This is a genomic window from Pseudomonas sp. 7-41 (assembly GCF_021233075.1).
Lineage (GTDB): Bacteria > Pseudomonadota > Gammaproteobacteria > Pseudomonadales > Pseudomonadaceae > Aquipseudomonas > Aquipseudomonas veronii.
Genome location: NZ_CP089551.1, coordinates 3,565,464 through 3,621,668, shown reverse-complemented (window position 1 = coordinate 3,621,668; position 56,205 = coordinate 3,565,464). Strand labels below are relative to the sequence as shown.

Below are 56,205 nucleotides of genomic sequence, written 5' to 3'. Positions count from 1 at the left end.
GTTGATGCGATTTGTCGCGGAACATTCCCCTTTCCCGCAGAAAATGAACCTGGTACCTCAGGATTTTTTTCCGCAAAAAAAACGCTATGGTTACCATTACCGGCGTTTCGCCCCGGAGCCGGTGTCCTTTCGTGATACCCAGCACATCAACGCGCAATTGCAATTGGCGGCCATCGCGGATATCAAGGGGCAGGTCGACTACGCAGTGTTTTCGTCCGACGAAGAGCGGCGCCGGGTAAAACTGGCGATGTTCAAAAGTGTCGCCCGTGCGGTGTCCGGCCTGGTGACGGCGGCCGTCGGGCCTCTGAGTGGGTTGGGCGCGCTGCTGCTTTCCGGCATGGCGCGCTTCATCGCCAATGTCGGTGATGTCGGCCTTACGTATGCGTTGGCGCAAAATACCGATCGTCCCGAGGACTACGCCCACTACATCCATGAGTGCAAGCTGGGGGTGCTATTGGCGATGGTCGACCTGGGGGCCGACCTGCCCAGCGCCAATGCCAAGTTGCGCATATTGCTCAAGCAGTCGACGCTCGGCGGTCGGACTGTCGCGCCGATTCTGAATGCGCCCATAGACTACGACGTCCCGATAAAGTTGAAACAGACCAGTGAGTCCGAGACTTTTGTCTCCACGCCATTCTGGTTGATCGACCTGCGCCAGCGCATGGAAAAATCCTTCGACGACCGGGGCAAAGGCGCCGAACTCAAAGGTTACCTCCAGGCAACCGCCACCTGCGGTTATGCCGAGGCGAAAAGCTGTTCCGACTTTTTGCGCAGTCAGCGCTGGGAGACACAGGCCGTCGGCGTGCTGATTTTCTCCGAACTCGGCGATCAGCGCCCGCAAACGCATTTTGCGTTGTCGATTCGGGATGCGACGGACACCGCGATGGTCGATTTCAGCCTGGGCGACCTCGATGCCTCAATGAACGGTCGCGGCTATTTCGGTACGTTGAAAGGCTGGGAGGACTGCGTGCGCGGGTTGCCGGCCTTGGAGGGCGCGTTGGTGATTTACAAGTTTTATCCGGATTTTGCCAACGCAAGCCTGGAGGTTGACGGGGCGTTTGCGCTGGGCATCAGTTGGAGCCCCTTCGTCAATGGCGGCGATTACAGCGTGCTGTCGTTTCCCCTGGATTTCGTCTGCGGGGTTCGCGAGCAGTTGGAGCGTGTCTGGGCCCAGGTCTTTCACCAGTTGCCGATCAATGCATCGCTATCGCTCAATGAGCCGGCGACCTTCAAGCAGTCTGAACTGCTGGCGCAAGTCAGCAACCTCAGCGGCCTGGTCGACGAGGCGGAAGGGCTATTGCGGCGCACCATTGGCGTGCAGGCGATCGGTGAGTTGCGGGCCTTGATGCTGGGCTTCCTTCAGGCATGGCGTAACGAACCGCGGGGCGGCTATCGAGAACTGATGGAGGGCGTGATGGCTGAGGAGGCAAACTTGGTCAACCAGGCATTGATCCACCTCGAAGCCCTGCAGGCCGGTTTGCCAAGCACGCTCGCGAGCGCGCAAAACGCGCTGGTCGATTGTGTCGACTGGGTCGCGGTGCGGGCCGGAATCGACGACGATGCGTGGCGACTGTTATTTAAACAACAACTGGAACTTCATGTGTCAGGCGAGCAGGCGACGGTGGATTTATACACCGCCGCTGAACTGGACGCGTTGTATGAACAGCTCGCCCGGGGCCAGCAGCGCGAGTGTCATCACCAGCGCAGCTCCGGTTATGAGCGACTGACCATGACCAGTAGCCGGGCGTTGCTGGGGATAGGGTTGGGATTGATCCGCAAGATGGCCCCGGAGCGCCAGGCCGAATGCTGTTTCGCGCTGATCATGGCGAGCCAGCCCTACGACGACAGCAACGAACACTTTGCCCGAGTCGTATATGGCATCTGTGCGTTGCGCCAACAGCGGTTTACTGTGTTGACGCCGCTGCATGAACGTCGGCTCAGCGGCCTTCCACCCGCAGAGCCGATACTGATCTGACTTGCGTTACCGAGACAGCCGGCTCAAGGCTTGTTCTGCCAGCCAGGTGGTCAGCTCGCGGGTTGCGAACGGATGCCGCAGGCCCACCGCCTGGCCCGCCCACAGGTTGCTGAAGCCGGCTTCATCCTTGGCCTTGAGTGGCAGCAACGCACCGCCGGCCCTGGGGAAGGCCGGGGCCAGCGGGTTGATCGCGCCGAGTTCTCGCATCACCCGGTTGACGATGCCGCGTGCCGGTCGGCCGGTGAACAGGTTGGTCAGCGCGGTTTCGCTGGCCTGGGCGTGGCGCAATGCATGGTGGTGCGAGGGGCTGACCGTGGCTTCGGGGGTCAACAGGTAAGCGGTACCGATCTGCACTGCCGAAGCACCCAAGGCAAAGGCGGCTGCGATGCCGCGCGCGTCAGCGATACCGCCGGCGGCGATCACTGGCACGCTCACGGCGTCGACGATCTGCGGCACCAGCGCCATCAAGCCGATCTGGCTGTTGAGGTCGTCGCTGAGAAACATACCGCGGTGGCCGCCGGCTTCAAGGCCCATGGCGATGATCGCGTCGCAGCCATGCTGTTCCAGCCAAATCGCTTCTTCGACGGTTGTGGCCGATGAAAGTACCTTGGCGCCGGTCGCTTTGACACGGTCGAGCAAGGACTTTTCCGGCAAGCCGAAATGGAAACTGACCACCTCGGGACGGAACGCTTCCACCACTTCACAAGCCGCTTCGTTGAACGGCGCACGGTTGGTCACCAGCGTCGGAGCATCAAAGTCGGCGCCCAGTTCGCGGTAGTAGGGTTGCAGCAGGTCTTTCCAGCGCCGATCACGGGCGTCGTCCGCCTCGGGCGGTTGATGGCAAAAGAAGTTCACGTTGATCGGCCGCGTACTGGCCTGACGGATAGTGCTCAACGCATCGCGCAACTGCTCGATACTCAGCGCCGCCGCCGGCATCGAACCGAGCGCGCCGGCCTCGCTGGCGGCGATGACCATTTGCGCGGTGGTCGCACCGGCCATGGGCGCCTGGATAATCGGTACCTCGATGCCCAGCAGATCGAGAATGCGCGTGTCTGGCCAGGTGCTCATGGGATGCGTCTCCAGCGTTGGTAAGAGTTTTCGCTGTTTTAGCAGGGCCCTTGGCATCCGGCCAGTCTGTTTTATTCACTGGACGCAGCCTGGGTTTCGTGTAGTGGCGCGGGCTGTTTTAGCGGTCGCGCTCGCGTTCCAGCAACTGGCGCTTGCGCTCCACACCCCATCGGTAGCCCGACAACTCGCCATTACTGCGCACCACGCGGTGGCAGGGAATCGCCACTGCGAGGCGATTGGCGCCACAGGCCTGGGCCACAGCGCGAAAGGCGGTGGGTGCGCCAATCCGTTCGGCGATCTGCGCGTAGCTGGCGGTGCTGCCCACCGGGATGTCGCGCAAGGCCTGCCATACCCGTTCCTGAAAGGCCGTGCCGCGCAGGTCCAAGGGTAAGTCCAGGCCCAGGGCCGGGGCTTCTATAAACCCCACCACCTGGGCGACCAATTGTTCGAAGGCCGGGTCCGCGCCCAGCAGGTCGGCGTTGGGGAATTGGTCCTGCAGGTCGCGCACCAGCGTGTCCGGCTCGTCGCCCAGCAGAATCGCGCACACGCCGCGATGACTTTGCGCCACCAGAATCGCGCCGAGGGAACATTGGCCGACGGCAAAATGGATGTGAGTATTCGTGCCGCCGGCTTTGTAATCGCTTGGCTTCATGCCAAGCAGTTGGTCCGCCGATTCATAGAAGCGGCTGTTGGAATTGAAGCCGGCGTCATACAGCGCGTCGGTGACGGTGTTGCGACCTTTGAGCCCCTTGCGCACTTTGCGTGAGCGCTGGGCGCTGGCATAGCCCTTGGGGGTGAGGCCGGTGACAGACTTGAACACGCGGTGGAAATGGAACGCACTCAGCCCGGCTTGCTGTGCCAGTTGGTCGAGGCTGGGCGGGGTTTCGGCGTGTTCGATCTGCCGACAAGCGTTGGCCACCAGTTCGGCGTGACGCGCCGCGCGTTGCGTCTGGTCACCGGTCGCGCGTTTGCTTGGGCGATAGCCTGCCGCCTCGGCCTGTTGAGGTGTCTCAAAGAATTCGACGTTTTCCGGGCGCGGCAAGCGCGAGGCACTGCTGGGACGGCAATACACACCGGTGGTTTTTACCCCATAGACGAACAGCGCGTCGGCCTGAGGATCACGGGCGAGGATCGCTGCCCAGCGCGGGTCATGTTCGTTATTCATTGCCTGCTCTCATGACGGGTCACGGCCAGATTAGTCGTGTCGCGGCGGCCTGGCACTCTGAAGCTTGCGGTCAAATCAGCCGGCGGTGCGAAAGGTCAGGTTGATGCGTTGCGGGCCCATGACCGGATGCGTGCCGTCCTTGACCGGCATGACTCCGTGGAAGCGCAGACGATCGACCCCGCCCCACACCACCACATCGCCATGGAACAACGAGATTTTTTGCGGCTTGTCGCTGCGTGCATGGCCGCCGAACAGGAAGATCGCCGGCAGCCCCAGCGACACGGAAACCACCGGCGCGGTATAGCAGCGTTCGTTCTTGTCCTGGTGCAACGACATCTTCGCCCCCGGCACATAACGGTTGATCAGGCAGGCATCGGGCACAAAATCGCTGAACCCGGCGTCGGCCGCCGCGTGTGCCGCCAGTTGGCGCAACGTTTCGGGCATGGCTGGCCAGGGGTGGCCACTGCGCGGGTCAAGCGCGGTGTAGCGGTAGCCGCTGGGATCGGTGGTCCAACCCAGTTCTCCGCAACTGCTCAGCGCGGCCGACATGGTGAAACCACCAGGCGTGACCATTTGCCGAAACGGCGACTGAGCCAGCACGCAGCGCAACGCTGGCAGAAGATGCTCAATCCAGGGCAGGGCATAGCCCCTCAGAACGTGGGACTGTTCGCCAATCTGCTCACGCCCTGCGGGTTGTTGCAGGGCGTCGTCGGCGAACAGGTCGACGGTCGGGCCGGGCATGGGCTTACAGCGCCTTGCTCACGTTGATGTCAGTGATTTCATCGCTGGCGTCGTGAATCTTCGCCAGTACTAGCTTGGCTTCTTCGACGCTGTTGCTGTGCAGTTGGGCAAACTCAAAGCGGCGTTCGCCGTTGAGTTTGTACTTGATGACGTATTTGGTCGTGGTCACAGCTTTTTTCCTGTCGAGTGTTCGGGTCAGCTCAATTTGCTGTTGGTGCGACGAACGATGCGGATCTTGTGGGACAGCGCAGGTTTGCGGGTAACGCTGATGGCGCGGCGCGTCACAACGTCCAGGGTGATGTTCCAGAAACCGGTGCTCGGTGCGGTGATTTTCGCCGGGAACTTGTCGAACGCGCCGCCGTGGTAGGTGTGACGACCGCCATTCTTGAAACTGCGAAAATTCGCATCGCTCATCAGACGAATATTACAAGTCTGTGAGCATTCGATGACGACAATATCTCCCTCGTTGAGGTGCTCACGCTGGTGGATGAATTTCATGGGCGGGTGTCTCCAGAAGGGCTTTTTCTGAAAAATCAGAACGATACGTAGGTTAAGATAGAGTTTATCAGCCCCAGCGCGTTTATTATCGGGCCGTCGTCGACGACTTCGACAATTTAAAACAGTTATTTACCGAGTTATCAGGGATAAATCCTACGTGGGCGGGAGAAAATTACCATCCCCGCTGTCCTAGGGTCTTTATCGGAGGTTTTATATGAAGTGGAGTGTGTTGGTTCTGGCCTTGGCGATTGGTGGGTGTGCTTCGGTTGCAGATATCAAGCAGACCCCCCCGACCTTGGCGGTCATTTCAGGGAAAAAACCGCAGGAATATGCCGCCTGTGTGGTACGCAAATTGTCGACTACCCGCCGGCCGCCGCAGATCGAGCCGCATAAAGACGGCGTGCAGGTGATTGTGCCGCAGAAATTCTCCGCTGACCCGTCGGCTATTTTCGAGATTGACGAGCGCTCCAGTGGCAGCAGCATCAAGCTCTACGAGAGCATGTCCAATGTGCCGATCCGCCCAGGCGATGTGAAGAAGGCCGGGGAGGACTGCATTTCCGGCTGAGGCCGCGCGTTTACACGGTCCGTTTGAATCCGATAAAAAAGCCTGACCTGCCATTGCGGTGTCAGGCTTTTTTTTGCGCGCGTTTTCGCAGTTGTCGTGACGGGAAGGTTCTCCTACCATTTGTAGGCTTATGACATAAACGCCTAAATATATAACTATAAAAAATGGAGCCGTGATGATGTCTCTGGAACGAGTGCTGATAGGCAGTGCGCTGATGTTGCTGCTGGGCAATGCCCACGCGCTGGATGGGAAGAAGATATTCACCGAGGGCGGCTCGCAGCCGGGCGCCATGCCTTGCGTAGCCTGCCATGGTGCCGATGGCGCGGGGCTCGCCGCCGCGGGCTTCCCCAGGTTGGCGGGGTTGCCGGCCCTGTATGTGCGTAAACAGTTGGAAGACTTCAAGCGCGGCACGCGTGCCAACCCGGTGATGCAACCCTTGGCGAATGCCCTCACTGACGCCGAGATCGACGCTGTCAGCCAGGCGCTGGCGGCGATGCCAGGCGCCGTCCCGCAACCGATCCATCGCAGCGAGATGCCTATCGGTGCTGCGCAAAAGCTCGCCCAGCAGGGCGCCTGGGAGCGGCAGATTCCGGCATGTGCAAGTTGCCATGGTCCTGCCGGTACGGGTGTCGGCGACACGTTCCCGCCTCTTGCCGGTCAGCCTGCCACCTACCTGGCAGCACAGTTGACGGCCTGGCAAAACGGCACCCGTCACAACGACCCGAATGACCTGATGGGCCACATCGCAAAATCCCTGACGCCGGATGAAGTACAGGGCGTGGCCCAGTATTTCGCCTCACTGAAACTGGAGGCCAAGCCATGAGCCCGTTTGTTTTAGTTCTAGGACTGTTGGGTCTGCCGTCCGCCCACGCCGCTACGATCGCCATGGAAGACCAGTCGCAGTTGCAGCCTTCTGCCGGCCATGCGGCTGTCAGTCAATTCCAGCCGCCCCAAGAGAGCGAGCTGCCTGACAATGCCTACGGCAAGCTGGTCAAGGAGGGCTACGCGTTGTTCGTGGATACCAAACGCCTGGCGCCGACATTCGTCGGTAACGGGCTCAACTGCAGCAATTGCCACCTGGATCAGGGCCGCCTGGCCAACTCGGCGCCGCTGTGGGGCGCCTACCCGATGTATCCGGCCTATCGAAAGAAGAACGACAAGGTCAACACCTTTGCCGAGCGGTTGCAGGGGTGTTTCCAATTCAGCATGAACGGCGGTACGCCGCCGACCGCTGATAGTCGCGAAATTACCGCGCTCTCGGTGTACGCCTACTGGCTGGCCAGCAAAGCACCGTTGGGCGTGGAGTTACCAGGCCGTGGGTATCCCGACGTGGCCCAACCGGCCAAGGGTTATGACCTGTCCGGGGGCGCGCAGGTTTACAAAGGGCAATGCGCCGTCTGCCATGGCCCCGAAGGGCAGGGCCAGAAGGTCGGTGACAGTTACGTGATGCCACCGTTGTGGGGGAAGGACTCCTACAATTGGGGCGCCGGCATGCACCGTATCAATACTGCGGCGTCCTTCATCAAGCACAACATGCCGCTGGGCAAGGGTGGCAGCCTGAGCGACCAGCAAGCCTGGGACGTAGCGGCCTACGTCAACAGCCACGAGCGACCGCAGGACCCGCGGCTGGTTGACGGTTCCGTGGAGAAAACCCGGGTCAAATTCCACGCCAACGATGGGGTCAATCTCTACGGCCAAACCGTAGAAGGCGTGTTGATTGGGCAGGGCATCCGTTAGACTCTCGCCCAATCAACGCAAAAATGCCGCGCAAACCCTCGGTTTGTGCGGCATGTGTCTTTTTTGGGAAGTCTTTCATGAAGCGTGAACACGTCAGGGCTCGCCAGGCCGAAGGTCAGATATCGGCCACTCACATCATCCAGAACCCGGCTGACCTCGGGGAATGGATCGTATTCTTCAAGAAAAGCGGCGGTCGCAGTTTTTTCCTGGTGGACGATCAGGATGAAGTCGAATCTTTCTCGCGCCTGGATGACCTGGTGGAGACCGTCCGTGGCCTGGGTATCAAGTTTGCCGATATCCAGCTGTAGACGTAACGCTTACTTGCAGACCACCACCACACTGCGGCTTTTGAAGTTGCCCACGTCCTGGCCCAGGGTCTTTTCACTTTCCTTGAGCGAAGGCGTGCCTTCGGTACCGACGATACGGTAGCCGGTGCCCGCACAAGAGGCGTCGGCCTTTTCGTAGCAACTGGCCCAGGAATTGGCTTCGCCCGAGCAGTCGATGGTCAGGCCTTGTTCGCCGTTTTTCAGGTAGACATCAGATGTGGTCGTGCAGCCGGCGAGCGCCAATACTGCAGTGAGTGCCAGAATCTTGTTCATGTGTGTTCATCATCGAGGGTGTTGGAGGGCGCGCTGACACTGTCATGGGGCGTTTCGACGAGACTATAGCGAACTGCCATCTACGTATAGACATGTCTCGTTCTGAAAGTCAGGTGTAAGCCTATTCCAGGGTTAGACAAAAGATACAAAAAAGCCCCGTTCACCGGGGCTTTTTTACGCAGCTTCCAAGGCTTACTTGCCCTTCGGTCGCTTGCTCGATGCGTGGCCCGCTTCATCCACAAACACTTCTGCAACCGCAGTTGCCTGGCTCTCGGTCGCGAATGCGCCAGCGACGCTGTCGCCGTGGAAGTTGATCAGGTGCCAACCGTCCGCTCGCTTAGTGATCAGGTAGCCGTTCACGCCTTTGGGTTCTGACATCTATTAACAATCTCGTAGTCTGGTTCAAGGGCGTAATGATAGCGCCAATTGTCGCGCCACCGCCCAAGTTATTCCAGGTCAATGTTTGCGGCGCCAAAGCGTGCTAAAAGGGTTGCAGCCCTTTTCAAGCCACAGGGCTACGCTGTTTTTGTCGGGGTATTGGTGAAGCTCTTTGTAGGATTAGCGGAACTTACGCCGACATTTTTTCTCTATGATGACATCGCAACGCCAGCAGGACCCATTGTAAGGTGACTGCGGCCTGATTAGACTGCGCCGAATTCCGTACGCACAGCCCTTTGTAAGGACCCATATGATCAAGAAATGCTTGTTCCCAGCAGCCGGTTACGGCACTCGCTTCTTGCCAGCGACCAAGGCCATGCCCAAAGAGATGCTGCCGGTGGTGAACAAGCCACTGATCCAGTACGGCGTCGAAGAGGCACTGGATGCCGGTTTGAATGAAATCTCTATCGTTACCGGCCGTGGTAAGCGCGCGCTGGAAGACCACTTCGACATCAGCTACGAGCTGGAAAACCAGATCAAAGGCACCGACAAGGAAAAATACCTGGTTGGTATCCGTAAGCTGCTCGACGAGTGCTCGTTCTCCTACACCCGTCAGACCCAGATGAAAGGCCTCGGCCACGCCATCCTGACCGGCCGTCCGCTGATCGGTGACGAACCGTTCGCCGTGGTACTGGCCGACGACCTGTGTGTGAACCTGGAAGGTGACGGCGTACTGACCCAGATGGTCAAGCTGTACCAGAAGTACCGTTGCACCATCGTCGCGGTTCAAGAGGTCGATCCTCAAGAAACCAACAAGTACGGCGTGATCGCCGGCGACGACATCGGCGATGGCCTGATCCGCGTGCGCGACATGGTCGAGAAGCCAGCGCCTGAAGATGCTCCGTCGAACCTGGCGATCATCGGTCGTTACATCCTGACCCCGGACATCTTCAAGCTGATCGAAGAAACCGAGCCGGGCAAGGGTGGCGAGATCCAGATTACCGACGCCCTGTTGAAGCAGGCCAAAGACGGTTGCGTGATCGCGTACAAGTTCAAGGGTCGTCGTTTTGACTGCGGTGGCGCCGAAGGCTACATCGAAGCGACCAACTTCTGCTACGAGCACTTCTACAAGACTGGCAAGGCTTACTGATTCACGGTTGCCCGCCTGTTGTAAGAGAAAGCCACCTTCGGGTGGCTTTTTCGTTTTTCGCCCCCAACTAAGTCGGTATGCTGATTGCCTGCCGAGGAGAGTGAAATGGCCTACGATTTTGACCTGTATGTGATTGGCGCCGGTTCCGGCGGTGTTCGTGCTGCGCGCTTTGCCGCCGGTTTTGGCGCCAAGGTGGCCGTGGCGGAAAGCCGCTACCTGGGCGGCACGTGTGTGAACGTCGGCTGCGTGCCGAAGAAACTGCTGGTCTACGGCGCGCATTTTGCCGAAGACTTCGAGCAGGCCAGCGGTTTCGGCTGGTCCCTGGGGGCGGCGAACTTTGACTGGGCGACGCTGATCGCCAACAAGGACCGCGAGATCAACCGCCTCAACGGCATCTATCGCAACCTGCTGGTCAACAGCGGCGTGACCCTGCATGAAGGGCATGCGCGACTGGTCGATCCGCATCAGGTGGAAATCAATGGCGAGCGCTTCACGGCCAGGCACATCCTGATCGCGACCGGCGGCTGGCCGCAGATCCCGCAGATACCGGGGCATGAGCACGCGATCGGTTCCAATGAAGCGTTCTTCCTCAAAACGCTGCCCAAGCGCGTGCTGGTGGTTGGCGGTGGCTATATCGCCGTTGAGTTCGCCGGAATTTTCCATGGTTTGGGTGCGCAGACGTCTTTGCTGTATCGCGGCGACTTGTTCCTGCGCGGTTTTGACGGTGCGGTGCGCAAGCATCTGCAGGAAGAATTGACCAAGCGTGGCCTGGATCTGCAGTTCAATGCCGATATCGAACGGATCGACAAGCAAGCCGACGGCAGCCTCAAGGCCACCCTCAAAGACGGGCGCGTGCTGGCAACAGACTGCGTGTTCTACGCCACCGGCCGTCGGCCGATGCTGGATAACCTGGGCCTGGAAACCACCGGGGTCAAACTGGATAAGCGCGGTTTTGTCGAAGTGGATGACCTGTACCAGACCGCCGAATCGTCGATCCTGGCGATTGGCGATGTGATCGGTCGCGTGCAGTTGACCCCAGTGGCCCTGGCCGAAGGCATGGCCGTGGCGCGTCGCTTGTTCAAGCCGGAGCAGTATCGTCCGGTGGACTACGCGATGATCCCGACGGCCGTGTTCAGCCTGCCGAACATCGGTACGGTCGGTCTGAGCGAGGAAGATGCGAAGGGCAAAGGCTATAAGGTGAAGGTTTTCGAAAGCCGTTTCCGGCCGATGAAGCTGACATTGACCGGCTGCCAGGAGAAAACCCTGATGAAACTGGTGGTCGACGCCGACACCGACAGGGTCCTGGGTTGCCATATGGTCGGCCCGGACGCCGGGGAAATCGTGCAGGGCTTGGCGATCGCGCTCAAGGCGGGCGCGACCAAGCAGCATTTTGATGAAACCATTGGCGTACACCCGACGGCGGCCGAAGAGTTCGTCACCATGCGAACGCCCGTGGCCGACTGATCAGGTGCTGGGCGTTGCCTCGGCGGTCGCTGCAACGGCGGCTGTCAGACGCAACGCCTCGATGCTGGCCTGAGCCTTGATCAGGTCCAGCTCCAGCGCCTTGTTGGCCTGCTGGAATTCGCTCAGCGCGGCTTGGCGTGACTGACTGTCTTGCACCGCGACCCGCAGGCGTTCCTGGAGCAGGGTGCGTTCGCTGTCGATCTGCTTCAACTGTTCGCTCAGGTTGAGTTGCTGCGCCTGGTCCTTGCGCACTTGCTCCTGCAGTGCTGCCAACTCCTTCACCGTCACCCGATGTTCGATCAGCAAGCGCTCGTTGTCGCGGTGCAACTGGGTGATCTCGTCCTGGCGCACCATGGCGCTCTGCTGGGCCTGGCGCAGTTCCGCCTGGACCTGTTGCACCTGGCCTTCGTGGCGTCGCTGCTCCTGTTCGCGCTGTTCTTTGATGGCGTTGCGGTAATGCTCCAGGGCATCCCGGGCGTGCAGGTGTTTGTCTTCCAGCGAGCGAATCTGTTCGTCCTTGTCGCTGATGCGCAGCTCGTAGTCACTGCACGCCTGGCTCAACCCGGCGTTACGGGTTTGTTCGGTCTGCAGGCTGGTGCTGGCGGTTTGCAGGGCTGCGCTTTCTTCGGCAAGGGCCGCGGCCTGGATATCGAATTGCTGTTGCAGTTGGTTGTGGGCTGCTTGCAGCGTTTCGAGCTGGGCGAGCAGGGCGGTTTTCTGTTGTTCGAATTGCGCCAGGGCCAGGTCGATGGGCTCTTGGGCTTTCTCTTTCAGGCGCTGGGCAAGCCGTGCCACCAGTTCGCCGAGTTCATCGTCGATGGGCGCTTCGGTGATGGTCTGCCGCGTTTCGCTCTCGTCCAGTTCCTTCAAGTAGCGATGAATCGTGGTTTTCGAGCCGGTATTGCCCATTTCGATGCGTACTGCATCGATGCTGGGGTTTTCGCCGCGGGCGAGGATCGCCAGGCGTGCCGTTTGAACGACTGCTTTGTTTATGCCGCCACGAGCCATGGGGTCTCCGTCGATTTAGTACTGTGGTACATGGTATGTATTTACATATCATATCATGAATAAAAACGAGTTAAAAATCATGATCTAACAGATGGGATATTGGCGTATTATCCCGTGTCAGCGCGGTTTTCACCGTGAGTGCGCCCTATCAGCAGTACGAAAAGGCTTTCATGAGCGATCTGGATCGTTACCTAAACGCCGCTACCCGCGATAACACGCGCCGCAGCTATCGCGCAGCCATCGAGCACTTCGAGGTGAGTTGGGGCGGATTCCTGCCCGCCACCAGTGACAGCGTGGCGCGTTACCTCGTGGCCCATGCCGGGGTGTTGGCGGTGAATACCTTGAAGTTGCGCCTTTCGGCATTGGCGCAATGGCATACGAGCCAGGGTTTTCCCGACCCGACCAAGGCGCCGGTCGTGCGCCAGGTGCTCAAGGGAATTCGCGCCGTACACCCGGCGCGGGAGAAGCAGGCGCAGCCGTTGCAGCTCAAGCATCTGGAACAGGTGGTTGCGTGCCTGGAAGGGGAGGCGCGCGCAGCGAGCGAAGCCCAGGACCCCGCCCGGCTGTTGCGCGCCAAACGCGACAGTGCATTGATCCTGCTCGGCTTCTGGCGCGGCTTTCGCAGTGATGAGTTGTGCCGATTGAGCATCGAGCACGTCCAGGCCGTGCCCGGGGCCGGCATCAGCCTGTACCTGCCACGCAGCAAAAGCGACCGCGACAACCTCGGCAAGACCTACCAAACCCCGGCATTGCTGCGGCTGTGCCCGGTGCAGGCTTACAGTGAATGGCTCAGCGCTTCGGCGCTGGTCCGCGGCCCGGTGTTTCGCGGGATTGACCGCTGGGGCAACCTGGGCGAGGCGGGGTTGCACCCCAACAGCGTGATCCCGCTGCTGCGCCAGGCCCTGGAGCGTGCGGGCATTCCGGCCGAGCACTACACCAGCCACTCCCTGCGTCGGGGCTTTGCCACGTGGGCCCATCGCAGTGGTTGGGATTTGAAGTCGTTGATGAGTTACGTCGGCTGGAACGACATGAAATCCGCCATGCGCTATGTTGAAGCGACACCCTTTCTAGGCATGACCCTGGCAACTGCGCCGCTGATTTGAGGTTTCTTCTATTAATACTGTCGGCTGATAGAGAAAGCCAATCGCGAGCATCAGGTTTGCCAATGAGCCATCGGCCAAGAGAGTGGGTAGGATTCACTTCATCAACTTACCAACCCCTGACGGAGAATCAACGATGCCTATCATCAACAGCCAAGTAAAACCGTTCAAAGCGACCGCCTACAAAAACGGCAACTTCGTAGACGTGTCTGACGCTGACCTGAAAGGCAAATGGTCCGTAGTGTTCTTCTACCCGGCCGACTTCACCTTCGTTTGCCCGACCGAGCTGGAAGACCTGGCTGACAACTACGCCGAATTCCAGAAGCTGGGCGTCGAAATCTACAGCGTTTCCACCGACACCCACTTTGCCCACGCTGCCTGGCACAACACCTCGCCAGCCATCGGCAAGATCCAGTACACCATGATCGGCGACCCAACCCTGACCATCTCCCGCAACTTCGACGTGCTGATCGAAGAAGCCGGCCTGGCAGACCGCGGTACTTTCGTGATCAACCCAGAAGGTCAGATCAAGATCGTTGAACTGAACGACGGCGGTGTTGGTCGTGACGCTTCCGAGCTGCTGCGCAAAATCAAAGCCGCTCAGTACGTCGCTGCCCACCCAGGCGAAGTGTGCCCAGCCAAGTGGAAAGAAGGCGAAGCCACCTTGGCTCCGTCCCTGGACCTGGTCGGCAAGATCTAAGTCTGTGACACATCAAGGGCGGGATTCCGCACCTAAGTAAGCTGCAACCGCCCTCAAAAACGCCCGGGCGAGATTCGCTCGGGCGTTTTTTTTACCAAATTCAAAGGAGTCGCCCGTATGTTGGACGCCAATCTTAAAGCTCAGTTGAAGTCATACCTGGAACGGGTCACCCAGCCGATTGAGATCGTCGCCTCCCTCGATGACGGCGCGAAATCCCAGGAAATGCTTGCACTTTTGCAGGACGTAACCAGCCTCACCACGCTGATTACCCTGAAAACCGAGGGTGACGATGCGCGCAAGCCCTCGTTTTCCATCAATCGCCCGGGTGCCGAGATCAGCCTGCGTTTTGCCGGCATCCCCATGGGGCATGAATTCACTTCGTTGGTGTTGGCCCTGCTGCAAGTCGGTGGCCACCCGTCGAAGGCCAGTGTCGAAGTGATTGAACAGATTCGCGCGCTCAAAGGCGAGTTCAGCTTCGAGACTTACTTCTCGCTGTCATGCCAGAACTGCCCGGACGTGGTCCAGGCGCTGAACCTGATGGCCGTGCTGAACCCGAACATCAAACATGTGGCCATCGACGGCGCGCTGTTCCAGGCCGAAGTCGATGAGCGCCAGGTCATGGCCGTGCCAAGTGTCTACCTCAACGGTGTGAACTTCGGCCAGGGCCGCATGGGCCTGGAAGAAATCCTCGCCAAGCTCGACACCAGCGGTATCGAAAAAGCCGCCGAGAAGATCAGTGCCAAAGCGGCATTCGATGTGCTGGTGGTCGGCGGTGGCCCGGCCGGTTCGGCGGCGGCTATCTACGCTGCGCGCAAAGGTATCCGTACTGGTGTGGCGGCCGAGCGTTTTGGCGGCCAGGTGCTGGACACCATGTCCATCGAGAACTTTATCTCGGTACAGGAAACCGAAGGGCCGAAACTGGCCGGCGCGCTTGAAGCTCATGTGCGTCAGTACGACGTGGACATCATGAACCTGCAGCGTGCCAGCAGCCTGGTGCCGGCGAAAAATGCCGGTGACTTGCACGAAATCCGTTTTGAAAGCGGTGCGACGCTCAAGTCGAAGACGGTGATCCTGGCTACCGGCGCCCGCTGGCGTGAAATGGGCGTTCCGGGCGAGCAGGAATACAAGGCCAAGGGCGTGTGCTTTTGCCCGCACTGTGATGGCCCGCTGTTCAAGGGCAAGCGCGTAGCGGTGATTGGTGGCGGTAACTCCGGCGTCGAAGCGGCCATCGACCTGGCCGGCATCGTCAGCCACGTTACCTTGCTCGAGTTCGACAGCAAGCTGCGGGCTGATGCTGTGTTGCAACGCAAGCTGTTCAGCCTGCCGAATGTCGACGTGATCACCAGCGCACTGACCAGTGAAGTTAAAGGCGATGGCCAGAAAGTCACCGGCCTGGTGTACAAGAATCGCGACAATGGTGAGTTCACGACCATCGGCCTGGAAGGCATCTTTGTGCAGATCGGTTTGTTGCCCAACACCGATTGGCTCAAAGGCACCGTCGAACTGTCGCCCCGGGGCGAGATTATTGTCGATGCGCGTGGCGAAACGTCACTGCCGGGTGTATTCGCTGCCGGTGACGTGACCACTGTGCCGTACAAGCAGATCGTGATTGCGGTGGGCGAGGGCGCCAAGGCTTCGCTGAGCGCGTTCGATCACCTGATCCGGACCTCGGCGCCGGCCTGAAGTCCGCGCCGTAAATAAAAAACCCCGTGTGTAAACATGGGGTTTTTTATTTCAGGATGGTTTCGGTAGCGTATTTTGCTGGGCTACGCCACTGCCCGATACACAAGGTCTGCACCTTCAGTGCGGGTTTTATTTCTGAGACATCACCTCAAACGCTGCCGGGTATCGGTTGCCCGAGATGTTTTCGGGCGAGAACGTCGCTTCGAGCCAGGTGCATTCCTCTTCGGTCAATTTCAGGCGGGTCGCGGCGACGTTCTGCTCCAGATGTTCGAGGCGTTTCGCACCGGGGATCGGAATGATGTCGTTGCCCTGGGCCAGCACCCAAGCCAGGGCGACTTGCGCAGCGCTCACTCCTTTTGCGGCGGCGATTTCTTCGATCACGCTCACCAACCTGCGGTTTGCCTCGACGTGCCCAGGCTGGAAGCGCGGCAGATTGTGTCGGAAATCTCCCGCTTCCAGCGTGGCGGTAACGGGCGCCTTGCCGGTCAGGAAGCCGCGGCCGAGCGGGCTGAACGGCACGAAGGAAATGCCCAGCTCGCGGCAAGTGTCGAGAACGCCATTGGTTTCGACATCACGCGTCCACAGAGAATATTCGCTCTGTAACGCGGTGATCGGGTGGATGGCGTGGGCTCGGCGCAATGTCTCGGCAGAGACTTCGGAAAGGCCGATCGCGCGAACCTTGCCCTCGGTGACCAGTTCGGCCATTGCTCCGACACTTTCTTCGATGGGCACCGCTGGGTCGACACGGTGCAGATAGTAGAGATCGATGACGTCGGTATCGAGGCGCTTCAGCGAAGCGTGCGCGACGGCCCGGGCATTTTCGGGACGGCCATCCGTTCCGGTGATTTCACCGAAATCGTTCCGATCCCGGTTGTAGATGAAGCCAAACTTCGTCGCGATGACCACGCGTTCCCGATACGGCTTGAGCGCCTTGCCCAGAAGTATCTCGTTGCGATACGGACCATAAACCTCGGCAGTATCGAAGAAGGTTACGCCAAGTTCGACTGCACGATGCAGTGTCTGGATTGAACTGGTTTCATCTTGGACGCCATAGGCCTGGCTCAGTCCCATGCAGCCCAAACCGATGGCCGAGACGTCGATTTTGCCTAATTTGCGATGTTCCATAACGTGTTCCTCTGTGAAGTTAGCCGGAATACGAACAGGGTAGAGCGAGCGACTAGCACTGATAACCCGTGCAAGCGAGATTGTGTTGATCTAAAATTTAGAACAATGGACAGAACACAGCTCTCCCAACTCGTCGTTTTCGTCGCCGTCGCCAAGACAGGCAGCTTTCGCGCGGCGGCCGATCAACTCGGCATCGCGCCTTCTGCGGTCAGCCATGCGGTCTCCACGTTAGAGGGCGCCTTGGGGCTGCGCCTATTGGCAAGGACCACACGCTCGACACGCCCGACAGAGGAGGGCGAACGCCTTCTGGCACGGGTCACAGGCCCTCTCGCCGAAATCGAAACCGGGTTCGCGGAAGTTACGGAGGATGCTGTTGCGCCTTCTGGTCCCTTACGGATCACGATGCCGCTCCTCGCTGTCCAGGAAGTCATCATGCGTCGACTGCCGGCATTCGTGGCGCTCTATCCTGCGATTGAGCTCGACATTCGCGTTTCGGATACGTTTGAGAACATAGTCGAGGAAGGGTGTGACGCCGGGATCAGGCTCGGGGAGAGCCTGGAGATCGACATGATCGCGGTACGTGCTGGTGGGGCACGGCGCGGCATGATCGTTGGGGCCCCGGCTTACTTCGCCGGGCATCCCAAACCTCTGCACCCCCGCGACCTGGCCGCACACAACTGCATCCGCCGCAGGTTCCAGAGTGGCCGTATCTACCGCTGGGAATTGGAGCGCGACGGGCATGCCATCAGTGTCGGGGTGAACGGCAATCTGATCCTGCCACAGCAGGAACTGATGAGGCAGGCCGCCCTCGACGGCATTGGGCTGGCTTTTTTGTTTGAGGAAAGCGTTTTGGCCGATGTCCGCGCAGGCAGGCTGATTTCCGTCATGGAAGAATGGTGTCCACCCTTCGATGGCTTTTATATCTACTATCCTTCCCGGCGACTGATGCGTCCTGCATTGCGGGCCTTCATAGAATTCTTCCGTTATGGAGAGTCTGCGTAACACGCCATTCGCGGCACGCTTGGGGGTTGCGCGATGACGTCCGCCGGCCTGGGTCGTGTCATTGCGATTGCCGGGGCCTGGTTCTGACATGCCCACGCGTGCAACCGCTGCACACCCATATGGCCCCCAGCCCACCAAAGCGCCAGTGCTTCAGTGAGCGGAGGGCTGCGCCGTGTAGGTTTTCTTGGCGTCTCATGTCCTCACGCTAGGCGTGGCATCGGACATTTTGATGGCGTCGGATTTTTACAGCGGCGTGGGCTGAATGATCTCAACCCAGTAAGCGTCCGGGTCCTTGATGAACGCCAGGCTTTTCATGCGGCCATCGCTCAGGCGCTTCTGGAAGTCGCAGCCCAGGGCTTCGAAGCGCTCGCACGCGGCCACGATATCCGGCACCGAAATGCAGATATGGCCAAAGCCGCGTGGGTCGGTGTTGCCGTTATGGTAGGCGAAGTCGGCGTCGTTTTCGGTGCCGTGGTTGTGGGTCAGTTCCAGGACGCCTGGGATCGAGTTCATCCACTGGGTACGCTCGGTGGCGTCTGCGGGGATCAGGGCCTTGTCCACCAGTGCGAGGAAGTACAGGCTGAATTCGGCTTCCGGGAAGTCGCGCTTTTCGAGCAGCGAGAACCCGAGGACGCGGGTGTAGAAATCCAGGGATTTGGTGATGTCCTTGACCCGCAGCATGGTGTGGTTGAACACGAAGTTCGACGTGGCGGTGTCAGGCTGGGCGGTGACGCCCGGGAAAGTGTTCAGATCGTGCAGGCTCATGGGCCCTCCAGAAAAAAATGGGGCAAACGCGGCGTGAGATGAGCGGTGCGTTCCCTTGGCTTGCGGCAAGCATTCGTGCGGCTGGGCCATGATACGCAAGGCCCGCCCGCCGCGCCAAATGAAAAAGCCCACGCAGGCCTTGCGAGCCGCAGGGGCTGGGCCGCAAACTTCGGCGCTTGAACCTGGGATGTTTTTGTAATGAGCGAATGTCGTACAGCGTTGTTGAGCACGTTGTGTTTGTTATTGGGTAGCCCTATGGCGCTGGCGGCCGAACCGGAAATTCACTGGCCCAGCGGCTGGCAAATCGAGGAAGTGGAGCCTGCCGGGGAGACGCCCGCCAACACTCAACCGGTGTCTCGGCAACGGGCAATCAAGAATGATGAAAATGGCGCGACACTGATGGTCATGGAGTTGACGGGCACGCCGATCGAGGCCGGGCATGCCGTCAATCTTGAGGGCGTGTTACTGGAAATGCGCAAGTCCATCCAGAAAGACTTTGCCCAGGGCGGCTATCAAAGTGTGTGCAGCAAGATGCATCCTACAACATTGAGTCGTCTTGAGGCGCTAGAAACTACTTGTGTGATTACCGAGAACGGCCGCCACGTACTCTCGCAAACATTGGTGGGCGCTGTTGATACCGATAAAGCCTTTGTTTTTTCATACGCAGGCCAGGCGCAAGCATACGAAGCGAGCAAGGATGAAGTCCGTTCGGTGCGCGACAGCCTGAAACTTTGAAAAGGCCCCACGGTAAGCGTTTTTGAACAAAGTGAAATGTTATTTAAGTTCGCATTCGAACGTTTAAACAAAAAAAGCCCCGCTGTTGCGGGGCTCTTTGCAAGTGCGTTGTCGATCAGCCGCGAAGCCAGGAATCTACAGTGGCAGCGCCGTACTGTTCTTTCCAGGCTTTCAGGCCGCGGTGGTTGCCGCCTTTGGTCTCGATCAGTTCGCCGGTGTGCGGGTTCTGGTAAACCTTGACCACGCGTGCGCGACGCTGTTTTGGTGCGGTGGCGACCGCTGCGGCCTTGCCTGGGTTAGGGTCAAGGATGGAAATGATATCGCGCAGGCCCTTGCCATAGCTCTTCATCAACGCTTGCAGCTTTTCTTCGAATTCGATTTCTTTCTTCAGGCCAGCGTCGTTCTTCAGGGATTCCAGCTGGGCAAGCTGCTCTTGAAGGGCTTTTTCTGCTGCGCGAAATTCGGCGAGTCTGGACAAAATCTTTACTCCAATAGTGTATTTGGCTGATATCAACTGCAGATAACGCTATAAGCCAAGAGCTGTAAGGCGACTCAAGAAAGAAGCCTTCCTGCGAGTTCTGCACAGGTATGAAAAATTGTAGTAGTTAATCCGTCACGAGTAAATCATGTCTTTAGCTAATTAACACTCTTTCATCGGCGCGGTAGATGGCTATTCAATGGCTGATCAGGGATTTAATGAACTCATCGCAGGGCAGCGGGCGCCCGAACAGGTAACCCTGCAGGAAATCCACGCCTTGTGCCGCCAGGTATTCACATTGCTCGATTGTTTCCACGCCTTCGGCAACGATGCCCAAGTCGAGCTTGCCGGACAGCTCTATGATGCTGTCCAGAATATGCCGCGAGAGTGCATCTACACCGATCATGGCGACAAAGCTTTGATCGATCTTCAAGTAGTCGACATTGAAGTTGCGCAAGTAGGCCAGGCTGGAGTGACCGGTACCGAAGTCATCGATTGCAATCATCACGCCCAGTTCATGCAGCGCATCGAACAGGCGGCGGGTGATGTCCGTAGGGTTGATCAGCTCGCGCTCGGTCAGTTCCAGCACCAAGGTTACCTGGCCAGGCGGGAAGGCCGCGAGAAACTCGCGACAGTCCTGCACCAGGGCCAAGTCCTGGCAATGACGCGCGGTGATATTCACGCCGATATGGAAACCACGGGGAAAACGCTCGGCATGCGGCGCCAGTTGCGCTGCCGTCTGGCGCAGCAGCGCGCGCGTCATGGGTACGATCAGGCCGCAATCCTCGGCCAGCGGAATGAACAGGTCCGGCCGCACCAGGCCTTCCTTGGGGTGGTTCCAGCGCATCAAGACTTCGCAGCCGGCCCACTCGCGCGTATCGCCGCGTACCACCGGCTGGAAATAGGCGACGAACTCATTGGCACCCAGGGCCCGTTGCAGCTCGTGGGTCGGGGCCGACGAGCGTTTCTGCAGCCAGTGAGCCAGCACGCCCGCCAGTACACCGAAGAACACCACCAGGCTGAACAGCGCCGGGTAACGCTCTTGCATATAGCGCCAGGTTTCCCCGGCCGGCAGGCCGGCGTCGACACTGTAGTGATAACGCGGCGACACCAGATGGTGATGGGCCACGGCAAATACCGGTAGCGCCGTGTCCTGCACCTTGCCGTCAGCGCCCATCCAGTGCGGCCCGACCTGCAGGACCAGCTCTGCGTGGCGGCTGATCAGGCGCAGGGCGTTGGTCAGGTGGTAGCCGTCAATCGACGCAAAGGCGCCTTGATCGCCGTCGACCAGGCGGTATACCAGCAGCGCGGTATCCGGTGTGACCGGATTGCCATCCATCAACCACAAGCGCCCATCGACATAATCGCCCGGGTTGACCTGCGATTCATAACCACCGCCGAACAAGGAACTGCAATAGATGTTTTTCTGCCAGGACAAGGTGGTTGCCCGGACAAACGGCCGGCGCGTGACTTGCTCGCGCAGTGCCAGCTGCACGCCGCTGTCACAGGGCTGGCCGGCCAGTGGCAGCAAGGCCTGGGCGGCGAGGGCGGTGTTGTCGAGCATCAGGTCGAACTGGCGCACCGCTTCCTGGGCCATCTGCGCGGTACTTTGTTGCAGCGTGCGTTCAGCCTGCCAGTGCAGGATGAGTATGCCCAGGCCGATTGGCAGCAGCGCGCTGAGTGCGCTGATCAGGTAGCGGGTGGCGCGTTTTTGCGGGCCGTTGACGGTCAGGGGCATGGGGCGAACGGTCTGTGGTGGGAGGCGGAACGCCGCAAGGCGCAGGATTAACTCGATGATAGATGGCCGGGCTCAATTAAGCTCGCCGCGGCAGAGAAATCCACGCTTTGTGCAACTTGAATAAAGGCCAGGGTCGCCGGCGTCGACTGGCGTTGATCCAGCACCGCCAGGCCAACTTCGCGGCTGACCGGCGGCGACAGCGGGCGCACGGTGTAGCGCGCATCCGGCGTTTCGGGCAGCGACGCCTGCGCCACCACGCTGACGCCGTCGCCGCGACTCACCGCCTCCAGGGTGCTGAGCAATTGCGAACAGCGATAACGCACATTCGGGGTCAACCGGGCGCTGTCGAACAGTCGCGAAACCAGTTCCAGCGAGCCAGCTTCGGTGAGGATGAACGGGTCAGTGCACAGCGCCTTCAGTGCCACGCAAGGGCGTTCGGCCAAGGGGTGGGCGGCGGGCAAAAGGGCGACCATCTGGTCTTTGAACAGCGCAAACGTATCGAATCGCTCGTGCTCCAGTACCACAAACCCGACGTCGATACGCCGCTCATCCAGCCATTGGATCACTTGGCGATCCGGGCCTTCGTCGACATGCACTTCAATGCCCGGATGCTGCAGCCGATAGCGCTTAAGAATGCGCGGCAGCAGGCGATTGGATGAGGTGGGGCCGAAAGAGCCGATGCGCAGCGTACCGCGTTTCATCCCGCGCGCGTCGCAGGCTTCCTGCTGCAAGGTGTCGGCCACGCCGAGCAACGTGCGGGCGCGCATCAGCAGTTGCCGGCCGATGTCGCTGAGCTCGATTGGGGACTGATGGCGTCGAAACAACTCCACCCCCAGCTCTTGCTCCAGGGCTTTGATCGCATGGGACACGGCAGACTGACTGATCCCCAGGCGAAGGGCCGCACTGGTGAAACCTTGCAGTTCGGCGACCCGCGAGAATATTTCCAATTGCGTGAGGGTCATGAGTATTTACTCATTTTACGATGAATGATCATTAGCTGGAGGATACGCCAATCCTACAGGCCACAGAGCAACCCGCCGATGACATCTTCCTCCGACCGCTCGACTTATCTGAAGCTCACCGCTGTGACCATGATCTGGGGCGGGACCTTTGTGGCCGGCCGCTACCTGGCGACCGACCTTGACCCGCTGCTGGCCGCGACCCTGCGTTTTCTATCGGCGAGCGTTGCACTGTTGCTGTTCATGGCCTGCGCACGCGTGCGCCTGACTCGCCCTGACGCCAGGCAATGGGTGCGCCTGGCCGTGCTGGGTTTTTTCGGCATCTTTTTCTACAACCTGTGCTTCTTTTACGGCCTGCATTACATCAATGCATCGCGAGCCTCCTTGATCGTGGCCCTAAACCCCGCAGTGATCGGCGTGGCTTCATGGTGGCTGTTCAAGGAGCGCCTGGGCGCGGCCAAGTGGCTGGGGATTGCCTTGTGCCTGGTCGGCGCGGGCACGGTGATTGTCAGCCGCAATCCCCAACTGCTGCAGGCCGCAGCCAACGCGTGGGTCGGCGATTTACTGATCTTCGGCTGCGTGGTGGGGTGGGGCGTGTACTCATTGTGTTCCCGTGAGCTCAATCACAGCCTGGGCGCGTTGCAAACAGTCACGTGGTCGATTCTGCTGGGGACAGTAATGCTGACGGCCACCACCCTCATCAGTGGCAGGATCAGCCTGAATGCGCTGGCCGCCGTGCATTGGCCGCAACTGTTCAGCCTGTTGTACCTCGGGGTGCTGGGCTCGGCGCTGGCGTATATCGGCTGGTACGACGGCATCCGCCGAATCGGCGCGACCCGCGCCGGTGTGTTTATCGCGCTGAATCCGCTGACCGCCGTCATTTGCGGCGCGGTGTTGCTGGATGAGCGACTGACTCTGCCGATGCTGTTGGGCGGCGCGGTGATCCTGCTCGGTATCTACCTGTGCAACAAACCCCTTGCTCCGAGCAGGCCAATGGGGATTTGATAAGAGTGCGGACAAACACTGTTACGCTGTGTAGAATCGATTTACGCATACAAGAATATGGACTTGCGCTCACGCAAGCCTCAGCCGTCAGAGACTGATGTACCCATGAAGCTACTCGGCTCCCCCCTCATCTTCGGTGACTTCCTCGCCCGCAGCGTGCGAGGTCTCTCGTGTGCGCCTCCCTCCCACTTCATCCTTGCTGGCAATTGACATCCGTTCATCCCAAGAATGAAGAGGCGCCGAAAATGGCTGACCAATACGAAAACCCAATGGGCCTGATGGGCTTTGAGTTCATCGAATTCGCATCACCCACCCCAGGCACCCTGGAGCCGATCTTCCAGATCATGGGCTTCAGCAAAGTCGCGACCCACCGTTCCAAGAACGTTGACCTGTATCGCCAGGGTGAGATCAACCTGATTCTCAACAATGAACCCAACAGCATCGCCTCCTACTTCGCGGCCGAGCACGGCCCATCGGTGTGCGGCATGGCGTTCCGTGTGAAGGACTCGCAAAAGGCCTACAACCGCGCCTTGGAACTGGGCGCCCAGCCGATCCATATCGACACCGGGCCGATGGAGCTGAACCTGCCGGCGATCAAGGGCATCGGCGGCGCGCCGCTGTACCTGATCGACCGTTTTGGCGAAGGCAGTTCGATCTACGACATCGATTTCGTCTACCTCGAAGGCGTAGAGCGCAACCCGGTCGGTGCCGGCCTCAAGGTCATCGATCACCTGACCCACAACGTGTATCGCGGGCGCATGGCCTACTGGGCCAACTTCTACGAGAAACTGTTCAACTTCCGTGAAGCGCGCTATTTCGATATCAAGGGCGAGTACACCGGCCTGACCTCCAAGGCCATGAGCGCCCCGGACGGCATGATCCGCATCCCGCTCAACGAAGAGTCGTCCAAGGGCGCCGGGCAGATCGAAGAGTTCCTGATGCAGTTCAACGGTGAAGGCATCCAGCACGTGGCGTTCCTCACCGACGACCTGGTCAAGACCTGGGACGCATTGAAGAAGATCGGCATGCGCTTCATGACCGCGCCGCCGGATACCTACTATGAAATGCTCGAAGGTCGCCTGCCGAACCATGGCGAGCCGGTGGACCAACTGCAAGCGCGCGGCATCCTGCTCGACGGTTCGTCCATTGAAGGCGACAAACGCCTGCTGTTGCAGATTTTCTCGGAAACCCTGATGGGCCCGGTGTTCTTCGAATTCATCCAGCGCAAGGGTGATGATGGCTTCGGCGAGGGCAATTTCAAGGCGCTGTTCGAGTCCATCGAGCGTGACCAGGTGCGCCGCGGTGTACTGAACACCGACTGATCACCTTCTTGTCACAACAAGCCCGGTCGAGGTCGCCTCTGCCGGGTTTTTTTGTACGCCAGGTGTGAGGAACTGTATTTCGAACCGCGTCCACAAAGATGGCAGGGCCGCAGGAAACCTCCTGTGCCTTGATGCAGGGATGCCGAACTTCAGTAGTCACGTCGGGATACATTTTATGATCAATACATCCTATGCAAGCCAACATCCGCTTACCCCTTACGCGCAAAACGAGCCCGCAGTGTCCACTCGCCGCATCCGCTCGACCAGCGACTCGGACCCAGTCGACCAGGCGTTTCAAAGCTACATGGACCGCATACAGTCAGAGTTCCGCGACGGTTCGCTGAGTGCCGGCGGGCGAGCGCTGGCGACTGCCGTCGTAAGGCCTGGCAAACCGGGAGCACCCGGTGTGCAGGTGTCGACCTTTGCCGTCGATGGCGCGCAAGCCAAAGACATCGTCATGGCCAAGCGCACGCCGGCGACCGCCGAAGGGCCGAACTTTCTGATGTATTTGCCGGAGCAAGAAGGTCAGTCGTTTCACGCATTCAACACCCGTGAAGAAATGACAGCCTCGCTCAAGGCGGCGCTCAGCGATCCAAAGAAGGTGGACCAGCTTGCCGCACACTTCTCCAGTGACGCGGCGCCAAAGCAAGTGGAGCGGGTCAAGCAGGTGCTGGGGAAATTTGCCGCGGGCGATATCAATGCGGTGGTCGGCAGTTATGGGTATGAGAAGGGGGACATCTTTACGCGTCTGGACAAAGACGCCAGCACCCCGCCGGTGCCCGTCAACGGCCTGACCGACACGCGCCTCCACAGCCTGTCGCCGGATGGCAAGGCCACCTACATCGGGACACGCGAGGATGGCAATAAGGTGATTTACAATTATGACGCTTACGGCAACCTGCATGGCGGTAGCAAGGATGGTCTCTACTTAGTGCGTAACGGGCTGAACAATAACGACCCGCTCGTACTGATGACGCCTCAGGAATACAAAGCGGATGTCGGCAATCTGATCCTGAGCAATGTGGGCGCCAATGATCTGAATGGGCTCTACGGCGAATTCCTCAAGCAGCTCAGAAACCCAGGCCATGGCCTGGGGACGGCGCTGGAGGCGTTGGGCGTTCCTGAAGACGTGGCTTATTCTATCGAAAAAATCGCCAAGAACCCGGTCACAGGCACGTTGCTCGAGCTGAACCAGGGCAATCGACTGGGCAATCTGTTTGGCGTCAAGAAAGAAGTGATGGATGCCTCCCTGGAAGAGGTAGGCAATCAAGTGCAGAGCGACATCCCGTTCTACGGCTCAGGGCGCGAGCGACTGAACGCCTTGGCCGACATGTTGGAAAAGCAATTCGGCACGCCTGTTCAGCCAACAGTCCAGGTGCAAACCCGCTGAATGGCGGCGCAGCCCTGAGCAGGAGGGCATGGATGCGCCCCACGCTCTCGCGCTTATGCCCTGCGTTGGCGCACCAGGTGCTTGAAGCCTTCGTACACCAGCACCATCACCGCCAGCCAGATCGGGATGTAGGTCAGCCATTCGCCCGTCTTGATACCTTCACCCAGCAGCAACGCCACCCCCAGCAGCAGGACCGGCTCCACATAACTGAGCAACCCGAACAGGCTGAATGCGAGCAAGCGGCTGGCAATGATATAGCTCACCAGCGCCGAGGCACTGATGACGCCCAGCATCGGGATCAATGCGTACAGTTTCGGATGGGCCGCCATCACCGCAAAGCCCTGTTCGCCGCTTTGCACAAACCACCAGGCCACCGGCAGCATCAGCGCCATGTCCAGCCACAGCCCGCCCAAATGGTCGGTGGTCAGGTATTTGCGCACCACGAAATAGACCGGGTAGCCGATGATCACCACCAGCGTGGCCCAGGAAAAACCACCGGCCTGATACAGTTCGTTAAGCACCCCAAGGGCTGCAAAAAACACCGCGATCTGTTGCAGCCGCGACAAGCGTTCGCCGTACACCAGGCGTCCGGTCAGCACCATGGTCAGCGGCAGCAGGAAATAGCCCACCGACACATCCAGGCTGCGCCCATTCAGCGGCGCCCACATGAACAGCCACAATTGCACGCCGAGCAGCGCCGAGGACACCACGATGCCGCCGATCAGTCGCGGCCTGGCCGCCAGCATCCGCAGCACGTCCCATACCCGTCGCCATTCGCCGCTGATGAGCATGAACACCGTCATGCACGGCACGGTGAGTAACATGCGCCAGCCGAAAATCTCCAGGCCACTCAAGGGCGTCAGCAGCGACGTGAAGTAATACATCACGGCAAACAACACCGAAGCCAAGACCGATAACACAACACCTTTAGACACGCTGTCCTCGCGAAAACCGTTGGATACAAAAGAGGGGGGATTTCAGCAGGGGAATATAGTGCTTTTGGCGTCAGAGGGTGGCTCTGTTTTGGGGCGTTTCATCCAGGTTTTGCTCACTGCCCTCGGCAGAAGGGCAGTGAACTGCAATTTTCCGGGGGGTTACGTGCGTGCCATGCGGCCCGACACAAAGTGACCGACATCATTGAAGCCCGGGGTGGACGAGTGCCCCGGCGTCACCAGCGAGTCGATAAAGGCCTCGTCCTCAGCCGTGAGCTTCACATCCAGTGCGCCGGTGTACGCATCCCACTGCGCTTCGGTGCGCGGGCCGACAATCGCAGAGCTGACGGCCGCGTTGTTCAGTACCCAGGCGATTGCGAATTCGACAATCCCCACGCCACGTTCTTTGGCGTATTGCTGGATTTGCTGGGCAATGCGCAGCGACTCGACCCGCCATTCGGTTTCCAGAATACGCTTGTCCTGCCGCGCGGCGCGGCTGCCGGCCTCGGGCGTGGCCTCGGGTGCGTATTTTCCGCTGAGTACGCCACGGGCCAGTGGGCTGTAAGGCACCACGCCCAAGCCATAGGCGGCTGCGGCGGTGATCTGTTCGATCTCGGCCTGGCGATTGACGATGTTGTACAGCGGCTGGCTGATCACCGGCTTGTCCACGCCCAGGCGCTCGGCCACGCGAATCACTTCGGCAATGCGCCAGCCGCGGTAGTTGGACAGGCCCCAGTAACGGATCTTGCCCTGGCGAATCAGGTCGCCGATCGCCGATACGCTGACCTCCAGCGGGGTGTTGTGGTCTTCGCGGTGCAGGTAGTAGATATCCAGGTAGTCGGTGTCGAGGCGGGTCAGGCTGGCTTCCAGTGCATTGAAAATACGCTTGCGGCTCAAACCGCTGCGGTTGGGCAAACCGTCCGGTGGGCCAAAGCCGACCTTGGACGCCACCACCCAATCCTGACGCTGGCGGGCGATGGCTTCACCGACCAGCTCTTCCGAACGTCCGCCTGTATAAACGTCTGCGGTGTCGATGAAGTTGATGCCCTGGTCCCAGGCCTTGTCGATGATGCGCAACGAGTCTTCGGTGTTGGTCTGTTCGCCAAACATCATGGTGCCCAGGGTCAAGGCGCTGACCTTCAACCCGGATTGGCCCAACGTGCGATAAATCATGCAAAGCTCCTCAAATCAGGAAAACGTGTGCCATGCAATACCAGACTCGCAGGCTCTGGGACAAGCCCTGGGCGTGTTTCTTCATACGCTCAGCAGCGTCCGGCAACGTGTCTGGAGGAAGCGATGCAACACTTTCACCCGTTCCGACACTTGCAGGCGATGGGGGCACATCAGATTGAAGGGCGTGGGTTCGCCCTGCCAGTCGGTCAACAGTGGCACCAGGCGCCCGGCCTGGATGTCGCTGGCGATATCCAGGTTGGCTTTATAGGCGATGCCATGCCCGGCCAATGCCCAGCGCCGCACGATTTCGCCGTCATCGCTCAAATAGTCGCCCGTCACCTCGACTTCCTGCAGCTCGGCGCCTTGGCGGAAGTACCAGGTGTTGTTGGCCCGCCCCTGGCGCATGTAGCGCAGCGTATTGTGTTGCGCCAGTTCTGCCGGCGTGCTCGGTGCGCCATGGCGCGCGAGGTAGGCGGGGCTGGCGCAGGCGATGCGGCGGTGGTCCGGCACCACTGGCAACGCCACCAGGCTGGAGTCACGGGGTACACCGAAGCGCAGGGCGATGTCGACAGTTTCGCGGAACAGGTCGGCGTTACTGTCGTTCAGCAACAGTTGAACGCGGATGTTCGGGTGCTCCAGCTTGAACTCATCCAGCCAGCCCAGCAGCACGTTGCGCCCGAAATCCGAAGGCGCGGCCAATTGCAGCCAACCGCTGAGGCTTTGGCCTTGTTGCTTGATCGCCTGTTCACCTTCGGACAGGGCTTCCAGGGCCACGCGCACGCTGTCCAGATAGCGTCGGCCTTCCTCGGTCAGGCGCATGCTGCGGGTGGAGCGCGCCAGCAGCCGTATGCCCAGGCGGGTTTCCAGGCGCTTGAGCGCAATACTCGCGGCGGCCGGCGTGAGGCTGAGGCTGCGCGCGGCCGCCGACAGGCTGCCGGTGTCGGCGCTGCGCACGAAGACTTCCAGGTCGAGAATCGAGCTCATTTGTAAAAATCCTTTAAATATCTTGTCGTTTTACCGGGATTTTTCGCTGATTGCCAAGCTGGGAAGATGAACGCTCATTTTTTGACCCAGGATCTTTCTCCATGACCCATTCCCTCAGCGGTAAAACTGTCATCGTTATCGGCGGCAGCAGCGGCATTGGCGCGGCAGTGGCCAAGGCGGCAGCCGCGCGTGGCGCACAGGTGGTGCTGGCCGGACGGCGTGTGTCCTCCGGCGTCGATAACGGCGTGCGCAGCGAACCGGTGGACGTCACCGACAGCGCCTCCCTGCAACGCCTGTTCGAAGCCGTGGGGCACTTTGATCATCTGGTCTATACCGCCGGCCCGTCGGTGCGCGCCAAGAACCTGATCGACACCGACCTGGACGAAGCCCAGGATAATTTCAACGTTAAACTCTGGGGGTCGTTGCGTGCGATTCAACGGGCGCTGCCGTTCCTCGACGAGCACGGCAGCATCAGCCTGACCTCCGGTCAACTGGGACGCAAATTGGCGCCCGGTCAGTTCATCAAGACCGGTATCAATGCCGCCACCGAAGCGCTGGGCAAGCAATTGGCCAAGGAGCTGGCACCGCGTCGGGTGAATGTGATCAGCCCTGGCGTGATCGACACGCCGGCGTATGCCGGGTTGGACGACACGCAGCGCCTGGCGATGTTTGCCAAGGTGGAGGGCGCATTGCCAGTAGGTCGCGTCGGGGAGGCCGCCGAAGTGGCGGCGGGGTTTGTGCTGGCCATGGAAAATGGCTTTATGACCGGCGCCGTGATCGATATCGACGGCGGCGGCCAGTTGTAAATCCCCAACCCAGAGTAGGAGCAAGTCTGCTCCAACTGTCAGACTTTGAGGGTGCGGGTCATACGCAGTGCCAACACACTGCCGCCGACGATCACCGCCGCCAGCAGGTACAGCGCGATATCCGTGGACCCGGTGGCATCCTTCACAAAGCCGACGATGTACGGGCTGAGGAAGCCGGCCATCTGGCCCATCGAGTTGATCAACGCCAGGCCACCTGCCGCCGCGCCCGCACTGAGCATGGCGGTGGGCACCGGCCAGAACATCGGCAGGCCGGTGAGGGCGCCCATGGTGGCGATGGTCAGGCCGAGAATGGCGATGGCCGGGGTGGTGGCGAAATTCACCGCGATCACCAGGCCCAGCGCGCCCATCAACATCGGCACTACCAAATGCCAGCGCCGCTCCTTGCGCAAGTCGGCGGAGCGGCCCACCAGCAACATGAACACCGCGGCCAGCAGGTAGGGGATCGCGCTGAGCCAGCCGATCACCAGGTTATCGCTGAAACCCAGGTTCTTGATGATCGACGGCAACCAGAAGTTGATCGCGTAGACGCCGCTCTGAATGCAGAAATAGATCAAGCCGAACGCCCAGATCGCCGGGTTCTTGAACACTTCGGCGAGGGAATCGGTGGTGGTTTTCGGCTTGTTCGCCAGGTCAGTCGCGTGGTCGGCTTCCAGCATTGCGCGCTCATGCGGTTGGAGCCATTTGGCGTTGGCAAAACTGTCGCTGAGCAGGAAATAGGCGAGGGCGCCCAGGATTACGGTCGGGATGCCTTGCAACAGGAACATCCACTGCCAGCCGGCGAGCCCGCCTTGGCCGGCGCCGAAGTGGTTGAGTATCCAGCCGGAAAACGGGCTGCCCAACAGGCCGGACACCGGAATCGCCGACATGAACAACGCCATGATCCGCCCACGGCGGAACGTCGGGAACCACTGCGAGAGATACAGCACCACACCGGGGAAGAAGCCGGCTTCGGCGGCACCGGTCAACAGGCGCAACGTATAGAAATGCGTCGGCGTGGTGACGAACAGCAGGCAGGTAGACAGCGTGCCCCAGACGATCATCATCAAGGCAATCCAGCGCCGCGGACCGAACTTGGTCAGCGCCAGGTTGCTCGGCACGCCACACAGCACGTAGCCGATAAAGAAGATCCCGGCACCCAGGCCGTACACGGTTTCGCTGAACTTCAACGCATCGAGCATCTGCAACTTGGCAAAGCCAACGTTCACCCGGTCGAGGTAGTTGAACAGGTAGCAGATAAAAATGAAGGGGATCAGGCGCAGGGTAATGCGCTTGTAGATGGCGTTTTTATCGTCATCGGTGGCCAGTGGTGCAACGGCGCTCTGTGACATGGGAGTCTCTCTTTATTATGATTTTTTGCGATGCGAGGGTAACGTTGATCGCCCCATGAGTCTCGGCCACCTGGCGGGGTGCTGTCTTTGTGCTCGCGCACAGTGAAGCATCCTTTGCGCTGTGCCGATGAACAACCGCCGCTTTCAAGGAAATTAGCCCCATGTTCGAGCTGGATCATGACCTGGCGCAGGATATCGTCGATCGCACCATGGCGATCCTGCCGCATAACGTCAACGTCATGGACAGCCAGGGCCTGATCCTCGGCAGCGGCGAGCCGGAGCGCATCAACACGCGGCATGAAGGCGCGCAACTGGTGTTGGCCAACGGCCGCGTGGTGGAGATCGACGGGCAGACCGCCAAGCACCTCAAGGGCGTGCAACCGGGCATCAACCTGCCGTTGATGCACGACCAGCGCCTGATCGGCGTGCTCGGCATTACCGGCGAGCCGGAGGGGCTGCGCACGTATGCCGAACTGGTACGCATGACCGCAGAAATGCTGGTCAGCCACCGGCATCAGCAAGCCGAGCAACAATGGCGACGCCAGCGCTGCGACGATCTGTTGGCGTTGCTGCTGGCCGACACTGGCGACTCGCCACGCCTGGTGGATGAGGCGCAGCAACTGGGGCTCAAGCCGCAGATGGCGCGCACGCCGTATCTGTTCGAGTTGGGGGCGGGGCAGACGGCGGAAGCGTTGAGTGCCTGGTTGACGTCGCGCTATCCGGACAGCTGGTGCGTCAGCTCCGCGCAGTATTCGCTGCTATGGTGCCGGCCGGCGGCGGTGCCGGTGGACAATCCGCGCCTGCTGGAAAAGCTCGAAGGCCTGGGCTGGACGATTCTGCGGGTGGCGGTGGGCGGGCAAGCCGATGGCTTGGCGGGGTTGCGTCGTTGTTATCGACGCGTGGGCGACCTGCTGGCCTACGGCCGCGATGTCCTGCCGCATTCACGGCTGCTGACCCTCAACCGCTATCGCCTGCCGGTGATGCTCTGGCGGCATCGCAACGACGATGCCCTGGACGAATTGCTCAACCCGCTGCGAAAAGTGCTGGCCAAGGACAACAACGGCCAACTGCAGGCGACCTTGCGCAGTTGGTGCGAACACGACGGGCAAAGCCAGGCGTGCGCCGATGCGCTGGGCATTCACCGCAACAGCCTGCGCTACCGCATGGAACGCATTGCCGAACTCAGCGGGGTCGACCCGTTGACGCTGGATGGCATGCTCGCGCTGTACCTTGGCGTCCAGCTGCTGCCCCAGGTTTTGTCGGAATGACCAACAAGCCGGGTTCGCACTTGTGCATCGGACCAGCGTCATTGCCGCTGCCAACTGGCAGCATGGGCGGCATAAAAACCGGAGAACGCCCATGAAAATCATCATCGCCCCCGATTCGTTCAAGGACAGCCTGAGTGCCGAAGGCGTCGCCCAGGCCATTGCCGAAGGCTTGGCGCAGGTCTGGCCGGATGCACACGTGGTCCAGTGCCCGATGGCGGACGGTGGTGAAGGCACGGTGGAGTCGGTACTCGCCGCCTGCCAGGGCGAACTGCGGCACCAGTCGGTGAAAGGTCCCTTGGGCGCTGCGGTTGACGCGCATTGGGGCTGGCTGGCCGACAGTCACACCGCACTCATCGAAATGGCCGAAGCCAGCGGCCTGCAATTGGTGGCGCCGGGGCAGCGCGACGCGTGCTCCACGACCACTTTCGGCACCGGCGAACTGATCCGCGCGGCCCTGGACGCCGGTGCCCGGCGCATCATCCTGGCGATTGGCGGCAGTGCCACCAACGATGGCGGCGCAGGCGCGATGCAGGCACTCGGCGTGCAGTTGTTCGATGCCGAGGGTCACCCTCTGGCACCGGGCGGCCTGGCTTTGGCCCGCCTGGCGCGGATCAGCCTGGAACAACTCGACCCGCGCCTGGCCCAGGTGCGCTTTGAAATCGCCGCCGACGTGAATAACCCGTTGTGCGGCCCCCATGGCGCCTCGGCGATTTTCGGCCCGCAAAAAGGCGCCGATCCGCAGCAGGTCGAACAACTCGACGCGGCCCTCGGCCATTTTGCCGACCACTGCGCCAAGGTCTTGCCCAATGACGTGCGCGACGAACCCGGCAGTGGCGCCGCCGGTGGACTGGGGTTCGCCGCCAAGGCCTTCCTCGGGGCGCAGTTCCGTGCGGGGGTGGAGGTGGTCGCCGAACTGGTCGGCCTCGACGAAGCGATACGCGGCGCCGACCTGGTGATCACCGGTGAAGGTCGTTTCGACGCCCAGACGTTGCGCGGTAAAACACCCTTCGGCGTGGCGCGCATCGCCCAGCGGCACCAGGTCCCGGTGATCGTGATCGCCGGCACGCTGGGTGAAGGCTACGAGCAGATGTACGCCCACGGCGTGGATGCAGCCTTCGCCTTGCCGTCCGGGCCGATGAGCCTGGAGCACGCCTGCAGCGAGGCACCGCGCTTGTTGCGCGAGCGAGCGGCGGATGTTGCGCGGCTGTGGCGCGTGGCCCGGCGCAGGGAATAGCGGTAACCGTCGGCGCAGTGACATAGCTGTCGATAATTACTATGATCCGTGCACTCTTTAAAGACTGGCCGATCTGGCCAGACACGTCGGAAGCCGATCATGCAGATCAAGCGTTTTACCCTCGTCAATTTCCGTGGCATCGAGAAGATGGAGCTCGATTTTGAGGGCAAGAAGACTGTCGCTTTGGTGGGCGTCAATGGCGTGGGCAAGTCTTCGATTCTGGATGCGTTGGCGATAACGTTGTCTAGTCTGACGGCTCGGATGGTTGGTCAGCCGTCCAAGTCACGGTCGATCTCTAAAGAAGACATCAAGATCGGAGCCGACTACACGCGGTTACATGTCGAAACCAAGCTATTTGAAAACTACGACGTCGATTGGGCAATTGCTCTGAATCGCAAAGGCGGCAAGCATCCCAGTGACCGTAGTAGTGATTTGTCTCGATTAAACGATGTCGCAGACGGCGTTGAGTATGGAATAGGTCAGTACGAGTTCATCGGCGGAGAGTCAATCGAGTTGCCATTGGCGGTTTACTACGATGTACACCGTGCAGTACTGGACGTACCGTTACGCGTTCGCGAGCACTTGGCAAATGCCATTGCTGAGGGGTATGACGACGCACTTGGCCATGGTGGTGCTGACTTCAAGCGATTTTTCATTTGGTTTCGCAATCAGGAAGATCTCGAAAATGAAAATAGTCGAGATATTCCAGGCTATCGGGACCCAGAGCTTTCCGCGGTACGCAGAGCGATCGAAACGTTTACCGGGTTCAAGGATGTTCGGGTTCGCCGCAAGCCTGCGTTGAGAATGACTGTTCTCAAAGGTGAATTCGAATTCAACGTCCTGCAACTTTCAGACGGTGAGAAATGCCTGCTGGCAATGGTCGGCGATTTGGCTCGCAGACTCACATTGCTCAATCGCGAAGTGCCTGACCCATTGAAAGGAAAGGGTGTTGTCCTTATTGATGAGTTGGATCTGCACCTCCATCCAGGCTGGCAACGCACCGTCGTCGCCAATTTGGAAAAAACCTTTCCCAACTGCCAATTCATCATTACCACTCACTCCCCACAAATACTGGGAGAATTACCTGCTGAATCGGTGATGCTGCTCAAAGACGGTCAGTATCTAGGCCATCCAGAGCGCTCACTGGGGCTTCGCAGTGGTGAGGTGATCGAAGAACTGATGGACGGCTTGTCACAAAACCTAAACGTCAGTCAGCAACTCAGAAAAATCTACCGCAATCTTGACGACGATGATCTTGAGTCGGCCCAGTCTCACCTTGCGCAATTGCGCGAAAAGGTCGGAAAAATTCCTGATGTCCTTGAGGCTCAAGCGAGCATTGATTCATTGAGGTCGTTAGAAGAGGGCGAGGCGTGAGGTCTATCAAAAAGGGCGCAGAACCGCGCGCGTTGATTGAATGGCGAAGGGAAAACCGTGATACACCGCAAAATCTCTTTTATGGCAAAGGCAGCAGCTTTCCTAGCGAGGCGGTTCGCCAAGCGCTATTGAAGGAGCAATTTCATTTATGCGCCTACACGTTGCGTCGTTTGCCGACAGCGGCAGAATGCCAGGTTAAGAATCAGGGCACACAATTCAGTTGCCATATTGAGCATATTCTTCCCCAGCACCCTTACAGGGCTGACAGCATCGTCTACACAAATATCGTGGCGTGTTATCCATCCAGCCAAACCAAAACGGTTTGCGGTTATGGCGCGGTGGCGAAGGAAGATTATGACCCGGCAAAAAAGCCCTTTATTTCTCCGTTGACTGCAAATGTAGAGCGGCATTTCCGGTTCACCCGTGATGGGTATGTCGAAGGGCTTACACCTGAAGCGATCGCAACAGTCGAGGTCTTGAACCTCAACCATCCGACGTTGGTCAATGATCGATCCGCGGTTATCAAAGGTCGATTGCAGCCACGTGGCAGCTATATTTCAGCGGCGATGGCCAGGCGTTTGGTTGAAGAGATCGATACGCCAGATAACCAACAGTGCCTCCCCGAGTACTGTCAAGCGATCAAACAACAGGCTCAGCTTCACGCACAACACCTTGAAAAACGAGCGGTTCGTGTACGTGGTCAAGTGAGGCCTTGAACTCAACCCGCATAAGCCGCGAAACTGGCCGGCCACTTGTCTTTCAACGGATGAAACACAATGCACGCACCTGAACCCCATATCGTGATCCAGCGCTTTACCGAGGCCCATCTTGAAGGTGTCGCCGCGCTCTACAACGAGCCGGCTGTGTGTCGTCAGGTGCTACAGATGCCGTTCCAGTCCGTCGAGGCGTGGCGCAACAAGCTGGTGACAGATAATGAGCGGCGTCTGCAACTGGTGGCGCTGCATGGCGGGGAAGTGGTCGGCCAGCTCGGCCTGGAACAGTACCTGCGCGTGCGTCAGAGCCATGTCGGTTCGTTCGGCATGGGCGTGACGCCAGCCTGGCAAGGCAAAGGTGTAGGCTCTCGCCTGTTGACGGCCGCGTTGGACGTGGCCGACAACTGGATGAACCTGCACCGCGTGGAACTCACGGTGTATGCCGACAACGAAGCGGCCCACAACCTGTACCGCAAATTCGGCTTCGAAGTGGAAGGGCTGCTGCGCGATTACGCCCTGCGCGACGGTGTCTTCGTCGACACCCTGAGCATGGCGCGCCTGCGCCGCTCGGCTTAGTCCCGTAACGCAAACGCCACCGCTGCCTGCGCATGCAGCACCGTGGTGTCGAGCAGCGGCAGGTTGCTGTGTTCGGGTTTGATCAGCAGGCCGATTTCCGTGCAGCCCAGGATGATTGCCTGGGCGCCGCGTGCGGCCAGGGATGCGATCACGCGCTGATAGACCTGGCGTGACGCCTCGCTGATCACGCCGACGCACAATTCCTCATAGATGATCCGGTGGACGGCCTGGCGCTCGTTCGCATCGGGCACCAGCACGTTCAGGCCGTGGGCGGCCAGGCGCGAGGTGAGAAAGTCCTGTTCCATGGTGAACGCGGTGCCGAGTAAACCCACGGTCAGGGTGCCGGCGGCGACGGCCGCGGCACCTGCGGCATCGGCAATATGCAGAAAGGGAATCGACACCGCCGCTTCGATCCGCGGCGCCACCAAATGCATGGTGTTGGTACACAGCACCACGCATTCGGCCCCCCCGGCTTGCAGGCGGCGCGCGGCATCCTCGAGGATCAGCGCGGCGTCGTCCCAGCGTCCGGCATGCTGGGCCTGTTCCACCGGGCCGAAGTCCACGCTGTACATCAGCAGTTGCGCCGAACGCAGCGGACCGAGCTGGTCGCGCACGCGCTGGTTGATGATGCGGTAGTACTCGGCGCTGGATTCCCAGCTCATGCCGCCGATCAGGCCGATGGTGTGCATGCGATGCTCCTGACAAGAAATATCGCATCACCTTACCCATCGGCCGCCGAATAGTCATACGCAGTTGCGCGCCAAATCAGCGGAGCAGTTTCACATATCCAGATTGCCCCAGCCCGGCCTGGCTTGCTCCGCTGCCACCGCGTGGATCTGTTTGCCGGTGGCCAGCTCCACCCGGCGCGCCACCTCCGGGTCGTCGGCGAACGGAATCAAACTGGCCTCATCCAGCGTCTCCTCGGATTGACCGCGCAAACAGTACTCCACCGCGCCATACAGGCACACCACCATCAGAAAGCTCCACATCAGACGATCCTCGCGTCAAGCTGCGCAACCCGCAAGTCGGCGACCCGCACCGTGCGCCAGGTGTTGTAGGCCATCAGCAGCATGCCGCTGAGAAACAACACGCCACCGGCAAAGCGCACCACAAACCCCGGATGGCTGGCCTGCAAGGCCTCGACAAACGAGTAGGTGAGGGTGCCGTCATCGTTGATCGCACGCCACATCAGGCCCTGGGTAATGCCGTTGACCCACATCGAGGCGATGTACAGCACGGTGCCGATGGTCGCCAGCCAGAAGTGCAGGTTGATCAGCGTCACGCTGTGCATCTGCTGGCGGCCGAAGACTTTCGGGATCATGTGGTACAGCGAGCCGAAGGTGATCATCGCCACCCAGCCCAACGCGCCGGCATGGACGTGGCCGATAGTCCAGTCAGTGTAGTGGGAGAGGGCGTTGACGGTCTTGATCGCCATCATCGGCCCTTCGAACGTCGACATGCCGTAGAACGCCAGCGACAACACCAAAAAGCGCAGGATCGGGTCGCTGCGCAACTTATGCCAGGCGCCCGACAAGGTCATCATGCCGTTGATCATGCCACCCCAGCTCGGCGCGAGCAGGATCAGCGACATCGCCATGCCCAGCGACTGCGCCCAGTCCGGCAGCGCCGTGTAATGCAAGTGGTGCGGACCGGCCCAGATGTACAAGGTGATCAGCGCCCAGAAATGCACGATGGACAGGCGATAGGAATACACCGGCCGTCCGACTTGTTTCGGCACGAAGTAGTACATCATCCCCAGGAAACCGGTGGTCAGGAAAAAGCCCACGGCGTTATGCCCGTACCACCATTGCACCATCGCATCGGTGGCGCCGGAATACACCGGGTAGGACTTGAACCAGTCCACCGGAATCGCCAGGTGGTTGACCACATGCAGCATGGCGATCACCAGGATGAACGCGCCGAAAAACCAGTTGCCCACGTAGATGTGCCGGGTCTGGCGGCGTACCACGGTGGTGAAAAACACAATGGCGTAGGCCACCCATACCACCGTCATCCATACCGCGCCGGAGAATTCGATCTCGGCGTATTCCTTGGTGGTGGTGTAGCCCAACGGCAGGCTGATCAACATGATCACGATGACCGATTGCCAACCCCAGAAGGTAAATGCGGCGAGCTTGTCGGAAAACAGCCGCACCTGGCAGGTGCGCTGTACCGCGTAATAACTGGCGGCGAACTGTGCGCTGCCGGCGAACCCGAAGATCACCAGGCTGGTGTGCAACGGTCGCAGTCGGCCAAAAGTCGTCCAGGGCAAATCGAGGTTCATTTCCGGCCAGACCAGCTGCGAAGCGATCCACACGCCCATGGCCATGCCCACCACGCCCCAGACGATGGTGGCGATCACGAATTGGCGGACGACCTTGTAGTTATAGGCCTGTCCGATTGTTGCTGTGCTCATGCTCAGTCCTCCCACGGTTCCAAGTGGCAGGCACTGTAGGAAGTGTGGGTAAAACAAAACAGACTCAGAAAAAGCTGATTACTACGGATCAGTTTATTCGGCGTGAAAGCACGGCTTATAGCCCATCTGATCCGCTTTTTAAGCCTGCACCTGAATCTTTAATGCCCTGCGCCGCAGGCGCATAGTCGCCCCCCTAGAAGCCGCGCCCTGGGACGCGGCCAACCCTGATGAGGCGGTGATATGTACCAGTACGATGCATACGACCGGGCGCTGGTGTTCGAGCGCGTGGCGCAATTTCGTGATCAGGTCGAGCGTTTTATCGCCGGCGACTTGAGCGAAGAAGAGTTTCTGCCCTTGCGCCTGCAGAACGGCCTGTACCTGCAAAAGCATGCCTACATGCTGCGGGTGGCGATTCCCTACGGCACCTTGAGCGCCGAACAGATGCGTACCCTGGCCAGCATCGCCCGCGACTACGACCGTGGCTACGGCCACTTCACCACCCGGCAGAACCTGCAGTTCAACTGGATCGAGCTGCACCAGGTGCCCGACATCCTCGAACGCCTGGCCCAGGTGGACATGCATGCGATCCAGACCTCCGGTAACTGCGTGCGCAATATCACCACCGAAGCCTTTGCCGGGGTCGCGGCCGACGAGCTGCTGGACCCGCGCCCGTTGGCGGAGATTCTGCGCCAGTGGTCGACCATCAACCCGGAATTCCTGTTCCTGCCGCGCAAGTTCAAGATCGCCATCTGCTCGGCCCGCGAAGACCGCGCGGCGATCATGATGCATGACATCGGCCTGTACCTTTACCGTGATGACCAAGGCGAGATGCTGCTGCGCGTGATGGTGGGCGGCGGCCTGGGCCGCACGCCGATCCTCGGCTTGCAGATTCGCGAGGGCTTGCCGTGGCGGCACCTGCTGTCCTACGTCGAGGCGGTGTTGCGCGTGTACAACCGGCATGGCCGGCGGGACAACAAGTACAAGGCGCGCATCAAGATCCTGGTCAAGGCGCTGGGGATCGACGCGTTTTCCCAGGAGGTGGAGGAAGAATGGCAGTACCTGCGCGATGGCCCGGCGCAGTTGACCGATGCCGAATACGCGCGCGTGGCGTCGGCCTTCGTACCGCCGGCGTATGCGTCGCTCAGCGATACCAGCCTGGCCTACGGCACCGAACTGGCCGACAACCCGGGCTTTGCGCGCTGGGTCAGCCGTAACGTCATGCCGCATAAAGTCGCGGGCTACGCCAGCGTGGTGTTGTCCACCAAGCCCGGCATCAGCGCGCCGCCCGGCGACGTCAGCGCCCCGCAAATGGAGGCCGTGGCTGAGTGGGCGGAGCGGTTCGGTTTTGGCGAAATCCGTATCGCCCATGAACAGAACATCGTGTTGCCGGATGTGCCCAAGGAGCATCTGCATGCCGTGTGGCGCCTGGCCTGCGAACACGGCCTGGGTGCGGCGAATATCGGCCTGTTGACCGACATCATCGCCTGCCCCGGCGGTGACTTCTGCGCCCTGGCCAATGCCAAGTCGATCCCCATCGCTCAGGCGATCCAGCAGCGCTTCGATAACCTCGACTACCTGCACGACCTGGGTGACATCAGCCTGAACATCTCCGGCTGCATCAATGCCTGCGGCCATCACCACATCGGCAATATCGGCATCCTGGGCGTCGATAAGAATGGCAGTGAGTGGTATCAGATCACCCTCGGCGGGGCCCAGGGCAAACACAGTTCACTGGGCAAAGTGATCGGCCCGTCGTTCAGCGCCGCCGAGATTCCGGATGTGATCGAGCGCGTGATCAATACCTTCGTGCGCTACCGCGAAAGCGAAGAGCGCTTTGTCGATACCGTGCAGCGCATTGGCCTGGAGCCGTTCAAGGAGCAGGTGTACGCGGAGCAGCCGGCATGAACAATCTGTTGAAGCTTGAGCAGGGGCAGGCGCGTCTGGTGGCGGATGATCCGTGGGTGTTGGTGCGTGACGAGGTGCCGGAGGGCGCTGCGCTGATCCTGCCGCTGGCGTCCTATGCGCCGGGGCATGGCGTGTGGCTGGGCCCGGATGATGAGGTCGAACTGCTGCAGCCCTGGCTCGCCACGCTGCCGCTGATTGCCCTGGATTTCCCCAGCTTTCGTGACGGCCGCGCCTATAGCCAGGCCTATCTGTTGCGCACGCGTATGGGCTGGCGAGGCGAGTTGCGGGCGATTGGCGATGTGCTACGCGATCAGCTCAGCCATATGCGCCAGTGCGGGTTCGATGCGTTTGCGGTGCGCGCGGACAAGTCGGCTGAAGACGCCCTGAAAGGGCTGGCGGGGATGAGCGTGCAGTACGGGCGTAGCGTGATCGAGCCGCGCCCGCTGTTTCGCAGGCGTTAATCATACGGTGAGTTGCCGCATCTGCCATGATCGCGGTTCGCACTACGGCTCACCCGAGGAAAACCGCAATGGATGATGTACAGCAACTGGGCGAGATGCTTCGTCATTACGCCGATAGCGAAGCGCACAAAAAACAGCAGTTCGAGGTGCAATCGGCGCGCTGGGCGCTAAAGCTCGGCGAGCTGTTCCAGCAGATCGAACAATGGCTGGAACCGGTCAATACCGCTGGTTTGCTTGAAGTCCACCGTGAAGCGTATGTCGCCAGCGGCCCGAGCGTTCCGGTGGAGACATCGCCGTTCAAGAGCGAAAAACTCACCGTGCAGATCACCGGCAAGAATGTGGAGTTCGTGCCGGATGTGATGGGCGTCGGCGGCTTGATTTCGGTGTCGGTCATGGGCCTGACGGCGGCACGGCACGGCAGTGTTTCACTGGTGCTGCCGGCGGACAAAAACGACTGGTTGTGGAAGAAAACCAACGGTTTGAAAGACCCGGACACCTTCGCCTTCAACGCGAACTTCCTGGCCGCACAGTTGCAGAGCCTGATCCCGCGCGAGCGCAGCTGAGCTTTTCAGCGCTTTTTTCCAGGATTGGCTATACCTACAGCTCAACGTTCTGATGATGACTGCCAAGGAGTTCGAGGATGAAACTAAGGCTAATGATCAGCACGCTCTGCATCGCCACGATCGGGATGGTGGGCTGTGCCAGCGAAGTCACGCAACCGGATGAGTATTCAGGATTCCTGTCCGATTACAGCCGCCTCAAGCCGGCCAAGTCGCCTTCGGGCGTCGAGGTGCTGCGTTGGGTCGATCCGAAACTGGATATGAGCCGCTACAACGCGGTGTATATCGAACCGACGCAGTTTTACCCCAGGCCCCAAGCCACCGCGAAAATTCCTGAGAGCACGTTGCGTGGCATCAATGACTACTTCAACCAGGCCCTCAAGCGCGAAGTCGGCAAGTCATTGCCCCTTGCCCAAGGGCCCGGCGCCGGAGTGTTAGTGGTGCGTGCGGCGATTACGGCAGTCAGCAGCAAAACCCAGGGCCTGAAACCTTATGAGTTCGTGCCGGTCGCCCTGGTGGCCGCTGCGGTGAGTACCGGCACCGGCATCCGCGACCAGGACACGGTGCTGGGCACCGAGGCGCAGTTTCTCGACGGCGCCAACGGCAAGGTGGTTGCCGAGGTAGTACGCAAGGGCACCGGCAAGCCGCTGGAAAACGACTCGCAGGTGATGACGCCCAATGACGTGAAAAGCGTGATCGACGGTTGGGCGTCGGATTTGCATCAGTCGTATCTGAAACTGAAAAAGCGGTAAGTCGCCGACCGTATCACTTCAGTGGCGTCAGCGGCGGCAGCTTCCACTGGCCGTTGTTCGCCTCGGGTTTGGGCAGGTACAGGCGCAACACCGCGTAGAACGGGCCGGGCGGTGCCGGCAACCAGTTGCTCTGTTCGGCTTTTGGCGGTTCGTGGTGTTGCAGCGCCAGGGTCAGGCCGCCATCGGCGTCCAGTTTGAGGTTGGGCAACATCCGCGAATTGATCACATAGCGCTTTTTGTGGTTGGGCACCAGCAACTTGGTCTTGGCGTTGTACAGGGTCAGTGACCAGAAGGCGTCGGCCGGCGGCAGTTGGTCCTTGGCGAAGTGGACGGTGTAGCTATGGCGCGCGCCGTTGGCGGGCTTGCCTTCACTGTCGACGACGTAATTGAAGTAGGTGGCTTCATCGGCAGAGTTGCCGAAAAGCCCCACTTCGGCACCGGCATAGCGGTACAGGTCGTTGTTTTTCAGGTGATCGCGGTTGCCGAACAGGTCGCCTATGGCGACCTGCTGGGTGTCGAGTTTGTCTTTTTTGAACGCCGCGAACTCAGCCTTGGCGTCGGCGATCCCGTCTTCCAGCGCTTTACGCTGTTCGGCGCTCAACTGGTTGACCTTGAACGGCGCACCCGGTGCGATGCCGATGGTGGCAAAGCGTGCGAGCTGGTCTTTCTCGCTGTCCTGGGGGGCAGCGAAGGCGAGCATGAAGTTCAAGTAGCGAAACAGTTGCGGGCCTTCGGTCATGTTGGCCAGCGGTTTGGGCCAATCGATCTTCGGCGCCTTGGCCGGGGCGGCTTGTTTCACATAGCTGCTGAGCGACTGCACTTTGTAGCCATTCTGGATCTGCTTGACCTTGTTCAGGTCCTTTTCATCAAACAACTGCGTGCGGTACAGCGCATAAGCGAGGTTACTTTCGCTATACACCACGCGATCCACATCGACCGGCTGCTGACCTTTCCAGTCGGGTCCGGCGATCATGTAGTGGCCGCCATTGTTGCCGGTGCTGCGCGTGCCCAGGTACGCGAAGTTATGCGTATAGAGGTCGACCAGTTGCACCGAGTAATAGCGGTTGTCTTCGATCTTGGGCAGCGTCAGCACCAGCGGCTCGCTACGCAGGTCCATCCAGACGAAGGAGTAGGGCGTGTCGGGGTTTGGCGTGGCCAGTGTGGTGTCTTTGGGGGTGAAGACCTGGGCGGTGTTGCCAATATGGTTGAACGGCGCCTTGAAGTTGACGCCGCCCTTGTCGACCGCCTGGGTGTAGAGCGTTTTGTACATTTCCACGACCGGGTAACCATACAAATAGGCTTCCTTGGCGATTGCCCGAGCCTCAGAGGGGGTGGCCGTGAAGTCGGCCCAGGCGCCAGAGCTCATGAGTATCGAGAGGCTCGCCAACAGCAGGCGCGTCGGTTTTCCAATCATGTTGTTGCGTCCTTCCAGAGGGCTTGTGAGGAGTACTATTGAATGGTGTGGCAAAGCGGCGAGTTTCCAACTTTATTGGCCGAACGTCACGTTAATCCCGGTATGACATACAGCTTGACGTAAAAATGCCGCCCCTGTGGGCGGCATTGGACAAAAACGCAACGTCAGGCTGCGTCAAGCATTTGCTTAACCTTATTGCGCAATTGATCGATGGAGAACGGCTTGGCGATCGATTGCATGCCCGGCTGAACCTCGATGCTCTCGGGATAACCACTGGCAAACAGGACCGGCAGTTGCGGGCGCAGTTTACGCGCCTGGGTGGCCAAGTCCCGGCCATTCATATCCGGCAGGCCGACATCGGTCATCATCAGATCAATGACTTTATTTGTGTCCTCTACGAATTCAAGCGCCGATTTGGCGTCTTCAGCCTCCAGCACACCGAACCCCAACTCTTCGAGTACATCGACGATCAGCATACGCACAATGGAGTCGTCTTCGACTACGAGAATGGTTGAGGTGGGTGCCGACATAGTGAACATTCCTGAAAAAGTGAAGGTGCTGGGCGCGACAGGTCTAAAGGCAATCCACTAGTGAGTAGCGACAAGGCCAGCAAGTTCCGAAAAATTGCTGGCATTGTGAGCTTCGCGCCGGAGAATGTCGCGTCAGGGGCGGAAAAACTACAACGGGACCGACGCGATACGGTGGACCTGTGCGGAATCGCGGTAGAACTGCATGTCACCGGACTCAAAATAACTCACTTGATACTCAGGCGTGCCCGGATTCGTACCGTAAGCCCGATGCTGAAACGGGCTGGTGCCGCGATTCAGGGTACGTTCCAGGCCATTTTTCATGGCCTCGGCCGAGTCAAATTGGGCCATCCCGAAATTCGGATCGAAGTAGAACCAGACGGGTTTGTCGTCACGCACCATGACGCCGGCCAGCAGGGCGTGATCCTTCGTTGCAATCCTCAGGCTCCTTGGCGGGCTCGCATCGGTCAGCTCGGTGGCGATCTGATGATAGGGAATCTGCCTGGGCTGCTTGCCCATATGAAAGGTATCCACGTGTTTGACTGCTTCATGAAACGACCTGAGGGTGCGGATGAACTGCGTCGCCACAGGGTCCTGTGGATCGGCGGCCGCCTTGAACATATTGCCCAGGTAGGTCGTCTCTTGGCCCGATTGCATGGACAGTGCCAGGGTATTGGCGATACCCGCACATTCGCCTGGTGAAGCCAGATTGACTTGGCTGAGGTAAAACTCCTGGGGCATCGGGGTCAAGGTGCCGCCGACGGCGTGGATATCCCGCTGGAACAGGGTAAAGCCTTCCTGGATCAGTCTGACTTTCTTGCGTTCGATCTGTTTGACCAGCGTGCCGACGTCTTCGGCGCCCAGCCACCCACGGGAGATCAGCATCTGAAGCTCGAGAATCGTCGAGTCTGATGAGAAACCCGGCACCTTGTGCGGGTCACCGTTCGCATAGCCGGCGTTGAAGTCGGAAACCTTCTCGGGGCGTTGCGCGCGTTTCAACTCGTTTTCGAACTCTTTGGGTGCATATTGACCGAGTACGGTCGGCGGGCCCTCCGGCGACTGTATTTCGCCCGCCAGTTTCTTGTAGAGCCAGTCGGTGAAGCTCTGGTTGATCTGCCCCTTCGCCGACACCGTGGTGGGTGCGAAGCCCTGGAGTGGCCCGCCGTAGGCGCGCATTTTTTCCGCGTCGAAGGCATACCACTGGCCATTTTTCAGCACCGCGGCACCGTCAATACTGTGTTCGCCGATCTTCACGGTGCCTGTGGCGACGACGCCATGCTCGTTGCTGGCGGCTTTGAGCAGGTCGTAACGGCCCGACGCGCCACGCAATGCGTTCACACCTTGCGCGCCTTTGGCGCCGAGGAACTTGAGCCCGCCACCGGCCAGGCGGGCCCCGCCAACCGCCAGGTCGCCTGCGCCGCTCAGCGGGTTGAATGCGCCGAACGTGGCCATGCCGATGACTTTGGCCGACCGTGCCACCTTGGTCGCCGCCGAAACGGTGGTCCCTGCGATCTTGACCACTTTTCCGGCCGCACCCACACCCGCCGTCACGATGCCGAACGCGTCCAGGCTCAGATCGATCAAGCCTTCAGCAATGTTGCCGTTGCGGAAGTGGTTGATCGCGGAGCGCAAAGGGACCAGGTCCAACAGGAAGTTTTCAATCATGTCGGACCGGTTCCGAATATTGTCGTCGGTGGTGAGGCCACGCGCCTGTTGCTTGATTGCCGGATCATCGAGGTTGATATGTTCAACGAAGGCATCGGCGATCAGTTGGACGCGGGGCGAGGCGAAGGTATCGCTGGGTGAATCGCCAGGCGGTGTCTGTTCTGTGTCAAGCGTGGTTTGACCGGCGCTGGGGGTGAACACCTTTGTTTCGGAGACGATATTCGCCTTCCTTGAAGAGCCAGGCTGTGCCTGCCACTGCGGAATACTGCGGATAGCGCCGGCGTTGAAGTCGATCTCATAGGCCGTGGTCACCCCACCGCGCTCGATCCTTACCAGTAGTTCTTCGCCTTTGGGCAGCTCGGTTTTGTCACTGAACAAACCCAGCCCAAGTTTATGGGCGTGATTTTGATAAAAAGTGACGTTGCCATATTCAAAGTTTTTTCGGTCGTCTGCCGGCAACTGGCTGATCAAGTGCTTGATATACGTGCCGACGGCGTTCTTCTTTTCCTCGATCACCTGCTTGAATTGCGACTCGAACGCCGTGGCCACCCCAAACTCGGGATTGGCGTTCAACGCCCCCACGGGGATACGGCTGTCACGGGAGCCGTAGACCGCGTCGGGTCCAACGTCCATCATCGCGACATCCAGCAGCGAGTGCACGCCCGGCACCTGATTTCTACGCCGGATATCCCCGCCCGGCATATGGGTGACGCGAATCAAGGGTTCTTCGAACAGCGCCTCCTTGTCGGGAAAGCGTTGTTTCAGCTCGGCCAATGCCATCGCTTTACGGGACGGGATGTCTTTGTCGAAGGCCTCTGAGGCGGCCAGCATCACGGACTGGCGTTCGCTGAAGCGAGTCACCAGGTTGTTCAGTTCATCGGACGCGTACAGATGCTCGGCTTTTTTCTCCAGCAGGCCATTGGCCGTGCCCCAATCGATCAAGGCGTTACGTTGAGCGGTGTTCGTCATGTTCACGTCTGCGCCGCTGGCGTGTTCGGCTTCCAGCATGACCGCGGCGAAGCTCATATTGGCGACCCGGCCGGGTATGTGCGCGTCGACCATCGTCGCGGCGATTGCGAGGTTGACCCAGGCCGGGCTGCCAAAGGTCACGCTGTCGGGAATGTCCTTGACCAGAAATACCGGCGCACGACCCGCCAGCAGCAGGTGGGCGGCTGCGCCAGCCAGTTCTGGGCTGGTTTTACCCTGAGCCACCAGGTGTTGGCGCAGGGCATCGACGATTTGGGCGGCCGACTTGCCCCTGAGTGAGTCGTCGGCCAGGTCGAAGCCGGCCACGTTGTTGCGTTGGGGGGCGGTGATGGACTCTGGGTCCAGCTGCAGTATCACGGCCGCGAGCAGGTAATCGAGGCTGCTGCTATCGGTGGCAATGCCCTGCATCTGTTCCTGAAGCGCGTGGCCCAATGATTGTGCTTCTGGCGAACTGACAAGGGCGTTCAACGTCGCGCCCGGGCTCGTCAGCGCTTCGGCCGCGAGAGGGGTTCGATGCCGCAGGAACTCCAGTACTCCGCCAGTGGTGTGCTTGAGCGGCTGTTTTTGCCCAAGAGGGTCGGTGTAATCCTGGGTGCGGGTGTGCAAGCGTTGTTGCTCATCGGCGCTCAAGGGCACCGGCCAGCTGAGGGCGCCGCCCAGGTTACCCAACGGGTGCGCCTGGGATCGGGCGGCCATGGCGTCCGACAGCCCGGTCAGGGATAAATGGCTATAGGGTGAAAGCAATCCTCCCTGGCGATTGATAAAGCTATCCACGCTGGTGCTGCCGCCGACTTCGCTGTGATAAACCGAGTCGGGGTGAACGTCCATCGGCGTGGTCTTGAGGGCTGCCTGCACGGCCGGGGTGGAGGCGTCAGGCCCAAGCCGCAGGGCGATTTCGTTGAGTTTGTCGGCAAGTGTTTTGAGGTTGTGATAATGCCCCAGCTTCGCCTTGAGGCTGGCGCTTTGCGCGACGGTGACGCTGGCTGGCGGCTGCACCGTTGGCGCAGGCGAGTCGTGGCTGGGGACGGGTGTCAACGTCGGCGGTGTAGCGGCGGGTATTGCGGGTGGCGTGGAGAGCGGCATCAATGAAACGCTGGGGAGGGTTTGCAAGGAAATAGTCATACGAGCACCGTTTTGTTAAACAGAAGGTGAGCGCCTTTCTCGCGGAGTTTCCTTATTCCCAAGACGCTTTAGTCTGTGGGAAGGCTGGTCAACCAGGTTCCGGTTCAGCACGGGCGGAGTGTGAGCAACTGAAACTGCGACGGGATGTGGGCGGCGTTCAGGGTGCCGTTGCCCGATTGCGCCGTTTCGGGTTGCAGCGGTTCATGGCAGAAAAATAGCGTTCAACCGCAACTTTGGGGCAAACTCCCGGTTTTTCCGCATTTGGCAAAGGCATGCCCATGACTCCCGCGTCGACCGTCGATGAAAAGAGCTTTCGTACACTGTTGAGCCGCAACGTCGCACTGCCCCTCGGTGTGGGTGTGCTCAGTGCGGTGTTTTTTGTGTGCCTGATCACTTATTTGTTGTCGGTGATCCAGTGGGTAGAGCACACCGACCGGGTCATCAATAACCTCAACGAAACGTCCAAGCTGACGGTTGACCTGGAAACCGGCATGCGCGGTTTCCTGATCACCGGCGACGAGCATTTCCTCGACCCCTATGAAGTGGCCAAGCCGCGGATCATTGCCGACTTACACAATTTGCAGGAGCTGGTAGCGGACAACCCGCAGCAGGTAGATCGCCTCAAGCGCCTGGAAAGCCTGCAACTGGAGTGGAACAACTACGCCCAGTCGATGATTGATATGCAGCGCGAGAACGGCGACTACCGCAGCGCGGTGAAAGCCGGCCGGGGTAAACGCCTGACCGATGAGATTCGCAATGAGTACGACGACGCGGTGGCGATGGAGCAACAGTTCCGGATTACCCGCAACGCGGAAGTCACCCGTACCACCCTCATCAGCGTCACCCTGTACTTGGTGTTCGTGCTGGGGCTGAGCGGCTTTCTGGCTTACATTGGTCGTAAAAATTTACTATCACTTTCAGATAGTTACAGTGCGAACTTCGCGTCGCAACAGAAGATCGCATTGCGTCTGGAGCAACAAGCTTGGCTGCGCAATGGCCAGACCGAACTGGCCGAACAGGTGCTCGGTCAACTGACCCTGAACATGTTGGGACGCAATATCCTGCAGTTCTTTGCCCAGTACATGGGCTCGGTGGTGGCGGCGCTGTATGTGCGCGAAGAGCACGGCGGCCTCAAGCGCGTGGCCGCCTATGGTTTCTCCCGCGAGCAGGAGCAGCAGGAGCAGGCGATCTACAGCGACGAAGGCATCGTAGGGCAGGCCGCCCAGCTCGGTCGCCTGATTCGCCTGGACGACGTGCCGGTGGATTACTTCAAAGTGAGTTCCGGCCTGGGCGAGGGCACGACCCGCAGCGTGCTGGTGGTGCCGACCAGCGATGACGACCGGATCAACGGCGTGATCGAACTGGGTTTCCTGCGCCCGCTGCAGGAGCGCGACATCGAACTGCTGGAACTCATCGCCGGCAATATCGGTACCTCCATCGAAGCCGCCCGCTATCGCCAGCGCTTGCAGGAAGTGCTGGCCGAGACCCAGCAGCTCAACGAAGAGCTGCAAGTGCAGCAGGAAGAGCTCAAGACCGCCAACGAAGAGTTGGAAGAGCAATCGCGCATCCTCAAGGAGTCCCAGGCCCACCTGGAAACGCAACAGGCGGAACTCGAGCAGACCAACGAGCAATTGGCTGAGCAGACGCTTACCCTGGCCGAGCAGCGCGATGCCATGGACCGCAAGAACGTCGAGCTCAACCAGGCCCAGCTTGAGCTGGAAGACCGCGCCGACGAGTTGCAACGCTCGAGCAAGTACAAATCAGAATTCCTCGCCAACATGTCCCACGAACTGCGCACGCCGCTGAACAGCTCGCTGATCCTGGCCAAGTTGCTGGCGGAGAACCCTCAGGAAAACCTCAGCGCCGAGCAAGTCAAGTTTGCCGAGTCGATCTATTCCGCCGGCAATGACCTGCTCAACCTGATCAACGACATCCTCGATATCTCCAAGGTCGAAGCCGGCAAGCTGGAAATGCGCCCGGAAAACTCCAGCGTGGCGCGCCTGGTCGATGGCCTGCGCGGGATGTTCGAGCCGCTGGCGGCCGATCGCAAGCTGGGGTTCCAGGTGCAGGTGCAGGAAGGTACGCCGACCATGCTCTTTACCGATCGCCAGCGCCTGGAGCAGATTCTCAAGAACCTGCTGTCCAACGCGGTCAAGTTCACCGAGCAGGGCCAGGTCAGCCTGTCGGTGTCCCGCGCGCCGGGGGAGGGTGTCGCCTTTACCGTGCGCGATTCCGGGATAGGCATCGCCCCGGACCAGCAGGAGAGCATCTTCGAAGCCTTCCGTCAGGCCGACGGCACCACCAATCGCCGGTATGGCGGCACCGGCCTGGGCTTGTCGATTTCCCGCGACCTGGCCGCGTTGCTCGGCGGCTATATCAGCGTCACCAGCGAACCCGGCCAGGGCAGCACGTTCACCCTGGTCATCCCGGAGCAGTACGTCGAACGCGAGGAAGACGCTGCGCCTATCGAGCAACCGCGCCAGGTGATTGCCGCCCCGGCGCCCAAGCCCATCGCGGTCTCGCCGCTGCCGGTGGCCGATGCCACACAGATCCCGCGCTTTGCCGACGACCGCGAGAAAGCGCCGTTCGCCACGCGCTGCATCCTGGTGGTGGAAGACGAACCGAACTTCGCGCGCATCCTGTTCGACCTCGCCCATGAGTTGGGCTACCACTGCCTGGTGGCCCATGGCGCGGATGAGGGTTACAGCCTGGCCGAGGAGTACATCCCCGACGCGATCCTGCTCGACATGCGCCTGCCGGACCATTCCGGGCTGACGGTGCTGCAACGCCTCAAGGAACACGCCAGTACCCGCCACATCCCGGTGCATGTGATCTCCGTGGAAGACCGCGTCGAAGCCGCCATGCACATGGGCGCCATCGGTTACGCGGTGAAACCCACCACCCGCGAAGAGCTCAAGGATATATTCACGCGCCTGGAAGCCAAGCTGACCCAGAAGGTCAAGCGCGTGCTACTGGTGGAAGACGATGACCTGCAGCGCGAGAGCATTGCCCGCCTGATCGGCGACGATGACATCGAGATCACCGCTGTCGGCTTTGCCCAGGAGGCCCTCGACCTGCTGCGCACGAACATCTACGACTGCATGATCATCGACCTCAAGTTGCCCGACATGCTCGGCAACGAGCTGCTCAAGCGCATGGCCACCGAGGATATCTGCTCGTTCCCGCCAGTGATCGTCTACACCGGGCGCAACCTGACCCGCGACGAAGAGGCCGAGCTGCGCAAGTATTCGCGCTCGATCATCATCAAGGGCGCCCGTTCGCCGGAGCGCCTGCTCGACGAAGTCACACTCTTTTTGCACAAAGTCGAATCGCAGCTGTCCCATGAACGCCAGAAGATGCTCAAGACCGCGCGCAGCCGCGACAAGGTCTTCGAAGGGCGCAAGATCCTGTTGGTGGACGACGATGTGCGCAACATCTTCGCCCTGACCAGCGCCCTGGAGCACAAAGGCGCCGTGGTGGTGATCGGGCGTAACGGCCATGAAGCCATCGCCAGGCTCAATGAAGTCGATGATATCGACCTGGTGCTGATGGACGTGATGATGCCGGAAATGGACGGTTACGAGGCCACCGCCCTGATCCGCCAGGACCCGCGCTGGAAGAAGCTGCCGATCATCGCCGTGACGGCCAAGGCCATGAAGGACGATCAGGAGCGTTGCCTGGCGGCCGGCTCCAACGATTACCTGGCCAAGCCGATTGACCTGGATCGCCTGTTCTCGCTGATTCGCGTCTGGTTACCGAAGATGGAACGTATTTAAGTGGAACGCAGTTTTTTGGAAAAAAGCAGTGATATTGAGCTGCGCCTGCTGATTGAGGCGATCTACCTCAAGTACAGCTATGACTTTCGCGACTACTCCGGTGCGTCGGTCAAACGCCGTGTGGCCCACGCCTTGCGCCAGTTTGAATGCGCGACGATTTCGGCGTTGCAGGAGCGCGTCCTGCACGATCCGGCAGCGTTCATGCAATTGCTGCAGTTTTTGACAATTCCGGTCAGCGAGATGTTTCGCGACCCCTCGCACTTCCTCGCGATCCGCCAGGAAGTGGTGCCGCTGCTCAAGACTTATCCGTCGATCAAGATCTGGATCGCCGGTTGCAGCACCGGGGAGGAGGTGTACTCCATGGCGATCCTGCTGCGCGAAGAGGGGCTGTTGGAACGCACCATCATCTATGCCACTGACATCAACCCGGCATCGCTGGATAAGGCCAAGCAGGGGATTTTTTCCCTGGAGAATGTGCGTGCCTATACCGCCAACTACCAGCAGGCCGGTGGGCAGCGTTCCTTTGCCGATTACTACACGGCGGCTTACGATCATGCGATCTTCGACAAGACGTTGCGCGAGAATGTCACGTTCGCCGACCACAGCTTGGCAACCGACAGTGTGTTCTCAGAAACTCAATTAATTTCATGTCGCAATGTACTGATTTACTTCAATAAAAAATTGCAGGATCGGGCGTTTGGATTGTTTCATGAGTCGCTGTGTCATCGTGGCTTCCTGGTGCTGGGCAGCAAGGAAACCCTGGATTTTTCCGCCTACAACAAGCATTTCGAGCCCTTGGTCAAACAGGAACGGATCTACCGGAAATCATGAACGACGCTGCCGCCAACCCCATGTGTGGGATAGAAGCCATCGTCGTCGGCGCGTCCGCCGGCGGCGTTGAGGCGTTGCTGAGTATTTTTGGCGATCTGCCGCAGGCCTTCGGGCTGCCGATCATTGCCGTGCTGCACCTGCCGGACGAGCGCCGTAGCCAGTTGGCGGAAGTGTTTGCGCGGCGTTTGCAGATTCCGGTACGCGAAGGGCAGGACAAGGAAGTGATCCAACCGGGCACCTTGTACTTCGCCAGCCCCGGCTATCATTTGTCGGTGGAGCATGACCGCAGCCTGTCTTTGAGCCAGGAAGACCGGGTACACCATTCCCGGCCCGCCATCGATTACCTGTTCGCCTCGGCCGGCGATGTCTACGGCAAGCGCCTGCTGGCCATACTGCTGACCGGTGCGAACCAGGACGGCGCCCAAGGGCTGGCCCACGTCAAGCAGTCGGGCGGTATCACTGTCGTACAGGACCCCGACGAAGCACGGATTGCCGTGATGCCGCGGGCGGCCCTGGCCCTGCACACGCCTGACCATATTCTGACCTTGAGCCGCATTGCCTCATTGCTGGCTTCCCTGGAATCTTCCCCATGTTGAGTACTATCCAGGCCAAACTGCTGATCGTCGATGATCTGCCGGAAAACCTGCTGGCCCTCGAAGCGCTGATCAAGCGCGAGGACCGCCAGGTCTTCAAGGCCTTGAGCGCCGACGAGGCCTTGTCCCTGTTGCTGGAGCACGAGTTCGCCATGGCGATCCTCGATGTGCAGATGCCTGGCATGAACGGTTTCGAGTTGGCCGAGCTGATGCGCGGCACCGAAAAGACCAAGAACATCCCGATCGTATTCGTCAGCGCCGCCGGCCGCGAACTCAACTATGCCTTCAAGGGTTATGAAAGCGGGGCCGTGGACTTCCTGCACAAGCCGCTGGATATCCATGCGGTGAAGAGCAAGGTCAATGTGTTCGTCGACCTGTACCGCCAGAGCAAGGCGATGAAGCAGCAGGTGGAAGCGCTGGAGCGCAGCCGCCGCGAACAGGAGTTGCTGCTGACACGCCTGCAGGCCACTCAGGCAGAGTTGGAGCAGGCGGTACGCATGCGCGATGACTTCATGTCGATCGTCGCCCACGAAGTCCGCACGCCACTCAACGGGCTGATTCTCGAAACCCAACTGCGCAAGATGCACCTGGCCCGGGACAACGCCGCCGCGTTCACCCTGGAGAAGATGCGCGCCATGGTCGACCGCGATGAGCGGCAGATCCAGAGCCTGATCCGGCTGATCGAAGACATGCTCGACGTGTCGCGCATCCGCACCGGCAAACTGTCGATTCGTCCGGCGCGCTTCGACCTCACGCAACTGGTGCGCAACCTGCTGGAAAACTTCGCGCCGCAAGTGGCCGCCGCCGAGTCGTCCATGCAACTGGAGGCGGAAGGTCCGGTGGAGGGCAGCTGGGATGAATTCCGCATCGAGCAAGTGGTGTCCAACCTGCTGACCAACGCCTTGCGCTATGGGGCCAAGAGCCCGGTGGGCGTGCGGGTGTACAGCGAACACGGCGAAGCACGGCTGGAGGTGCGGGACCACGGGATCGGCATCAGCGCCGACAATCAGAAGCGCATTTTCCAGCAGTTCGAGCGCGTGTCCGCCAGCCATGTGGCCGCCGGTCTGGGCCTCGGGCTGTTTATTTCCGAACAGATCGTCGCGGCCCATGGCGGTACCATTGAGGTGGAGAGCCAGATAGGCGAGGGCGCCCTGTTCCGGGTGTGCCTGCCCCTGGACGCGTCGGCGTGAAAACAATCGTCACTTCGACGCAACCTCTGCGTGACTGCATGGTCGTAAGTGCAGCAATTGACCGGACAAAGGCTTCCCATGAGTGAAGATGCACAAGATGTCGTTCTGATCGTCGAGGACGACGAATCGATTATGTTTGTCCTGGATGAATACCTCAAAGGCCTGGGCTATCGGGTATTGAAGGCGATCAATGGGGAGCAGGCTTTTGAAATCCTCGCCAGTAAACCGCACCTGGACCTCATGGTGACGGACTATCGCCTGCCTGGCGGCGTCACCGGCGTGCAGATCGCCGAGCCGGCGGTGAAGTTGCGCCCGGAGCTGAAGGTGATTTTTATCAGTGGCTACCCGCAGGAAATTCGTGACTGCGACAGCCCGATCACACGCAAGGCGCCGATCCTGGCCAAGCCGTTCGACCTGGATACGCTGCAAGAACATATCCTGCGGTTGTTGGCGTGACACCTGCATGTGTCAGTCCAACAACCGCTGATGCCCCTGGCCGGTCAGGATTACCAGGCAAGCACCTCGTCCTTTGCATGTGAATCAAGTACCCGTGCGGGGTTGGTTCCCTCGAAGAGCTCAAACGATCCATCGGGTTTTATGTCAATACGGTTGGCCGTTGCGATCGTAGTGGACGCCGGGTATTTGTTTGCGATGTTGAACAGCACTTGTTCACCGGCGTCACCTTGTTTCAGAGCGATGCCTAATCCCGGAATGGTCCGGACATAATCGCCGCCCACATAAATCACTTTGCTTGTCTGGTCTAACGATCCCTCCAGTTGTTTCAGCACGCGCTGTTGTTCTGTCGTCGGCACGCCGCCTTGGAAGTGCATTAATGTTCGTTTCTGGTAGACACCCTCTTTCAAGTCGGTAAGCACCGCCAGGGCCGTACAATCACTGATGCCACTGGTGCTGATGATTGCGGTCGGGTCAGTGACGGTGACGTCCTTGTAATCCGACATAGCGATGTGGTGGGTCGGGGCGGGGGGCTTCAGGTGAGTAACCGTCGTCGGGATGGATTCTTCATAAAGCCGTTTGACCGGTCTGTCATGAAGACTCGCGGTGCTTATCCACGACTCGTGATGGTCGCTGATCTTGAATTCAAGTTTTTTGGGGTCATTGCTATAAGTTTTGTATTGGACCGGCAGCTTCTTGTCATTGAATATTTTTTCGAGACCACGCCTCATCATGGCCTCGCTTGAAAACTCGGCCACCCCAACATTCGGGTCGTAAAAAAAGAACTTCTTACC

Annotated in this window: 54 protein-coding genes (2 of these 54 running past the window's edge); 30 read left to right on the top strand and 24 right to left on the bottom strand. The window is 59.9% G+C overall.

Annotated features, from left to right (window positions below):
* A protein-coding gene (locus tag LQ249_RS16085) for a hypothetical protein (RefSeq protein WP_232565628.1) crosses the window boundary here: on the top strand, positions 1–1,975 show its 3' portion. The gene continues 1,766 nt to the left of window position 1, outside the view; 1,975 of the gene's 3,741 nt are visible here — the last part of the coding sequence; its start codon lies off the left edge, out of view; the stop codon is at positions 1,973–1,975.
* A 6-nt stretch (positions 1,976–1,981) separates the two neighbouring features.
* Here LQ249_RS16085 and LQ249_RS16080 read toward each other — a convergent pair whose 3' ends face one another.
* From LQ249_RS16080 to LQ249_RS16060, 5 genes are all read right to left on the bottom strand, one after another.
* The gene (locus tag LQ249_RS16080) at positions 1,982–3,043 is read right to left on the bottom strand and encodes an NAD(P)H-dependent flavin oxidoreductase (protein WP_232565627.1); all 1,062 of its coding nucleotides are present in this window, start codon (positions 3,041–3,043) and stop codon (positions 1,982–1,984) included.
* 118 nt (positions 3,044–3,161) lie between these two features.
* On the bottom strand, positions 3,162–4,208 hold the full coding sequence (gene ada, locus LQ249_RS16075; protein WP_232565626.1) for a bifunctional DNA-binding transcriptional regulator/O6-methylguanine-DNA methyltransferase Ada: 1,047 nt from the start codon (positions 4,206–4,208) through the stop codon (positions 3,162–3,164).
* 75 nt (positions 4,209–4,283) lie between these two features.
* A complete protein-coding gene (gene alkB / locus LQ249_RS16070) occupies positions 4,284–4,949 on the bottom strand; it encodes a DNA oxidative demethylase AlkB (RefSeq protein ID WP_046489457.1) in 666 nt (221 codons plus the stop codon).
* Between the two features lie 4 nt (positions 4,950–4,953).
* On the bottom strand, positions 4,954–5,118 hold the full coding sequence (locus LQ249_RS16065; protein WP_017846313.1) for a hypothetical protein: 165 nt from the start codon (positions 5,116–5,118) through the stop codon (positions 4,954–4,956).
* Between the two features lie 26 nt (positions 5,119–5,144).
* Positions 5,145–5,447 carry a DUF1883 domain-containing protein gene (locus tag LQ249_RS16060; protein WP_017846312.1) on the bottom strand — a complete coding sequence of 101 codons (303 nt, stop codon included), beginning with the start codon at positions 5,445–5,447 and terminating at the stop codon, positions 5,145–5,147.
* Between the two features lie 214 nt (positions 5,448–5,661).
* On the opposite strand from LQ249_RS16060, the gene LQ249_RS16055 reads away from it, so the two are divergent.
* From LQ249_RS16055 to LQ249_RS16040, 4 genes are all read left to right on the top strand, one after another.
* Positions 5,662–6,012 (top strand): hypothetical protein, encoded by a 351-nt coding sequence (locus tag LQ249_RS16055; protein WP_046383541.1) that lies wholly within the window; start codon positions 5,662–5,664, stop codon positions 6,010–6,012.
* 175 nt (positions 6,013–6,187) lie between these two features.
* Positions 6,188–6,835 carry a c-type cytochrome gene (locus tag LQ249_RS16050; protein WP_046383540.1) on the top strand — a complete coding sequence of 216 codons (648 nt, stop codon included), beginning with the start codon at positions 6,188–6,190 and terminating at the stop codon, positions 6,833–6,835.
* Positions 6,832–7,749, top strand: a complete 918-nt coding sequence (locus LQ249_RS16045; RefSeq protein WP_026139942.1) for a c-type cytochrome — start codon at positions 6,832–6,834, stop codon at positions 7,747–7,749. Before LQ249_RS16050 ends, LQ249_RS16045 begins: the two co-directional genes overlap by 4 nt.
* A 77-nt stretch (positions 7,750–7,826) precedes the next feature.
* The gene (locus LQ249_RS16040; protein ID WP_102617064.1) at positions 7,827–8,057 is read left to right on the top strand and encodes a hypothetical protein; all 231 of its coding nucleotides are present in this window, start codon (positions 7,827–7,829) and stop codon (positions 8,055–8,057) included.
* A 9-nt stretch (positions 8,058–8,066) separates the two neighbouring features.
* On the opposite strand, the gene LQ249_RS16035 is transcribed toward LQ249_RS16040, so the two are convergent.
* Positions 8,067–8,348, bottom strand: coding sequence for a hypothetical protein (locus LQ249_RS16035; protein WP_017846307.1), 282 nt, complete (start codon positions 8,346–8,348; stop codon positions 8,067–8,069).
* A gap of 192 nt (positions 8,349–8,540) precedes the next feature.
* Complete coding sequence (locus LQ249_RS16030) at positions 8,541–8,726, bottom strand: hypothetical protein (RefSeq protein ID WP_017846306.1); 186 nt, start codon at positions 8,724–8,726, stop codon at positions 8,541–8,543.
* A 310-nt stretch (positions 8,727–9,036) separates the two neighbouring features.
* On the opposite strand from LQ249_RS16030, the gene galU reads away from it, so the two are divergent.
* Positions 9,037–9,876, top strand: a complete 840-nt coding sequence (gene galU / locus LQ249_RS16025) for a UTP--glucose-1-phosphate uridylyltransferase GalU (RefSeq protein WP_003212579.1) — start codon at positions 9,037–9,039, stop codon at positions 9,874–9,876.
* Between the two features lie 105 nt (positions 9,877–9,981).
* Positions 9,982–11,340, top strand: coding sequence for a glutathione-disulfide reductase (gene gorA / locus LQ249_RS16020; RefSeq protein WP_232565625.1), 1,359 nt, complete (start codon positions 9,982–9,984; stop codon positions 11,338–11,340).
* Here the strand turns inward: gorA and LQ249_RS16015 are convergent, their stop codons facing one another.
* Complete coding sequence (locus LQ249_RS16015; protein ID WP_046383536.1) at positions 11,341–12,348, bottom strand: DNA-binding protein; 1,008 nt, start codon at positions 12,346–12,348, stop codon at positions 11,341–11,343.
* Positions 12,349–12,518: 170 nt separating this feature from the next.
* Here LQ249_RS16015 and LQ249_RS16010 point away from each other — a divergent pair, with 170 nt between their 5' ends.
* The 3 genes from LQ249_RS16010 (at position 12,519) to ahpF (ending at position 15,831) form a co-directional block, all read left to right on the top strand.
* Positions 12,519–13,451, top strand: a complete 933-nt coding sequence (locus LQ249_RS16010; protein ID WP_046383535.1) for a site-specific integrase — start codon at positions 12,519–12,521, stop codon at positions 13,449–13,451.
* A gap of 133 nt (positions 13,452–13,584) precedes the next feature.
* The gene (gene ahpC / locus LQ249_RS16005; RefSeq protein WP_010210361.1) at positions 13,585–14,148 is read left to right on the top strand and encodes an alkyl hydroperoxide reductase subunit C; all 564 of its coding nucleotides are present in this window, start codon (positions 13,585–13,587) and stop codon (positions 14,146–14,148) included.
* A gap of 117 nt (positions 14,149–14,265) precedes the next feature.
* On the top strand, positions 14,266–15,831 hold the full coding sequence (gene ahpF, locus LQ249_RS16000; protein WP_057004171.1) for an alkyl hydroperoxide reductase subunit F: 1,566 nt from the start codon (positions 14,266–14,268) through the stop codon (positions 15,829–15,831).
* Positions 15,832–15,960: 129 nt separating this feature from the next.
* Here the strand turns inward: ahpF and LQ249_RS15995 are convergent, their stop codons facing one another.
* Positions 15,961–16,956, bottom strand: a complete 996-nt coding sequence (locus LQ249_RS15995; protein WP_057004170.1) for an aldo/keto reductase — start codon at positions 16,954–16,956, stop codon at positions 15,961–15,963.
* Positions 16,957–17,061: 105 nt separating this feature from the next.
* On the opposite strand from LQ249_RS15995, the gene LQ249_RS15990 reads away from it, so the two are divergent.
* Positions 17,062–17,958, top strand: a complete 897-nt coding sequence (locus LQ249_RS15990) for a LysR family transcriptional regulator (protein ID WP_108524183.1) — start codon at positions 17,062–17,064, stop codon at positions 17,956–17,958.
* Positions 17,959–18,201: 243 nt separating this feature from the next.
* Here the strand turns inward: LQ249_RS15990 and gloA are convergent, their stop codons facing one another.
* Positions 18,202–18,723, bottom strand: coding sequence for a lactoylglutathione lyase (gene gloA, locus LQ249_RS15985; RefSeq protein ID WP_046383530.1), 522 nt, complete (start codon positions 18,721–18,723; stop codon positions 18,202–18,204).
* Positions 18,724–18,921: 198 nt separating this feature from the next.
* Between gloA and LQ249_RS15980 the strand changes: the two genes are divergently transcribed.
* Complete coding sequence (locus LQ249_RS15980) at positions 18,922–19,458, top strand: DUF4946 domain-containing protein (RefSeq protein WP_232565624.1); 537 nt, start codon at positions 18,922–18,924, stop codon at positions 19,456–19,458.
* 115 nt (positions 19,459–19,573) lie between these two features.
* Here the strand turns inward: LQ249_RS15980 and LQ249_RS15975 are convergent, their stop codons facing one another.
* The 3 genes from LQ249_RS15975 to LQ249_RS15965 all read right to left on the bottom strand — a co-directional run bounded on the left by LQ249_RS15975 (position 19,574) and on the right by LQ249_RS15965 (position 22,636).
* Positions 19,574–19,936 carry a histone-like nucleoid-structuring protein, MvaT/MvaU family gene (locus tag LQ249_RS15975; protein ID WP_017846297.1) on the bottom strand — a complete coding sequence of 121 codons (363 nt, stop codon included), beginning with the start codon at positions 19,934–19,936 and terminating at the stop codon, positions 19,574–19,576.
* Positions 19,937–20,132: 196 nt separating this feature from the next.
* Positions 20,133–21,674, bottom strand: a complete 1,542-nt coding sequence (locus LQ249_RS15970; protein WP_057004168.1) for an EAL domain-containing protein — start codon at positions 21,672–21,674, stop codon at positions 20,133–20,135.
* 47 nt (positions 21,675–21,721) lie between these two features.
* Positions 21,722–22,636 (bottom strand): LysR family transcriptional regulator, encoded by a 915-nt coding sequence (locus LQ249_RS15965; protein ID WP_046383527.1) that lies wholly within the window; start codon positions 22,634–22,636, stop codon positions 21,722–21,724.
* A gap of 78 nt (positions 22,637–22,714) precedes the next feature.
* Between LQ249_RS15965 and LQ249_RS15960 the strand changes: the two genes are divergently transcribed.
* The 3 genes from LQ249_RS15960 (at position 22,715) to LQ249_RS15950 (ending at position 26,350) form a co-directional block, all read left to right on the top strand.
* The gene (locus LQ249_RS15960; RefSeq protein ID WP_232565623.1) at positions 22,715–23,638 is read left to right on the top strand and encodes a DMT family transporter; all 924 of its coding nucleotides are present in this window, start codon (positions 22,715–22,717) and stop codon (positions 23,636–23,638) included.
* A 245-nt stretch (positions 23,639–23,883) separates the two neighbouring features.
* Positions 23,884–24,960: a 4-hydroxyphenylpyruvate dioxygenase gene (gene hppD / locus LQ249_RS15955; RefSeq protein WP_017846293.1), complete on the top strand. Its 1,077-nt coding sequence runs from the start codon at positions 23,884–23,886 to the stop codon at positions 24,958–24,960.
* A 175-nt stretch (positions 24,961–25,135) separates the two neighbouring features.
* Positions 25,136–26,350, top strand: coding sequence for a dermonecrotic toxin domain-containing protein (locus LQ249_RS15950; protein ID WP_232565622.1), 1,215 nt, complete (start codon positions 25,136–25,138; stop codon positions 26,348–26,350).
* 53 nt (positions 26,351–26,403) lie between these two features.
* Here the strand turns inward: LQ249_RS15950 and rarD are convergent, their stop codons facing one another.
* From rarD to LQ249_RS15935, 3 genes are all read right to left on the bottom strand, one after another.
* Positions 26,404–27,285 carry an EamA family transporter RarD gene (gene rarD / locus LQ249_RS15945; RefSeq protein WP_057004165.1) on the bottom strand — a complete coding sequence of 294 codons (882 nt, stop codon included), beginning with the start codon at positions 27,283–27,285 and terminating at the stop codon, positions 26,404–26,406.
* Between the two features lie 159 nt (positions 27,286–27,444).
* Positions 27,445–28,455, bottom strand: coding sequence for an aldo/keto reductase (locus LQ249_RS15940; RefSeq protein ID WP_232565621.1), 1,011 nt, complete (start codon positions 28,453–28,455; stop codon positions 27,445–27,447).
* An 81-nt stretch (positions 28,456–28,536) separates the two neighbouring features.
* On the bottom strand, positions 28,537–29,439 hold the full coding sequence (locus LQ249_RS15935; RefSeq protein ID WP_046383522.1) for a LysR family transcriptional regulator: 903 nt from the start codon (positions 29,437–29,439) through the stop codon (positions 28,537–28,539).
* A gap of 101 nt (positions 29,440–29,540) precedes the next feature.
* Between LQ249_RS15935 and LQ249_RS15930 the strand changes: the two genes are divergently transcribed.
* Positions 29,541–30,245, top strand: coding sequence for an SDR family oxidoreductase (locus LQ249_RS15930; protein WP_126588408.1), 705 nt, complete (start codon positions 29,541–29,543; stop codon positions 30,243–30,245).
* A gap of 38 nt (positions 30,246–30,283) precedes the next feature.
* Here LQ249_RS15930 and LQ249_RS15925 read toward each other — a convergent pair whose 3' ends face one another.
* A complete protein-coding gene (locus LQ249_RS15925; protein ID WP_017846287.1) occupies positions 30,284–31,594 on the bottom strand; it encodes an MFS transporter in 1,311 nt (436 codons plus the stop codon).
* Positions 31,595–31,755: 161 nt separating this feature from the next.
* Here LQ249_RS15925 and LQ249_RS15920 point away from each other — a divergent pair, with 161 nt between their 5' ends.
* The 5 genes from LQ249_RS15920 (at position 31,756) to LQ249_RS15900 (ending at position 36,759) form a co-directional block, all read left to right on the top strand.
* Positions 31,756–32,862, top strand: coding sequence for a sugar diacid recognition domain-containing protein (locus LQ249_RS15920; protein WP_046489470.1), 1,107 nt, complete (start codon positions 31,756–31,758; stop codon positions 32,860–32,862).
* Positions 32,863–32,953: 91 nt separating this feature from the next.
* Complete coding sequence (locus tag LQ249_RS15915) at positions 32,954–34,096, top strand: glycerate kinase (RefSeq protein WP_232565620.1); 1,143 nt, start codon at positions 32,954–32,956, stop codon at positions 34,094–34,096.
* A gap of 99 nt (positions 34,097–34,195) precedes the next feature.
* Positions 34,196–35,470: an AAA family ATPase gene (locus LQ249_RS15910; RefSeq protein WP_232565619.1), complete on the top strand. Its 1,275-nt coding sequence runs from the start codon at positions 34,196–34,198 to the stop codon at positions 35,468–35,470.
* Positions 35,467–36,186: a hypothetical protein gene (locus tag LQ249_RS15905; protein ID WP_158683852.1), complete on the top strand. Its 720-nt coding sequence runs from the start codon at positions 35,467–35,469 to the stop codon at positions 36,184–36,186. The genes LQ249_RS15910 and LQ249_RS15905 overlap by 4 nt, the downstream gene beginning before the upstream one ends.
* Positions 36,187–36,246: 60 nt before the next feature.
* Positions 36,247–36,759, top strand: a complete 513-nt coding sequence (locus LQ249_RS15900; RefSeq protein WP_104903231.1) for a GNAT family N-acetyltransferase — start codon at positions 36,247–36,249, stop codon at positions 36,757–36,759.
* On the opposite strand, the gene LQ249_RS15895 is transcribed toward LQ249_RS15900, so the two are convergent.
* From LQ249_RS15895 to ccoN, 3 genes are all read right to left on the bottom strand, one after another.
* Positions 36,756–37,448, bottom strand: coding sequence for an aspartate/glutamate racemase family protein (locus LQ249_RS15895; RefSeq protein ID WP_046383518.1), 693 nt, complete (start codon positions 37,446–37,448; stop codon positions 36,756–36,758). The genes LQ249_RS15900 and LQ249_RS15895 overlap by 4 nt on opposite strands.
* Positions 37,449–37,538: 90 nt before the next feature.
* Positions 37,539–37,748, bottom strand: a complete 210-nt coding sequence (locus LQ249_RS15890) for a cbb3-type cytochrome c oxidase subunit 3 (protein ID WP_046383517.1) — start codon at positions 37,746–37,748, stop codon at positions 37,539–37,541.
* The gene (gene ccoN, locus LQ249_RS15885; protein WP_017846282.1) at positions 37,748–39,175 is read right to left on the bottom strand and encodes a cytochrome-c oxidase, cbb3-type subunit I; all 1,428 of its coding nucleotides are present in this window, start codon (positions 39,173–39,175) and stop codon (positions 37,748–37,750) included. Before ccoN ends, LQ249_RS15890 begins: the two co-directional genes overlap by 1 nt.
* A 240-nt stretch (positions 39,176–39,415) precedes the next feature.
* On the opposite strand from ccoN, the gene LQ249_RS15880 reads away from it, so the two are divergent.
* From LQ249_RS15880 to LQ249_RS15865, 4 genes are all read left to right on the top strand, one after another.
* Positions 39,416–41,080, top strand: a complete 1,665-nt coding sequence (locus LQ249_RS15880; protein WP_017846281.1) for a nitrite/sulfite reductase — start codon at positions 39,416–39,418, stop codon at positions 41,078–41,080.
* Positions 41,077–41,541, top strand: a complete 465-nt coding sequence (locus tag LQ249_RS15875) for a DUF934 domain-containing protein (protein ID WP_057004157.1) — start codon at positions 41,077–41,079, stop codon at positions 41,539–41,541. The genes LQ249_RS15880 and LQ249_RS15875 overlap by 4 nt, the downstream gene beginning before the upstream one ends.
* Before the next feature lie 68 nt (positions 41,542–41,609).
* Positions 41,610–42,104, top strand: coding sequence for a hypothetical protein (locus LQ249_RS15870; protein ID WP_017846279.1), 495 nt, complete (start codon positions 41,610–41,612; stop codon positions 42,102–42,104).
* A 77-nt stretch (positions 42,105–42,181) separates the two neighbouring features.
* Positions 42,182–42,853: a DUF3313 domain-containing protein gene (locus LQ249_RS15865; RefSeq protein ID WP_057004156.1), complete on the top strand. Its 672-nt coding sequence runs from the start codon at positions 42,182–42,184 to the stop codon at positions 42,851–42,853.
* A gap of 13 nt (positions 42,854–42,866) precedes the next feature.
* On the opposite strand, the gene LQ249_RS15860 is transcribed toward LQ249_RS15865, so the two are convergent.
* The 3 genes from LQ249_RS15860 to LQ249_RS15850 form a co-directional block, all read right to left on the bottom strand.
* Complete coding sequence (locus tag LQ249_RS15860) at positions 42,867–44,267, bottom strand: DUF1254 domain-containing protein (RefSeq protein ID WP_046383513.1); 1,401 nt, start codon at positions 44,265–44,267, stop codon at positions 42,867–42,869.
* Between the two features lie 164 nt (positions 44,268–44,431).
* Positions 44,432–44,797 carry a response regulator gene (locus LQ249_RS15855; RefSeq protein ID WP_057004155.1) on the bottom strand — a complete coding sequence of 122 codons (366 nt, stop codon included), beginning with the start codon at positions 44,795–44,797 and terminating at the stop codon, positions 44,432–44,434.
* 147 nt (positions 44,798–44,944) lie between these two features.
* The gene (locus tag LQ249_RS15850; protein ID WP_232565618.1) at positions 44,945–48,568 is read right to left on the bottom strand and encodes a hypothetical protein; all 3,624 of its coding nucleotides are present in this window, start codon (positions 48,566–48,568) and stop codon (positions 44,945–44,947) included.
* Between the two features lie 278 nt (positions 48,569–48,846).
* Here LQ249_RS15850 and LQ249_RS15845 point away from each other — a divergent pair, with 278 nt between their 5' ends.
* From LQ249_RS15845 to LQ249_RS15825, 5 genes are all read left to right on the top strand, one after another.
* On the top strand, positions 48,847–52,344 hold the full coding sequence (locus LQ249_RS15845; protein WP_232565617.1) for a response regulator: 3,498 nt from the start codon (positions 48,847–48,849) through the stop codon (positions 52,342–52,344).
* A complete protein-coding gene (locus LQ249_RS15840) occupies positions 52,345–53,175 on the top strand; it encodes a CheR family methyltransferase (RefSeq protein ID WP_017846273.1) in 831 nt (276 codons plus the stop codon). It abuts the gene before it with no gap.
* Positions 53,172–53,771, top strand: coding sequence for a chemotaxis protein CheB (locus tag LQ249_RS15835; protein ID WP_017846272.1), 600 nt, complete (start codon positions 53,172–53,174; stop codon positions 53,769–53,771). The genes LQ249_RS15840 and LQ249_RS15835 overlap by 4 nt, the downstream gene beginning before the upstream one ends.
* Positions 53,765–54,958: a hybrid sensor histidine kinase/response regulator gene (locus LQ249_RS15830; protein ID WP_046383509.1), complete on the top strand. Its 1,194-nt coding sequence runs from the start codon at positions 53,765–53,767 to the stop codon at positions 54,956–54,958. Before LQ249_RS15835 ends, LQ249_RS15830 begins: the two co-directional genes overlap by 7 nt.
* 78 nt (positions 54,959–55,036) lie before the next feature.
* The gene (locus tag LQ249_RS15825) at positions 55,037–55,414 is read left to right on the top strand and encodes a response regulator (protein ID WP_017846270.1); all 378 of its coding nucleotides are present in this window, start codon (positions 55,037–55,039) and stop codon (positions 55,412–55,414) included.
* Positions 55,415–55,464: 50 nt separating this feature from the next.
* Here the strand turns inward: LQ249_RS15825 and LQ249_RS15820 are convergent, their stop codons facing one another.
* A protein-coding gene (locus LQ249_RS15820) for a hypothetical protein (RefSeq protein ID WP_232565616.1) crosses the window boundary here: on the bottom strand, positions 55,465–56,205 show its 3' end. It continues 4,023 nt past the right edge of the window; 741 of the gene's 4,764 nt are visible here — the last part of the coding sequence; its start codon lies off the right edge, out of view — the gene reads right to left on this strand; its stop codon occupies positions 55,465–55,467.

Excerpts from the sequence above, each read along its gene's own strand:
- LQ249_RS16040 (WP_102617064.1), top strand. The coding sequence starts at position 7,827 with ATGAAGCGTGAACACGTCAGGGCTCGCCAGGCCGAAGGTCAGATATCG.
- LQ249_RS15865 (WP_057004156.1), top strand. The coding sequence starts at position 42,182 with ATGAAACTAAGGCTAATGATCAGCACGCTCTGCATCGCCACGATCGGG.
- LQ249_RS15910 (WP_232565619.1), top strand. The coding sequence starts at position 34,196 with ATGCAGATCAAGCGTTTTACCCTCGTCAATTTCCGTGGCATCGAGAAG.
- LQ249_RS15960 (WP_232565623.1), top strand. The coding sequence starts at position 22,715 with ATGACATCTTCCTCCGACCGCTCGACTTATCTGAAGCTCACCGCTGTG.
- LQ249_RS16045 (WP_026139942.1), top strand. The coding sequence starts at position 6,832 with ATGAGCCCGTTTGTTTTAGTTCTAGGACTGTTGGGTCTGCCGTCCGCC.
- LQ249_RS15895 (WP_046383518.1), bottom strand. The coding sequence starts at position 37,448 with ATGCACACCATCGGCCTGATCGGCGGCATGAGCTGGGAATCCAGCGCC.
- LQ249_RS15935 (WP_046383522.1), bottom strand. The coding sequence starts at position 29,439 with ATGAGCTCGATTCTCGACCTGGAAGTCTTCGTGCGCAGCGCCGACACC.
- hppD (WP_017846293.1), top strand. The coding sequence starts at position 23,884 with ATGGCTGACCAATACGAAAACCCAATGGGCCTGATGGGCTTTGAGTTC.
- LQ249_RS15855 (WP_057004155.1), bottom strand. The coding sequence starts at position 44,797 with ATGTCGGCACCCACCTCAACCATTCTCGTAGTCGAAGACGACTCCATT.
- LQ249_RS16060 (WP_017846312.1), bottom strand. The coding sequence starts at position 5,447 with ATGAAATTCATCCACCAGCGTGAGCACCTCAACGAGGGAGATATTGTC.
- LQ249_RS15825 (WP_017846270.1), top strand. The coding sequence starts at position 55,037 with ATGAGTGAAGATGCACAAGATGTCGTTCTGATCGTCGAGGACGACGAA.
- LQ249_RS15880 (WP_017846281.1), top strand. The coding sequence starts at position 39,416 with ATGTACCAGTACGATGCATACGACCGGGCGCTGGTGTTCGAGCGCGTG.
- LQ249_RS16010 (WP_046383535.1), top strand. The coding sequence starts at position 12,519 with ATGAGCGATCTGGATCGTTACCTAAACGCCGCTACCCGCGATAACACG.
- LQ249_RS15980 (WP_232565624.1), top strand. The coding sequence starts at position 18,922 with ATGAGCGAATGTCGTACAGCGTTGTTGAGCACGTTGTGTTTGTTATTG.
- LQ249_RS16030 (WP_017846306.1), bottom strand. The coding sequence starts at position 8,726 with ATGTCAGAACCCAAAGGCGTGAACGGCTACCTGATCACTAAGCGAGCG.
- gloA (WP_046383530.1), bottom strand. The coding sequence starts at position 18,723 with ATGAGCCTGCACGATCTGAACACTTTCCCGGGCGTCACCGCCCAGCCT.
- LQ249_RS15925 (WP_017846287.1), bottom strand. The coding sequence starts at position 31,594 with ATGTCACAGAGCGCCGTTGCACCACTGGCCACCGATGACGATAAAAAC.
- LQ249_RS15990 (WP_108524183.1), top strand. The coding sequence starts at position 17,062 with ATGGACAGAACACAGCTCTCCCAACTCGTCGTTTTCGTCGCCGTCGCC.
- gorA (WP_232565625.1), top strand. The coding sequence starts at position 9,982 with ATGGCCTACGATTTTGACCTGTATGTGATTGGCGCCGGTTCCGGCGGT.
- LQ249_RS16080 (WP_232565627.1), bottom strand. The coding sequence starts at position 3,043 with ATGAGCACCTGGCCAGACACGCGCATTCTCGATCTGCTGGGCATCGAG.
- LQ249_RS15970 (WP_057004168.1), bottom strand. The coding sequence starts at position 21,674 with ATGCCCCTGACCGTCAACGGCCCGCAAAAACGCGCCACCCGCTACCTG.
- ahpC (WP_010210361.1), top strand. The coding sequence starts at position 13,585 with ATGCCTATCATCAACAGCCAAGTAAAACCGTTCAAAGCGACCGCCTAC.
- ahpF (WP_057004171.1), top strand. The coding sequence starts at position 14,266 with ATGTTGGACGCCAATCTTAAAGCTCAGTTGAAGTCATACCTGGAACGG.
- galU (WP_003212579.1), top strand. The coding sequence starts at position 9,037 with ATGATCAAGAAATGCTTGTTCCCAGCAGCCGGTTACGGCACTCGCTTC.
- LQ249_RS15995 (WP_057004170.1), bottom strand. The coding sequence starts at position 16,956 with ATGGAACATCGCAAATTAGGCAAAATCGACGTCTCGGCCATCGGTTTG.
- LQ249_RS16055 (WP_046383541.1), top strand. The coding sequence starts at position 5,662 with ATGAAGTGGAGTGTGTTGGTTCTGGCCTTGGCGATTGGTGGGTGTGCT.
- LQ249_RS15930 (WP_126588408.1), top strand. The coding sequence starts at position 29,541 with ATGACCCATTCCCTCAGCGGTAAAACTGTCATCGTTATCGGCGGCAGC.
- LQ249_RS15890 (WP_046383517.1), bottom strand. The coding sequence starts at position 37,748 with ATGTGGAGCTTTCTGATGGTGGTGTGCCTGTATGGCGCGGTGGAGTAC.
- LQ249_RS15965 (WP_046383527.1), bottom strand. The coding sequence starts at position 22,636 with ATGACCCTCACGCAATTGGAAATATTCTCGCGGGTCGCCGAACTGCAA.
- LQ249_RS15845 (WP_232565617.1), top strand. The coding sequence starts at position 48,847 with ATGACTCCCGCGTCGACCGTCGATGAAAAGAGCTTTCGTACACTGTTG.
- LQ249_RS15915 (WP_232565620.1), top strand. The coding sequence starts at position 32,954 with ATGAAAATCATCATCGCCCCCGATTCGTTCAAGGACAGCCTGAGTGCC.
- LQ249_RS15900 (WP_104903231.1), top strand. The coding sequence starts at position 36,247 with ATGCACGCACCTGAACCCCATATCGTGATCCAGCGCTTTACCGAGGCC.
- ada (WP_232565626.1), bottom strand. The coding sequence starts at position 4,208 with ATGAATAACGAACATGACCCGCGCTGGGCAGCGATCCTCGCCCGTGAT.
- alkB (WP_046489457.1), bottom strand. The coding sequence starts at position 4,949 with ATGCCCGGCCCGACCGTCGACCTGTTCGCCGACGACGCCCTGCAACAA.
- LQ249_RS16050 (WP_046383540.1), top strand. The coding sequence starts at position 6,188 with ATGATGTCTCTGGAACGAGTGCTGATAGGCAGTGCGCTGATGTTGCTG.
- LQ249_RS16035 (WP_017846307.1), bottom strand. The coding sequence starts at position 8,348 with ATGAACAAGATTCTGGCACTCACTGCAGTATTGGCGCTCGCCGGCTGC.
- LQ249_RS15950 (WP_232565622.1), top strand. The coding sequence starts at position 25,136 with ATGATCAATACATCCTATGCAAGCCAACATCCGCTTACCCCTTACGCG.
- LQ249_RS16015 (WP_046383536.1), bottom strand. The coding sequence starts at position 12,348 with ATGGCTCGTGGCGGCATAAACAAAGCAGTCGTTCAAACGGCACGCCTG.
- LQ249_RS15835 (WP_017846272.1), top strand. The coding sequence starts at position 53,172 with ATGAACGACGCTGCCGCCAACCCCATGTGTGGGATAGAAGCCATCGTC.
- LQ249_RS15875 (WP_057004157.1), top strand. The coding sequence starts at position 41,077 with ATGAACAATCTGTTGAAGCTTGAGCAGGGGCAGGCGCGTCTGGTGGCG.
- LQ249_RS15940 (WP_232565621.1), bottom strand. The coding sequence starts at position 28,455 with ATGATTTATCGCACGTTGGGCCAATCCGGGTTGAAGGTCAGCGCCTTG.
- ccoN (WP_017846282.1), bottom strand. The coding sequence starts at position 39,175 with ATGAGCACAGCAACAATCGGACAGGCCTATAACTACAAGGTCGTCCGC.
- LQ249_RS15850 (WP_232565618.1), bottom strand. The coding sequence starts at position 48,568 with ATGACTATTTCCTTGCAAACCCTCCCCAGCGTTTCATTGATGCCGCTC.
- LQ249_RS15860 (WP_046383513.1), bottom strand. The coding sequence starts at position 44,267 with ATGATTGGAAAACCGACGCGCCTGCTGTTGGCGAGCCTCTCGATACTC.
- LQ249_RS15920 (WP_046489470.1), top strand. The coding sequence starts at position 31,756 with ATGTTCGAGCTGGATCATGACCTGGCGCAGGATATCGTCGATCGCACC.
- LQ249_RS15870 (WP_017846279.1), top strand. The coding sequence starts at position 41,610 with ATGGATGATGTACAGCAACTGGGCGAGATGCTTCGTCATTACGCCGAT.
- LQ249_RS15830 (WP_046383509.1), top strand. The coding sequence starts at position 53,765 with ATGTTGAGTACTATCCAGGCCAAACTGCTGATCGTCGATGATCTGCCG.